General features: G+C 36.9%; 59 protein-coding genes and 1 pseudogene (1 of these 60 running past the window's edge). 18 read left to right on the forward strand and 42 right to left on the reverse strand.

Going from position 1 to position 57671, the window contains the following annotated elements; genetic code table 11:
* Window positions 1-21: 21 nt before the first annotated feature.
* The 9 genes from folK to ACQRDX_RS02035 all read right to left on the reverse strand — a co-directional run bounded on the left by folK (window position 22) and on the right by ACQRDX_RS02035 (window position 8387).
* A complete protein-coding gene (gene folK, locus ACQRDX_RS01995) occupies window positions 22-510 on the reverse strand; it encodes a 2-amino-4-hydroxy-6-hydroxymethyldihydropteridine diphosphokinase (protein WP_427893952.1) in 489 nt (162 codons plus the stop codon).
* Window positions 503-868, reverse strand: a complete 366-nt coding sequence (gene folB / locus ACQRDX_RS02000) for a dihydroneopterin aldolase (protein WP_427893955.1) — start codon at window positions 866-868, stop codon at window positions 503-505. The genes folK and folB overlap by 8 nt, the downstream gene beginning before the upstream one ends.
* A gap of 3 nt (window positions 869-871) precedes the next feature.
* Window positions 872-1672: a dihydropteroate synthase gene (gene folP / locus ACQRDX_RS02005; protein ID WP_427893957.1), complete on the reverse strand. Its 801-nt coding sequence runs from the start codon at window positions 1670-1672 to the stop codon at window positions 872-874.
* Between the two features lie 9 nt (window positions 1673-1681).
* A complete protein-coding gene (gene folE / locus ACQRDX_RS02010) occupies window positions 1682-2242 on the reverse strand; it encodes a GTP cyclohydrolase I FolE (RefSeq protein ID WP_427893959.1) in 561 nt (186 codons plus the stop codon).
* Between the two features lie 36 nt (window positions 2243-2278).
* A complete protein-coding gene (locus ACQRDX_RS02015; protein ID WP_427893961.1) occupies window positions 2279-3538 on the reverse strand; it encodes a bifunctional folylpolyglutamate synthase/dihydrofolate synthase in 1260 nt (419 codons plus the stop codon).
* Between the two features lie 96 nt (window positions 3539-3634).
* On the reverse strand, window positions 3635-5353 hold the full coding sequence (pabB, locus tag ACQRDX_RS02020) for an aminodeoxychorismate synthase component I (RefSeq protein ID WP_427893963.1): 1719 nt from the start codon (window positions 5351-5353) through the stop codon (window positions 3635-3637).
* An 11-nt stretch (window positions 5354-5364) separates the two neighbouring features.
* The gene (rarD, locus tag ACQRDX_RS02025; RefSeq protein ID WP_427893965.1) at window positions 5365-6246 is read right to left on the reverse strand and encodes an EamA family transporter RarD; all 882 of its coding nucleotides are present in this window, start codon (window positions 6244-6246) and stop codon (window positions 5365-5367) included.
* Window positions 6233-7099: a homoserine kinase gene (gene thrB, locus ACQRDX_RS02030; protein WP_427893967.1), complete on the reverse strand. Its 867-nt coding sequence runs from the start codon at window positions 7097-7099 to the stop codon at window positions 6233-6235. The genes rarD and thrB overlap by 14 nt, the downstream gene beginning before the upstream one ends.
* A 1-nt stretch (window position 7100) precedes the next feature.
* Window positions 7101-8387, reverse strand: a complete 1287-nt coding sequence (locus ACQRDX_RS02035; protein ID WP_427893969.1) for a homoserine dehydrogenase — start codon at window positions 8385-8387, stop codon at window positions 7101-7103.
* A 182-nt stretch (window positions 8388-8569) separates the two neighbouring features.
* On the opposite strand from ACQRDX_RS02035, the gene ACQRDX_RS02040 reads away from it, so the two are divergent.
* Entirely contained in the window at window positions 8570-9442 is an 873-nt protein-coding gene (locus ACQRDX_RS02040) for a polysaccharide deacetylase family protein (RefSeq protein WP_427893971.1), read from the forward strand.
* A gap of 279 nt (window positions 9443-9721) precedes the next feature.
* Here ACQRDX_RS02040 and ACQRDX_RS02045 read toward each other — a convergent pair whose 3' ends face one another.
* Window positions 9722-10228, reverse strand: coding sequence for an ECF transporter S component (locus tag ACQRDX_RS02045; protein ID WP_427893975.1), 507 nt, complete (start codon window positions 10226-10228; stop codon window positions 9722-9724).
* 107 nt (window positions 10229-10335) lie between these two features.
* Here ACQRDX_RS02045 and ACQRDX_RS02050 point away from each other — a divergent pair, with 107 nt between their 5' ends.
* On the forward strand, window positions 10336-11589 hold the full coding sequence (locus tag ACQRDX_RS02050; protein WP_427893977.1) for a PLP-dependent aminotransferase family protein: 1254 nt from the start codon (window positions 10336-10338) through the stop codon (window positions 11587-11589).
* A gap of 37 nt (window positions 11590-11626) precedes the next feature.
* Here ACQRDX_RS02050 and ACQRDX_RS02055 read toward each other — a convergent pair whose 3' ends face one another.
* The 8 genes from ACQRDX_RS02055 to ACQRDX_RS02090 all read right to left on the reverse strand — a co-directional run bounded on the left by ACQRDX_RS02055 (window position 11627) and on the right by ACQRDX_RS02090 (window position 20707).
* The gene (locus tag ACQRDX_RS02055) at window positions 11627-11965 is read right to left on the reverse strand and encodes an ATP cone domain-containing protein (protein WP_354367867.1); all 339 of its coding nucleotides are present in this window, start codon (window positions 11963-11965) and stop codon (window positions 11627-11629) included.
* Window positions 11966-12623: 658 nt separating this feature from the next.
* Complete coding sequence (gene dapA / locus ACQRDX_RS02060; protein WP_354367869.1) at window positions 12624-13550, reverse strand: 4-hydroxy-tetrahydrodipicolinate synthase; 927 nt, start codon at window positions 13548-13550, stop codon at window positions 12624-12626.
* Between the two features lie 67 nt (window positions 13551-13617).
* On the reverse strand, window positions 13618-14694 hold the full coding sequence (locus ACQRDX_RS02065) for an aspartate-semialdehyde dehydrogenase (RefSeq protein WP_427893980.1): 1077 nt from the start codon (window positions 14692-14694) through the stop codon (window positions 13618-13620).
* 334 nt (window positions 14695-15028) lie between these two features.
* On the reverse strand, window positions 15029-16567 hold the full coding sequence (gene cls, locus ACQRDX_RS02070) for a cardiolipin synthase (protein ID WP_427893982.1): 1539 nt from the start codon (window positions 16565-16567) through the stop codon (window positions 15029-15031).
* A gap of 63 nt (window positions 16568-16630) precedes the next feature.
* Window positions 16631-17134, reverse strand: a complete 504-nt coding sequence (locus tag ACQRDX_RS02075; RefSeq protein ID WP_427894098.1) for an N-acetyltransferase family protein — start codon at window positions 17132-17134, stop codon at window positions 16631-16633.
* A gap of 2 nt (window positions 17135-17136) precedes the next feature.
* Complete coding sequence (locus tag ACQRDX_RS02080; RefSeq protein ID WP_354367874.1) at window positions 17137-17748, reverse strand: DUF5052 family protein; 612 nt, start codon at window positions 17746-17748, stop codon at window positions 17137-17139.
* Between the two features lie 144 nt (window positions 17749-17892).
* Complete coding sequence (locus ACQRDX_RS02085; protein WP_427893984.1) at window positions 17893-19563, reverse strand: formate--tetrahydrofolate ligase; 1671 nt, start codon at window positions 19561-19563, stop codon at window positions 17893-17895.
* A 130-nt stretch (window positions 19564-19693) separates the two neighbouring features.
* A complete protein-coding gene (locus ACQRDX_RS02090; protein WP_427893986.1) occupies window positions 19694-20707 on the reverse strand; it encodes a glycosyltransferase in 1014 nt (337 codons plus the stop codon).
* Window positions 20708-21054: 347 nt separating this feature from the next.
* On the opposite strand from ACQRDX_RS02090, the gene ACQRDX_RS02095 reads away from it, so the two are divergent.
* Window positions 21055-21882: an LPXTG cell wall anchor domain-containing protein gene (locus tag ACQRDX_RS02095; RefSeq protein WP_427893987.1), complete on the forward strand. Its 828-nt coding sequence runs from the start codon at window positions 21055-21057 to the stop codon at window positions 21880-21882.
* 181 nt (window positions 21883-22063) lie between these two features.
* Here the strand turns inward: ACQRDX_RS02095 and ACQRDX_RS02100 are convergent, their stop codons facing one another.
* Entirely contained in the window at window positions 22064-22474 is a 411-nt protein-coding gene (locus ACQRDX_RS02100) for a hypothetical protein (protein WP_427893989.1), read from the reverse strand.
* Window positions 22449-23354, reverse strand: coding sequence for a phosphodiester glycosidase family protein (locus ACQRDX_RS02105; RefSeq protein WP_427893991.1), 906 nt, complete (start codon window positions 23352-23354; stop codon window positions 22449-22451). The genes ACQRDX_RS02100 and ACQRDX_RS02105 overlap by 26 nt, the downstream gene beginning before the upstream one ends.
* Window positions 23355-23506: 152 nt before the next feature.
* On the opposite strand from ACQRDX_RS02105, the gene ACQRDX_RS02110 reads away from it, so the two are divergent.
* From ACQRDX_RS02110 to ACQRDX_RS02125, 4 genes are all read left to right on the forward strand, one after another.
* Window positions 23507-24190 (forward strand): phosphopantothenate--cysteine ligase, encoded by a 684-nt coding sequence (locus tag ACQRDX_RS02110; protein ID WP_427893993.1) that lies wholly within the window; start codon window positions 23507-23509, stop codon window positions 24188-24190.
* Window positions 24183-24728, forward strand: coding sequence for a phosphopantothenoylcysteine decarboxylase (gene coaC, locus ACQRDX_RS02115; RefSeq protein WP_354367888.1), 546 nt, complete (start codon window positions 24183-24185; stop codon window positions 24726-24728). Before ACQRDX_RS02110 ends, coaC begins: the two co-directional genes overlap by 8 nt.
* Window positions 24721-25290, forward strand: coding sequence for an ECF transporter S component (locus ACQRDX_RS02120; RefSeq protein ID WP_354367890.1), 570 nt, complete (start codon window positions 24721-24723; stop codon window positions 25288-25290). Before coaC ends, ACQRDX_RS02120 begins: the two co-directional genes overlap by 8 nt.
* A gap of 150 nt (window positions 25291-25440) precedes the next feature.
* On the forward strand, window positions 25441-27159 hold the full coding sequence (locus ACQRDX_RS02125; RefSeq protein WP_427893996.1) for a phospho-sugar mutase: 1719 nt from the start codon (window positions 25441-25443) through the stop codon (window positions 27157-27159).
* Between the two features lie 33 nt (window positions 27160-27192).
* On the opposite strand, the gene ACQRDX_RS02130 is transcribed toward ACQRDX_RS02125, so the two are convergent.
* From ACQRDX_RS02130 to ACQRDX_RS02175, 10 genes are read right to left on the reverse strand one after another with little or no spacing between them, the layout of a single operon-like run.
* Window positions 27193-28929, reverse strand: a complete 1737-nt coding sequence (locus tag ACQRDX_RS02130) for an ABC transporter ATP-binding protein (protein ID WP_427893998.1) — start codon at window positions 28927-28929, stop codon at window positions 27193-27195.
* Complete coding sequence (locus tag ACQRDX_RS02135) at window positions 28929-30644, reverse strand: ABC transporter ATP-binding protein (protein ID WP_427894000.1); 1716 nt, start codon at window positions 30642-30644, stop codon at window positions 28929-28931. The genes ACQRDX_RS02130 and ACQRDX_RS02135 overlap by 1 nt, the downstream gene beginning before the upstream one ends.
* Window positions 30645-31250: a lysozyme family protein gene (locus ACQRDX_RS02140; protein ID WP_427894002.1), complete on the reverse strand. Its 606-nt coding sequence runs from the start codon at window positions 31248-31250 to the stop codon at window positions 30645-30647. It abuts the gene before it with no gap.
* Between the two features lies 1 nt (window position 31251).
* Entirely contained in the window at window positions 31252-32223 is a 972-nt protein-coding gene (locus tag ACQRDX_RS02145; RefSeq protein WP_354367900.1) for a nucleoid-associated protein, read from the reverse strand.
* Window positions 32223-33485: a serine hydroxymethyltransferase gene (gene glyA, locus ACQRDX_RS02150; protein ID WP_427894004.1), complete on the reverse strand. Its 1263-nt coding sequence runs from the start codon at window positions 33483-33485 to the stop codon at window positions 32223-32225. Before glyA ends, ACQRDX_RS02145 begins: the two co-directional genes overlap by 1 nt.
* 23 nt (window positions 33486-33508) lie before the next feature.
* A complete protein-coding gene (locus tag ACQRDX_RS02155; protein ID WP_427894006.1) occupies window positions 33509-33940 on the reverse strand; it encodes a GNAT family N-acetyltransferase in 432 nt (143 codons plus the stop codon).
* Window positions 33937-34539 carry an L-threonylcarbamoyladenylate synthase gene (locus ACQRDX_RS02160; protein ID WP_427894008.1) on the reverse strand — a complete coding sequence of 201 codons (603 nt, stop codon included), beginning with the start codon at window positions 34537-34539 and terminating at the stop codon, window positions 33937-33939. The genes ACQRDX_RS02155 and ACQRDX_RS02160 overlap by 4 nt, the downstream gene beginning before the upstream one ends.
* Entirely contained in the window at window positions 34532-35368 is an 837-nt protein-coding gene (gene prmC / locus ACQRDX_RS02165) for a peptide chain release factor N(5)-glutamine methyltransferase (protein ID WP_427894010.1), read from the reverse strand. Before prmC ends, ACQRDX_RS02160 begins: the two co-directional genes overlap by 8 nt.
* The gene (prfA, locus tag ACQRDX_RS02170) at window positions 35369-36448 is read right to left on the reverse strand and encodes a peptide chain release factor 1 (protein WP_427894012.1); all 1080 of its coding nucleotides are present in this window, start codon (window positions 36446-36448) and stop codon (window positions 35369-35371) included. It lies immediately after the preceding gene.
* A 22-nt stretch (window positions 36449-36470) separates the two neighbouring features.
* The gene (locus ACQRDX_RS02175; protein ID WP_427894100.1) at window positions 36471-37040 is read right to left on the reverse strand and encodes a thymidine kinase; all 570 of its coding nucleotides are present in this window, start codon (window positions 37038-37040) and stop codon (window positions 36471-36473) included.
* Between the two features lie 140 nt (window positions 37041-37180).
* Here ACQRDX_RS02175 and ACQRDX_RS02180 point away from each other — a divergent pair, with 140 nt between their 5' ends.
* The 4 genes and pseudogenes from ACQRDX_RS02180 to ACQRDX_RS02195 form a co-directional block, all read left to right on the forward strand.
* The gene (locus ACQRDX_RS02180; RefSeq protein ID WP_427894014.1) at window positions 37181-37363 is read left to right on the forward strand and encodes a 4-oxalocrotonate tautomerase; all 183 of its coding nucleotides are present in this window, start codon (window positions 37181-37183) and stop codon (window positions 37361-37363) included.
* 141 nt (window positions 37364-37504) lie between these two features.
* A complete protein-coding gene (locus ACQRDX_RS02185) occupies window positions 37505-38449 on the forward strand; it encodes an FAD:protein FMN transferase (protein ID WP_427894016.1) in 945 nt (314 codons plus the stop codon).
* A gap of 1 nt (window position 38450) precedes the next feature.
* Window positions 38451-39050: an NADPH-dependent FMN reductase gene (locus ACQRDX_RS02190; RefSeq protein ID WP_354367912.1), complete on the forward strand. Its 600-nt coding sequence runs from the start codon at window positions 38451-38453 to the stop codon at window positions 39048-39050.
* A gap of 36 nt (window positions 39051-39086) precedes the next feature.
* A pseudogene (locus ACQRDX_RS02195) lies at window positions 39087-39638 on the forward strand (NADPH-dependent FMN reductase); the annotation flags it as partial.
* 89 nt (window positions 39639-39727) lie between these two features.
* Here the strand turns inward: ACQRDX_RS02195 and ACQRDX_RS02200 are convergent.
* From ACQRDX_RS02200 to adhP, 3 genes are all read right to left on the reverse strand, one after another.
* Window positions 39728-40309, reverse strand: a complete 582-nt coding sequence (locus tag ACQRDX_RS02200; RefSeq protein WP_427894018.1) for a xanthine phosphoribosyltransferase — start codon at window positions 40307-40309, stop codon at window positions 39728-39730.
* A gap of 189 nt (window positions 40310-40498) precedes the next feature.
* Window positions 40499-41482, reverse strand: a complete 984-nt coding sequence (guaC, locus tag ACQRDX_RS02205; RefSeq protein ID WP_427894020.1) for a GMP reductase — start codon at window positions 41480-41482, stop codon at window positions 40499-40501.
* Between the two features lie 235 nt (window positions 41483-41717).
* Window positions 41718-42743 carry an alcohol dehydrogenase AdhP gene (gene adhP / locus ACQRDX_RS02210; RefSeq protein WP_427894022.1) on the reverse strand — a complete coding sequence of 342 codons (1026 nt, stop codon included), beginning with the start codon at window positions 42741-42743 and terminating at the stop codon, window positions 41718-41720.
* 295 nt (window positions 42744-43038) lie between these two features.
* On the opposite strand from adhP, the gene ACQRDX_RS02215 reads away from it, so the two are divergent.
* Window positions 43039-43728 carry a hypothetical protein gene (locus ACQRDX_RS02215; protein WP_427894024.1) on the forward strand — a complete coding sequence of 230 codons (690 nt, stop codon included), beginning with the start codon at window positions 43039-43041 and terminating at the stop codon, window positions 43726-43728.
* A 68-nt stretch (window positions 43729-43796) separates the two neighbouring features.
* On the opposite strand, the gene pta is transcribed toward ACQRDX_RS02215, so the two are convergent.
* The 4 genes from pta to ACQRDX_RS02235 form a co-directional block, all read right to left on the reverse strand.
* Entirely contained in the window at window positions 43797-44795 is a 999-nt protein-coding gene (gene pta, locus ACQRDX_RS02220; RefSeq protein WP_427894102.1) for a phosphate acetyltransferase, read from the reverse strand.
* A 174-nt stretch (window positions 44796-44969) separates the two neighbouring features.
* On the reverse strand, window positions 44970-45863 hold the full coding sequence (locus ACQRDX_RS02225) for an RluA family pseudouridine synthase (protein WP_427894026.1): 894 nt from the start codon (window positions 45861-45863) through the stop codon (window positions 44970-44972).
* Window positions 45853-46692 carry an NAD kinase gene (locus ACQRDX_RS02230; RefSeq protein WP_427894028.1) on the reverse strand — a complete coding sequence of 280 codons (840 nt, stop codon included), beginning with the start codon at window positions 46690-46692 and terminating at the stop codon, window positions 45853-45855. The genes ACQRDX_RS02225 and ACQRDX_RS02230 overlap by 11 nt, the downstream gene beginning before the upstream one ends.
* Window positions 46667-47332 carry a GTP pyrophosphokinase gene (locus ACQRDX_RS02235; protein WP_427894104.1) on the reverse strand — a complete coding sequence of 222 codons (666 nt, stop codon included), beginning with the start codon at window positions 47330-47332 and terminating at the stop codon, window positions 46667-46669. Before ACQRDX_RS02235 ends, ACQRDX_RS02230 begins: the two co-directional genes overlap by 26 nt.
* A 98-nt stretch (window positions 47333-47430) precedes the next feature.
* Between ACQRDX_RS02235 and ACQRDX_RS02240 the strand changes: the two genes are divergently transcribed.
* The 5 genes from ACQRDX_RS02240 to ACQRDX_RS02260 all read left to right on the forward strand — a co-directional run bounded on the left by ACQRDX_RS02240 (window position 47431) and on the right by ACQRDX_RS02260 (window position 50926).
* Window positions 47431-47994 (forward strand): CYTH domain-containing protein, encoded by a 564-nt coding sequence (locus ACQRDX_RS02240; RefSeq protein ID WP_427894030.1) that lies wholly within the window; start codon window positions 47431-47433, stop codon window positions 47992-47994.
* 91 nt (window positions 47995-48085) lie between these two features.
* Window positions 48086-49045 (forward strand): ribose-phosphate diphosphokinase, encoded by a 960-nt coding sequence (locus tag ACQRDX_RS02245; protein ID WP_427894032.1) that lies wholly within the window; start codon window positions 48086-48088, stop codon window positions 49043-49045.
* A 195-nt stretch (window positions 49046-49240) separates the two neighbouring features.
* Window positions 49241-50356 carry a cysteine desulfurase family protein gene (locus tag ACQRDX_RS02250; protein ID WP_427894034.1) on the forward strand — a complete coding sequence of 372 codons (1116 nt, stop codon included), beginning with the start codon at window positions 49241-49243 and terminating at the stop codon, window positions 50354-50356.
* A gap of 2 nt (window positions 50357-50358) precedes the next feature.
* Complete coding sequence (locus ACQRDX_RS02255) at window positions 50359-50706, forward strand: DUF1831 domain-containing protein (protein WP_427894036.1); 348 nt, start codon at window positions 50359-50361, stop codon at window positions 50704-50706.
* Window position 50707: 1 nt separating this feature from the next.
* Window positions 50708-50926 (forward strand): DUF4649 family protein, encoded by a 219-nt coding sequence (locus ACQRDX_RS02260; protein ID WP_427894038.1) that lies wholly within the window; start codon window positions 50708-50710, stop codon window positions 50924-50926.
* 81 nt (window positions 50927-51007) lie between these two features.
* Here the strand turns inward: ACQRDX_RS02260 and ACQRDX_RS02265 are convergent, their stop codons facing one another.
* From ACQRDX_RS02265 to gyrA, 4 genes are all read right to left on the reverse strand, one after another.
* Complete coding sequence (locus ACQRDX_RS02265) at window positions 51008-51979, reverse strand: DUF1002 domain-containing protein (protein WP_427894040.1); 972 nt, start codon at window positions 51977-51979, stop codon at window positions 51008-51010.
* 90 nt (window positions 51980-52069) lie between these two features.
* The gene (gene gloA2, locus ACQRDX_RS02270) at window positions 52070-52471 is read right to left on the reverse strand and encodes an SMU1112c/YaeR family gloxylase I-like metalloprotein (protein ID WP_427894042.1); all 402 of its coding nucleotides are present in this window, start codon (window positions 52469-52471) and stop codon (window positions 52070-52072) included.
* Window positions 52472-52520: 49 nt separating this feature from the next.
* Window positions 52521-53201, reverse strand: coding sequence for a class A sortase (locus ACQRDX_RS02275; protein ID WP_427894106.1), 681 nt, complete (start codon window positions 53199-53201; stop codon window positions 52521-52523).
* 67 nt (window positions 53202-53268) lie between these two features.
* Complete coding sequence (gene gyrA / locus ACQRDX_RS02280; protein WP_427894044.1) at window positions 53269-55716, reverse strand: DNA gyrase subunit A; 2448 nt, start codon at window positions 55714-55716, stop codon at window positions 53269-53271.
* 194 nt (window positions 55717-55910) lie between these two features.
* Here gyrA and ACQRDX_RS02285 point away from each other — a divergent pair, with 194 nt between their 5' ends.
* Window positions 55911-56894: an L-lactate dehydrogenase gene (locus tag ACQRDX_RS02285; protein WP_354367944.1), complete on the forward strand. Its 984-nt coding sequence runs from the start codon at window positions 55911-55913 to the stop codon at window positions 56892-56894.
* Window positions 56895-57065: 171 nt separating this feature from the next.
* On the opposite strand, the gene nox is transcribed toward ACQRDX_RS02285, so the two are convergent.
* Window positions 57066-57671 carry the final stretch of a H2O-forming NADH oxidase gene (gene nox / locus ACQRDX_RS02290; RefSeq protein WP_427894047.1) on the reverse strand. It continues 765 nt past the right edge of the window, so 606 of the gene's 1371 nt are visible here — the last part of the coding sequence; the start codon falls outside the window, past its right edge — the gene reads right to left on this strand; its stop codon occupies window positions 57066-57068.

Raw genomic sequence — 57671 nt, forward strand, 5'->3', positions numbered from 1 at the left:
GACGATAATTGTCAACAATATTTATTCAATCACCAACTGTACCAAATCTGAAATATCAACCTTTGCTAGCAAGTCTTTGATAGATTGATTTAAAACAGGATGGACAAAATCAGGTGCAATATCAGATAAGGGCTGTAAAACAAAAGCTCGTTCTTGAATATAAGGGTGAGGAACAACTAAGTTCTCTTCATTGATGACCTCTTGTCCAAAAAATAAGATATCAATATCAATTGTTCTTGGTCCCCACTTCTCTTTTCGTTCACGTCCCAAATCTTGTTCAATCTGTTGACAGTAGGTTAATAAATCTTGAGCTGATAGTGCCGTCTCAAGCTCACAGCAAAGGTTGATAAAATCTGGTTGATCTTCTTTTCCCCATGCTGGTGTTTCATAAAACTCTGATAGACCGATGACCTTGCTCTCTGGAAGTGAGAGAAGACGTTCTAAGGTTTCAGATATAATACTAATACGTGCCCCTAGGTTACTTCCTAGACTGAGATAGACTTTAGTCACGTCGTTTTCTCTCCAATTCTACTCCAACTGAGCTATAGTGCCCATTAATAGGAGGGTTTTCTTTTTTTACAGCTAATTTAATTTTTTTTACTGGTGGAAAGTTATCAAATATATCTTGACAGATAGCACCTGCTAAACGTTCAATCAATTGATACTTCTCTTCCTCTACCTGTTTTTTTATGGTCTCAAAAACCATGCCATAATGAACGGTATCTTCTAAATGATCAGATAAAGAAGCCGCTGTCAAATCAACAGATAAGGTACAGTCCACTACAAAAATTTGTCCTAAGACTTGTTCTTCAGAAAATGCACCGTGATACCCATAAAAACGGCAATCCTTCAATCTAATTTTATCCATTGTTTACCTCAATTGTCCTAAAATAGACACAATATTTTTATTTTCAGCAACATTATGTACTCGAACCATTTGACAACCTTTACTAATGGCATAAGCAGACAAAGCAGCTGTGGCTTGATCTCTTTCCAAAGGCTTTGTCCCACCTCCAAGTAAAAAATCCACAACTCTTTTTCTCGATATACCAAATAAAACAGGATAGCCTAGTGCGACAATTTTATCTAAACCTTTCAGAAGCTGGATATTTTGCTCTGCATTTTTTGCAAAACCAAAACCTGGATCAATCCAAATATGCTCTTTCCTAACTCCTGTCTCTAAGGCGATTGTTGCTCTTTTTTTCAAGAAGGATACCACATCACTCACAACATTATCATAACGCTCTTCTTTTTGATGATGCATCAATATAATAGGAACATCAAATTCTGCTGCAAGAGATAACATCTCACCATCATACAATCCCGCCCAAACATCGTTAATAATATCAGCACCTGCTTCAAGAGCAGCTCTGGCCGTTGCTGTCTTATAAGTGTCTATACTAATCAAGCAATCAAAATTAGCTTTAATTGCTTTGATAATAGGAACAACTCGCTTAATTTCTACTTCTGCTGAGACAAATTCCGCACCTGGACGAGTGGATTCACCTCCTACATCAATCACTGTTGCACCATTCTCAAGCATTACTTTAACTTGTTCAAGTGCATTCTCAAGCAGATTATAGCAACCTCCATCAGAAAATGAATCTGGTGTAACATTTAATATTCCCATAATCGTTGCTTGGTTAAGAACCTCATACTTATCGTTTGACATAGAAAACTCCTAGTGATGAATCATCGATAAAATTTCACGACGTAAAACAGCATCCTCTTTGAAAACACCTTTTGCAACAGTTGTCACCGTTTTACTACCAGGTTTCTTAATTCCTCGCATGGTCATACACATATGCTCTGCTTCAACCATCACAAAAACACCATGAGGTGCCAAAGCACTTTCTAAAGAAGTAGCCACTTGATCAGTTAAACGCTCTTGAAGCTGTGGGCGCTTACTTGCAACCTCTACTGCGCGCGCTAATTTACTAAGACCCGTTACTTTACCACCGCTTGGGATATAGGCTACATGGGCATTACCATAAAAAGGGACCAAATGGTGTTCACACATCGAATAAAAAGGAATATCTTTTACCAAGACTACTTCATCATGTGCTTCTGAGAAAACAGCTGTAAATTGATCTTTTGGATCTTCATTTAAACCTGAAAACATCTCTTGATACATTTTAGCGACACGCTTTGGGGTATCAAGTAAACCTTCACGTTTGGGATCTTCACCCAAGGCTTCTAATAGTTGAAAAACAGCTTCTTCAACCTTTTTTTGATTTGACATATCCTCACCTAAACTTTTAATATCTTCCATTATATCTTATTTTTTAAGACTTTTCAAAAGGGTTTTTCTCACTTGGGCGATAAAATACAGGGAACCTGTGATCACATAGAGTTTTTCTTTCGAAGAGAGATCAATTTTATCTAACCATGCCATAATACTTTCTATTTTCCGATACTGACTAGGGTAGGACTCTAGAGGAAGGCTATTGGGGTAAGGGAAAGTTGTAACAGTTAGACTGTCAAAAGTAGCTAATTGCTCAAGCATATCTTCGACAGGCTTGGTATCAATAGCCGCAAACAAAATATGAACTTCCTTATTTTGGGCATACCTTTTTAGCACATCCACTAAAACAGAAACACTCTCACGATTATGAGCACCGTCAATCATTAAATTTGGTGTAATAAATTCTGTACGACCAGCCCAAACACTGTGCTCTAAGGCTGTCTGAATTTGTCTATTGTTCAACTTCGGGTAAACCTCCTTTAATAGAAGTGCCGTCATTAAAGCAAGGCTAGCATTTTCCATTTGGTGCTTGCCGATCATAGAGAGTTCAATATTTGAAAATTGTTCTGTTTGATAGTTAAAGGAAAAGGAGTTTGCTGATAAGGAAACTTGAAAAGCCTCTCCAAGTTGATAGAGGGTACTTCCTGTTTGCGCAGCTTTTTCTCGAAAAACGGAAGTAACATCAGGTCGTTTGCTAGAAAAAATCAAGGGAACACCTGATTTTAAGACACCGACTTTTTCTTTTGCAATGGCTTCATAGGTGTCTCCTAAAATATTTTGATGATCCAATCCAATAGAGGGACAAACAACAGCTAAAGGAGTCAAAACATTGGTTGAATCATGCAGTCCACCTAAGCCAGCTTCGATAAAAGCGATATCAACAGGATGCAAAAATCCAAAATAGGTTAACATTAAAAGGGTAATCACTTCGAACTCAGTAGCTGCTTCTAGCTCCGTTTCAAGTGGCAAGCGTTCTACGACAGGCATAACCAGATCCACCAGAGTACAAAAATCCCGTTTAGAAATCATATGCCCATTCAGCGAAATCCGCTCTCTAAAATCAATCAGATAAGGCGAAGTAAAGCTCCCAACTTCGTAACCTGCCTCAGAAAAAATATGTTGCAGATAACTCACCGTTGACCCTTTTCCATTTGTCCCAACGATATGCACTGCTTTTATTTTCTCTTGAGGGTTTCCTAATTCGCTTAATAACCATTGCATCCGCTCTAAACCTGGTTTGATGCCAAATTTTAGCTTTCCTTGAACCCAGGCCAAAGCCTCTTCATAAGTCATGATATCGCCTCCAAGATTATGATTTTTTTATTATAGCATAAAGAATGAACGAGAGTGAAATTCAATAGCATTTGTTTACATAATTTTAATTATGTATCATGTGATCTGTATCTCATAAAGTCCCCTAACAGCATTACAAAGATAAATCCGCTCTGCTTTTGCCAAATCATCAAGAGTAAGGATTTTTTCTTTGACCCTTCCTTCTGCTACTAGCATCTGTCGATAGATCCCATCTAAAATACCAAACTCTAGACTAGGGGTGTACAAGTTTTCTTCTAATTCTAAGACGAGATTACCAATGGAAGCTTCAAGTAAAACACCATCTTCAGTGATAAATATCTGTTCACACAAAGAAGTAGGAATATGTGGTCGGTAAGTCGTTTTAAAATGTGTAAAGGCTGAGTCAGCAGCTTTTTTATCCCGCACCACAAGGTTTGCTCTTAGATAATCTTTGGATAAAGGAGTGAGAACCTCTACTTCTAAAGTAAACTCACCTTTTTTATTTAACTGGATGCGCAGACGGTACTCTTTTGAATGCTCTAAAGGGGCTAAAGTTTGTTGTAACTTCTCTTTTAAAATTTCTTTTTGAAAAGGATAAGCAAAATAACGTGCTGATGCTTCCAGTCTATTAAAATGTTCCTGTTCAAAAAGAAGCTGTCCCTGCTTGATTTTTCCAGTGGTCAGTAGGTTAAATCGTGGTTGCTGACGATAAAGAACTGAGCTTTTTTGCTTCGTTTCTTCATACTCGCTTTTCCAATTACTATCCCATGTAATGCCTCCCCCAACACCGTAATACGCTTCCTGCCTTGTTAATTGAATAGTTCGAATAGCAACATTCCAAATACTATCACCGTTAGGAAGAGCGATCCCTATTGTCCCACAATAAACACCTCTTGGATTTGGCTCTAATTGGTTGATAATGGACATGGTTGAAATTTTAGGAGCACCAGTAATCGACCCACAGGGATAAAGTGACTGAAATAACTCATATAAATGACTATCTTTTTTTAATTCCCCCTCAATAGTTGAGGTCATCTGCCAGACAGTAGAGTATTGTTCAATTTGACAGAGTTTTGTCACTTGGACAGATCCTGTTTGACAAATTTTCCCCATATCATTGCGAAGTAAATCAACAATCATCATATTTTCCGCTCGATTTTTGGGATCTGCAGCTAACCAATCACAATTCTCTTGATCTTCTTTCAAGTTTTTCCCTCGCTTTAATGTTCCCTTCATAGGACGAGTGACCAGTTTTTGACCAGATTTTTTGAAAAAGAGTTCAGGACTCATTGAGATAATAGCTGTTTCATCATGTAAAACATAAGCGTTAAAGCCTGCCTCCTGCTCCACGACCATACGATTATAGATATCAAAACTATCTTCAAGTAATTCTTGCTTTAACTGGACAGTATAGTTAACTTGATAGGTGTCACCTTGTCGAATATGATGATGGATTCGATCAATGGCTTGATGATAGCTAACAGAATCTGTGAGCTCCCTCCAACTATTTGGCATAGCGACAGGGGAATAAGAAATAGGAATCTCCGACATCTCTACATGATCATGTACCGTGAAATAAGCATAGTATTCTCCTGCTAGATTAGTGGGATGGGTTTTAAGATGTTTATCAAAAAAAGCTGCCGCCTCATAAGAAAGGTAGCCAACGACATATAGCCCCTTTTTTTGATACTCTTCCACTTTCTCTAAGACGCTACCAACTTGTTGAATGTCTTTTGCAATCAACTCACAAATAGGATTTCTAAAAGAATAGCGTTTTTTTAACTCTTTAAAATCAATAACTGTTTTTTTATGCATAATTCAATAATTTACTCAAGTGTGGCAGAAAAACGCTGCCCTAATACAAAAATAGCAATAGCAAGCCAAATAAAAATAAAACCAATCCATTCTCCAAGGGATACTTTTTCATGAAAAATAAAGACCGCAATCATCAATTGCAGAGTGGGATTGATATATTGAATAAAACCAATAATATTTAATGGGGCACGCTTTACCGCCTCAGCAAACAAAAGTAAGGGAATTGCTGTGACAAGACCTGACAAAGCTAAAAGAACTTGTTGTTTAAGGCTAAAGGACCAAAAACTATTTGGAGCAAAAAATATTAGATAAGTAAGTGCTGCAGGGCAAATCAAACCAGCTTCTATCAGCATACCAATATCGCTAGGGAGAGCAACTTGCTTTTTTATCAAGCCATAAAAGGCAAAAGTTAGTGCTAAAACAAGAGTCACCATAGGGATGCTGCCAGTATTAACCATCAAAACAATAACACCTAACATAGCAACAAGAATCGCAAGAATAGTCACTCTAGATAAAGATTCTCTTAAGACAAGGTAAGCCAACAAAATAGAAATCAAAGGATTAACATAATACCCTAAGCTAGCTGCTGTTGCTTGCCCAGATCCAATCGCATAAATATAGACCAGCCAATTTGTTGGAACCAATAAGGCTGCAAGGGCCATTAAGAAAAATTCTTTTTTATGTAAAAATAATTGAGTAAGCTCACGCTTATAATACCGTGTTCTCCTTGACAAGACCATATAAATACTTATGGTTAAAACTGTAAAGACAATACGATAAGAAAAAATACTGTAGGCAGGTACATCTGACAATAATTTCCAAAAAAGGGATAGAAATCCCCATAACACATAGGTTCCTAATCCCAAAAGTATGCCTATATTAGTTTTTTTCAAGGCGAACTCCCTGTTTATCTACTTGCAAGATAACTGTTTCACCGTCTAGTTCAAGTGCTTTTATAGCTTGATAAATCTGCTTCTCTTTATCTTGAGGGGCTAGGACCATAATAGTTGGTCCTGCACCAGAAAGATAAGTTGCATAAGCTCCATTCTCATGACCGAGTTGTTTAATGGCTTTAAACTCTTTCACTAATGATTGGCGATAAGGTTCATGGAAATGGTCACCCTCAATCGCACGACCTGCCAGACTTAAATTTCCTGATAGCAATCCAGCAATAGCAACATTGGCAATAGAGGAAGCTGCCACAGCCTCTTTATAACTTAAGGAACTTGGTAAGACACCGCGGCTATCACTAGTTTTTAACTCATATGCTGGAATAAAGGCAATCAAACTGCTTTCTGGAAAATCTGCTACTACGGCATCTACTTTATCATCAACATAAGTTGAAATCACTAAATTACCAAAAATAGCGGGAGCAACATTATCTGGATGGCCCTCAATCTCTGTAGCCAAAAGCAATTTTTCTTGATCAGTTAGGTGAAGATTACCTAACTGATTCGCTAACTCGATTCCTGCTACGATAACCGAACTTGATGAGCCTAAACCACGCGCTAGAGGGATATCACTTTCCATCTGAATACGATAAGGTGGTAAGTCATTTTGAACACGAAGTGCCGTTTGAATCAACAAATTACGCTTATCAGATGGAATATCACCTAAATCATGTTGGATTTCCCATTCTGAGGCAGGTTCAAGTAAAGTAATCGATAAATATTTGGAAACGGCTAAGCCAACTGAATCAAAGCCTGGTCCTATATTAGCACTCGTTGCTGGTACTATAATTTTCATTTTACTTCCCCAAAACTTTAAATGAATTTAAAAGCTTAAAGTCTGCATCGGACTTTAATTTTTCTGTAATAGCAGCTAATTGTGTCTTGCTTAAGCGATGTGTGACAATGACAACCTGTGCTTCTTTACCATTTGATTTTTGTTGTAAAATTTGCTTAAATGAAGCATTCTCTTGGTTAAAAATTTCTGCTAAACGTAAAATTTGACCTTGTTGATCTGGTGTAATAATAGAGAAATAATAGTCGCTCTTAACATCTTCTGGATTAGCAAGAACAGCTGGGCGAGAATATTCATTGAAAGATTTACCAATATTGCCATCACTTAAACGGCGTGCAATACGCACAATATCAGCCACAACAGATGTTGCCGTTGGTTTTTGTCCTGCTCCTGGACCATAATACATTGACTCACCAATACCGATAGATTCTACGAAGACAGCATTCATAACACCATTGACACTTGCTAAAGGATGGTCTTTAGGTAAGAAAGTTGGAGATACCTCAGCTGAAATTCCTGATTCGGTTTCTTGAATATCGCCTACCAATTTAATCACATAACCTAATTGTTGAGCTACTGCCACATCATCTGGTGTAATAGTTGAAATTCCTTTGTGGCTAACAGCATCAAAATCAATAGCCATTCCAAACCCAAATTGGCTAAGAATAACGGCTTTGTAGGCTGCATCAATACCTTCGACATCATTTGTCGGATCACTTTCTGCATACCCTAGCTCTTGCGCTGTTTTCAAAGCATCCTCATAAGTCCAGCCCTCATCTACCATTTTAGTCATCATGAAGTTTGAAGTACCATTAAGGACGCCTAAAATACGTGTCACTTTATCTGATGTCAAAGAATTAGCTAATGTGCGAAGAATTGGGATTCCCCCAGCTACAGCTGCCTCATAGTAAAATGCGACACCTTGTTTGTTGGCAAGAGCGATTAATTCCGATCCGTGTACCGCAATCAAATCTTTATTTGCTGAAACAACATGCTTTTTAGATTCTAATGCTTTGGTGATAAAGGTCTTAGCAGGCTCAATACGTCCCATCAATTCCACAACAATGGTAATTTCTGGATCAGATAAAATCTCATCGACATTTGTGACAAAGTTATAGTGATTACCTGCTGACAACAGACGATCTTTTTCCGCTTCATCTTTTACCAATACCTTAGCGATCTCTAGTGTTTCTTTAGAAGCCGCAACAATCTTATCCTTGTTTTCTTCCAACAAGAATGGAATTCCACTTGCAACTGTTCCAAAGCCCAGCAAACCGATCTTAATAGCCATATTTATACTCCTTGTGAAATAACATTTTTTCTATTTTATCAAAAATTACTCTACTTTGCTATATCTAAAACCCAGATCGAGTTAATTTTCACTAGATTTTTCAAAAAATTCTAAAAATAACATTCGTTTATCATATTAAAATATGCTAAAATAAAATAAAGAGATTAATAAAGAGAGAGAATATGCTAAAATCTAAATTTTTCTGGATAAATACCCTGCTGTTAATCGCAAGTATTATTGTCATCGCACTGACACTAACGACTTATTTAAATCAAAACAAACAAACCTCTACTAGTCAAGTCGCAACTTCTTCGTCTTCAAAAGTGCCCCAAACTTCTACAACTGCATCAAGTCTGACATGGGAAAAACAAGAACAAGTTGTTCAAATTCCAATTTTAATGTATCACGCCATCCATGTCATGGATCCTTCTGAGACAGCTTCTGCTAACCTCATTGTTGCACCAGATGTGTTTGAAAGTCATATCAAGGCTTTGGTAGATCAAGGCTACTACTTTTTAACACCAGAGGAAGCTTATAAAGCACTCACCGAAAATAGCTTACCCAGTCAAAAAGTTGTTTGGATTACCTTTGATGATGGCAATGCTGATTTTTACACACAAGCCTATCCCATTTTAAAAAAATACGGTGTAAAGGCGACTAATCATATCATTACAGGTTTTGCTCAAGAAGGGCGTACCAGTAACCTTACCATCGAACAAATGAAAGAAATGAAAGAAAACGGTATTAGTTTCCAAAGCCATACTGTTAACCACCCTGATTTATCTACTAGTGATCATCAGACTCAAAATACTGAGCTTCAAGATTCTAAAACATTCTTAGATCAAGCATTGAACCAAGATACTATTGCTATTGCTTATCCTGCTGGACGCTATAACCAAGAAACACTTCAACTAAGTCAAAATTATTATCAATTAGCCACCACGACAAATGAAGGTTTGGCCAGTATCGAAGATGGTTTACTCAGCCTTGATCGCATCAGAATCTTACCTTCTACTACCGCAGACAACTTATTAACAACCATCACTTCCAAATAATAATGGTGCTAGGCTAATGCCCAGCACCATTATTATTTTTTACGCCATCGCTTGCCAATAAAGATAAGGTTGGTCAAAAAAATCAGTCCAAAAAAGGCAGCAAATAAAAAATTCCCTGAATATAAATTCTTTATCACACCTATTCCGTATAAAAAAAGAAAAAAGACTGTGGACCATAAAACCCACTTATCACTACTTCCATTATTGCCTTGTTGCATCATATCTCCTTTCACTTGTAAACTATTATATCACGCTCATTTAACGTTGTATAGGAAAGGATTAACTTTTCCAAGCTCTTTGGAATTGTCTAACAAATCCAGTGTGGTAATAAATAAAATAAGCTACGCCAGCTCCTAAAACAATTGCTAAAATATCAAAAGGAAGTTTTAACAAAGCATATTCTGGACTAGCATAGATAAAGGCACGTCCAATACCATAACCTACCAAATCAATAATAGATCCTATAAAAAGCGCTATTATGGTCCTTATCGGATTAATCGGTTTTGTTTTTTGACTAATGATAAGCGAAATAACAAGAACTTGTAAACTGTGAGTGACAAGTGTCACAAACATAGGAGCAGGATAAAAAAAGAAATCTCCTAAAAAAGAACCGATTCCCGCTATAATAACCGCTTGAACGGGTGGAAAAATGAGCCCTACTAAAAATATAACAATTCCATTAAAATAAAAATGCCCCCCAGGAACTGGAATTGAGAAAATACTCGCACTAAGAATAATAACGAGAGCCATAAAAAGAGATGAAATACTAAGCTGTTTTGTTGACATGATTTGTCCCCCTTAAATAAAATTCTTGAATTCAAGTTGGTAACTATTGTAAGAAAATTCAGTCTATTGTACAATAGACTAAAACATCATCTGTACGGGGACAAAATATGACAAGTATCTATCAAAACATTGTTAACCAACTCTCACATGCTATCTTATCAGGTCAATTCAAAAAAGGGGATAAACTGCCCTCTATTCGCCAACTCAGTAAAGATTATCACTGCAGTAAAGATACTGTCCAGCGTGCACTATTGGAGTTAAAATACCAAAATCTCATCTACCCTGTCAAAAAAAGCGGCTATTACGTCCTTGAAGATAACGAACCAGCACCAGACGTTTCACTTAAGCTCCAAGATTATAACAACAAAACCTATGATGATTTTAGACTATGCCTCGAAGAAACGTTAAAAGGGAGAAAAAATTACCTCTTTAACTATTACCATAGTCAAGCTGGACTTGAGGATTTACTCATATCCTTGGAAAACTATTTTAGCAATCAGACCATCTACACTAAAAAGGATCAAATTGTGATTACGGCTGGTAGCCAACAAGCTCTTTATATTTTGACACAGCTCGATTTTCCTAATCAGAAAAAAAAGATTTTGTTAGAGCAACCTACATATTACCGAATGAATGATATGGTGAAAGCACAAAATCTTCCCTTCACAACAATTTCTCGTGGCTTTGGGGGATTGAATCTTAAAGAGCTTGAAACGATTTTTAAAAATGATGATATTAAATTTTTTTATACCATCTCACGCTTTTCAAATCCACTTGGCCTTTCTTACTCATTAGAAGAAAAACAAGCTATACTAGACTTAGCTTATCGATATAATGTCTATATAGTAGAAGATGATTATATGGGAGATTTTTCCAGAACAAACGATCTCCCTCTGCATTACTATGATACCAGGGATCGTGTCATCTACCTTAAATCCTTCTCTATGTCTGTATTTCCAGCTTTACGATTAGGGGCTGTTGTCTTACCCAAGATAATTTTGAAAGCGTTTTTAGACTATAAAAGTTTGATTGATTACGACACTAATCTGATCATGCAAAAAGCTCTATCACTTTACTTGGATAATGGTATGTTTGATCAAAATCTTAAACGCCTACGCCAGTATTTTCAAAATGAAAAAAGAAAAGCTGAAACCTTATTAGATAAGATTCAAATTCCATTTCCTTACCATCTTTCTATAAAAACTATGGCTATAGAAGTGAGTAAGGAAAAAAAGTGGGACCTAAAGAAAAACTCTGCTTTTCAGTCTTTAACCAAGTCCTACCTAATTCCAACCGATCATCACTATTTGCAAATTCCCATAGATTCTAAACTAGAGCACTGTCTAGATAACCTAAAATAAACAAAGAAGCTGAGTTCAGTTTTCTCAGCTTCTTTGTTTATTTTAACTGTTCAAAATGTAAGTGAACTGCAATATGGTCCCCATAGCCATTACGTTCTAAGTCGCGCTGTAAACGATATGAAATATAATGTTCTGCAATATTGATAAATCCAGCATCTAACAATCGATACTCAACCATTGATTGAATCATGCTGATGGTAGGACGTTCTACTTTTGCTTCTTCTAAATCAATCACAACTTTTTTGGTCACTTGAGCCAAATCTTGACGCAACTTATCATCCAATACATAAACTGTCTGCGCTGCTTTTAAAATCGCTTGATAGATTTTATCTGGGTCAAAATTTGTCACCTGTCCATCACGTTTGATAATTTGCATAGGAACCTCCTTTGTGATTTTTCTAGCTTTCCTACCTCTATTATCATATATTGTAAGCGGTTTTGTCAAGTTAAAAAGCCTATAATCTCAAGTTTTCTTATCTTTTTTTGCAAATTTCTTGTAAATGAGGCACTATTTTCATCGCCCAAAGCGTTGATATCACTCCTTATCAACAAGTGATCTCTCTCCCCTTAGCTCAATCCAACTGTCAACGTATTTTTCCTGAAAAGCAACTGCTTCTTCTATCTCCTCTTTAGAAAAATGGCATCCCTCAGGTGTTACCACCTACATCATCTCTGCAATGGATAATGGCAATTAACTGACCTGGGTATTGAAAAACAGGTACTCTAACACTCATAATATAACCGTGGTGAATAGGATAGATCATATCTTTAAATTGAGAATAACGGCTTCCGATTGGTCAATCTATAGTGACAGTAACAAATTTATGTAACATTTTTATAATCTTTCTAGTCAATATCACCAAAAATAAGAAGAAAAAGTCCCCTCATTTCCAAAAGTATAGCTTTAAGCTAAATTGGAAATAAAGGGGACTCATCCTATTTATCGTATCCTTCACCTTAGGCCACAATAGTTATTAAAACCAATAAACATTTGAGTTGAGCTTAAGTTTGAATACAACATTTCTCCATTATTTTTAGTAATCAGGCCTTAAGACACCTGTGACATAGTGCTTAGGAGCACGATCCAACACAACATTGATAATACGGTCTGCTTCTTCGTAAGTGCAAGATACCAAGGGTAAACGTAAAGGACCAACATTAAATCCTTGATGATTAAGGACGGCTTTAACAGGTGCTGGGCTAGCAACAGAAAACAAAGCATTAACTTTAGGAAGGAAGCGGCGCTGAATTTGGGCAGCCTTTTTGATATCGTTAGCCTGGATAGCTTCAAACATTTCAAAAATTTCATCTCCATTTGTATGAGATGCAACGCTAATAACACCATCTGCTCCTAGGTTCATAGCATGGAAAGCTTCTCCATCTTCACCTGTAAAAATCAAAAAATCATCTGGTTTGTTCTCGATAAGATAAGCCATATTATCAAGATTGGTACATTCCTTAACACCAATAATATTAGGGTGTTGAGCTAAACGTAACATGGTTTCGGGAGCTACTTCCACTACAACACGGCCAGGAATATTATAGATAATAATAGGGAGATCGCTCGCATCAGCAATCGCTTTAAAATGTTGATAGAGTCCCTCTTGGGTTGGTTTGTTGTAATAAGGCGCAATGGCTAGACCAGCAGCAAATCCTCCAAACTCTGCTACTTCCTTAGCAAAATCGACAGAGTCACGAGTATCATTAGTTCCGACGCCAGCAATCAAAGGAACACGACCATCAACAATTTTTTGAACGGCCTTAAAAAGCTCTAATTCTTCATCGTGAGTCAAAGTTGGGCTCTCGGCTGTTGTTCCAGCTAGGAGTAACCCTTCTGTATGATGAGCTAAAAGATGCTCAATTAACTTTGGTAAAGCCTCAAAATTAATTGAACCATCTGGATGAAACGGCGTGATAAGAGCTGTAATAATCTTTACATTTCTTAATTGTTCAATAGACATAGTGCTTCCTTTCTAACACAATATGACCAAGAGTTAGAGATATCCTTACTTCCATTTAGGATAAATCTTATTTCAATTCAAATTTTAATTCAGTGGTTGGACGTACTAATCCACGCTCGTGCAATGCTTCGGCAATTTGGACGGAATTCCAAGCCGCTCCTTTAAGTAAATTGTCAGAAACAACCCACATATGAATTCCTTTTTCTGCATCTAAATCTTTACGGATACGACCAACAAACGTCTCACGACGACCAACCGCATTTACTGCCTGCGGATAAACTTGATTAGCGACATCATCTTCAAGTACTGCTCCAGGGAAGTTTGCAATAGCTGCTTTCACTTCAGAAATTGGCGCAAGATCTTTTGTCTCAATATAAACAGACTCTGAATGACCAGATAAAACAGGAACACGGACACAAGTTGCTGACACTTTGATGCTGTCATCTTCCATAATTTTCTTTGTTTCCTTAGTCATCTTCATCTCTTCATAAGTGTAATCATTATCTGTGAAGAGATCAATTTGCGGAAGGGCATTAAATGCGATTGGATAGTGTTTTTTATCACCACCTGATGGTAAAATCTTAGCTGTTAAATGTTTTGGATCGACACCATCAACAACAGCCTCATGCAATTGACCTAGAGTTTCTTGGATAGCTGTTGCTCCAGCACCAGAAACGGCTTGATAAGTAGAAACAATAATACGGTCAAGTCCCCACTTTTGACGTACAGGCTCAAGCGCTACCATCATCTGGATGGTTGAGCAGTTAGGGCAGGCAATGATACCATTGTGATGATCCATAGCATGCGCATTAACCTCTGGAACTACCAAAGGAACGTCAGGATTTTGACGGAAATAAGAGGTATTATCAACCACTACAGCACCTGCTTTAACAGCATACGGAGCGAATTTTGCTGATGTTCCTCCACCTGCTGAGAATAAGGCGATATCAATACCTGCAAATGAATCCTCTGTTGTTTCTTCAACGGTGATATCTTGTCCTTTATATTGCAAGACCTTTCCTGCAGAACGGCTAGATGATAAAAGTCTAACCTTATCAATTGGAAGAGTTGACTCCTCTAACATTTTGATCATTTGTGTTCCAACGGCACCTGTTGCACCGACTACAGCTACTGTATATCCCATGTTCTTACACCTCTAATCACTAAATTAAATTGCGATTTCTTCACAATTTTCTAAAAATTTATACTATTGGCATATTATACTATTTTTTTTATGACTTGAAAAGCTATTCTCTACAAAAAATAGAAGAGCTTGTAAAATAAAGAATCAAAAAAAGCTAGGATAAATATCCTAGCTTCAAGGGCATTAGATTATCTAATGTGCCAAATCGGTTCACACAATCTGACAAAGTCCGCTCCTGCGTTACTGACCTCCCTAGCGCAAAAGTGGCATAGCCACAATCGACTCATCGCATGTCTTTATTATGTCATAATTTCTAAGGATTTGCAAGTTTAACCTATAATAACGGAGCGATTAATTTCACAACAACCCCTATTATCTTTGTCTTTAAGGGAAGATTTTTCAAGGTGTCCATTGTTACTAGGTCAGACTGTTTTAAAGTATCTTTAAAATCTGCTTTAATATCCTTAAGGGCATCTACACGATACATGTAGGTCGCGCATTCAAAGTGATGGTACAAACTGCGATAATCAAGATTAATTGTCCCGACAACTGCCTTAATATCATCTGCAAGAAAAACCTTAGCATGAACAAAACCTGGCGTATATTCATAAATCTTCACTCCTGATTCAAGCAGAGCAGGATAGTATCGTTTTGCTAAAGCATAAGGCACTGGCTTATCTGGGATACCTGGCATAATTAATCGAACATCTACACCACGTTCTGCCGCAAATTTAAGAGCATGTTCCATTTCACTATCTAAAATCAGATAAGGAGTCATAATATAGACATAGTCTCGTGCATGGTTTAAAATATCGATATAAACATTTTCTCCCACTTTGTCATGATCTAACGGTGAATCACCATAAGGAATGACAAAACCATTGACTTCAGGTCGTTTAGGATAATCAATCAGATAATTCTGGTAATTGTAATCTCTTGAACTCGTTGACCACATTTGTAAAAACATCAGTGTAAAAGACTCAACAGCTCGCCCCTCCAACATAATAGCCGTGTCCTTCCAATGACCAAATCTTTCAATATGATTGATATACTCATCTGCTAAATTGACACCACCATTAAAAGCAACTTTCCCATCAATAACTAAAATTTTCCTATGGTCTCGATAGTTATAATAAGTTGATACAAAAGGGCGAATAGGAGCAAAAGCTTTAGCTTGAATCCCTAACTTTTGCAAACGCTCTGCATAATCGAAAGAAAGCGTTGAGAACTCAATCATGCCATCATACATGACTCGTACCTCTACTCCTTCTTTGACCTTTTTCTCTAAAATAGCTAATATTTCACCCCACATTAAGCCTTCGTCAATAATAAAGTATTCTAAAAAGATAAATTTTTCAGCTTTTTTCAGTTGACGCTTCATCTCTTCAAATTTCGCTTCTCCTGATGGGAAATAGGTCACATTTGTATCCCGATAAGTTGGAAAACCGCCACTTCGATGAAGATATTTAGCTAAATTATAGGTCGTGGAGTGACGTTCCTTTAGCTCTTCTAAGACAGTATGATCCAAGGTATAATAGGGTTGACTCTCATCGATAGATCTCTTCACCAAAGCTCTAAGCCCTCTGTAGCCCCAATCTTTTTTGGTATATAACAAAAATAATGGTCCAAATAATGGGAATGGAAGAATAAACAATAGCCAAGTAATGATAGATAAGGTATCCATCTGACTATTGATCAGATAAAGAACTGAACTAGAGACCAAAATAACAGATAAAATACTCAACTGAATGCGGTATTGTTCTAGCCACATAAAAGAGGAAATCAAAAAGACTAACTGAACAATTAATAATACTATGACTACTGTGCCTCGACTAAAAATACCACGTAAAAAACTACGCCTTCCTCTTGTCAAAAGATGTTTGACTTTATTTGATTTACTAATAAATTTCTCCTCCTAAGCTTTTTTTCTATTATATCACATATCATTACAATCTCGAAGGCGCTTTTGCAACCAAACAATATCATGCCACTGTCCAAACTTATAGCCAACTTTTTCAAAGTGTGCAACTTGTTTAAAGCCACGTTGCTTATGGAACTGAATGCTAGGATCATTAGGTAAGGCAATACAAGCTAATAAATTAACCATTCCCATTTGATTAAGAGCGCTCTCTAAAGCATCATACAAATGGCTTCCAACTTTTTTCCCTCTTGATGCCTTAGATACATAAACCGATAACTCTACCGTCCAATCATAGGCTGCTCGCCCATAGTAAGTTGAAGCATAAGCATACCCTAGCACCTCACCATTTTCCTCTGCTACAAGGTAAGGAAATTTTTCAAGAGTCTTTAATATCCTAGTTTCAAACTCTTCAATACTAGGAACAAAATATTCAAAAGTAATAGCGGTCTCCTCGACATAAGGAGCGTAGATCCCAACAAGAGCAGCAGCATCTGATGTCTTAGCTTGACGAATTTTCACCATTATTCCTCCAATAGAGCCTTATCATAAATTGTATAATCACAACGATAAATAATTAAACGTTTCCCATCAATTAATAATTCTGACGTTTTTGGGGCATCTGAAGCATAGAGGGAAACTTTATTTCCAGCATAGGTTGCAAGAGGAGTTCCATTTTGTGATCGAATAAGAATAACCTTCTTTTTTCCTGTCATATCATTTTTTAATTGTGAAACCATTTGATTAATTATCGGCATAGAATGGTTATAATTGCTAACATCCACCGATTTTTGATATTTTGTAAACAAGTCTTCCAAACCTTCCTCTGAAGCAATCAAGGATGATCCAACATGATCTATTTCATATTCTCCTAATGTCACCTTTAATACCGATGAGTCCGCTTTAGAATTCCCTTCGCTATCTACCGAATCGAATTCTTCATTTCTAGAAATCGACAAAGATTTCCCTGTCATCTGATCAATCAGCTGAGAGTTTTCATCATATGTCCGAACGGTCATCTGCAAGCCAACCCATTCTTCCTTGGTATTTTTCCACCAATTTTCTATGGATTGACAAGCTGTCAGAGATAAAATCGCCGACAATAATACTATCGTTTGTAATAATTTCTTTTTCATCTAACCCCCTCCTTTTTTATTACATTTTAACATGTTTTCTCTTACTAAGACAAAACAAAAAAACTCATATCCTATCACTAACTTAATCTCTGTGATAGAATATGAGTTTTTAGTATAACATCAGAGTATCAATGATTAATCCTATTAGAACAACCCTAATGCTGATCCATCTTCTGCGACATCCATATTAAGAGCTGCCGGTGCTTTAGGTAAACCTGGCATCGTCATTACATCACCTGTAAGAGCTACGATAAAGCCAGCTCCAAGCTTAGGAACAAATTCACGAACCGTAATCTCAAAGTCTTTTGGAGCTCCTAAGGCAAATTGATCATCAGAGAAACTGTATTGCGTCTTAGCCATACAAACAGGAAGTTTATCCCAGCCATGTTTAGCAAACTCAACCAATTGGTTACGCGCTTTCTTTTCAAAAACAACACCTCGACCACCGTAAATTTCAGTGACGATTTTTGTTACCTTTTCTTCTAAACTATCATCAGACTGATAAAGACGCGTGTAATGTGATGGTTGTGTTTCAATAGTATTCACTAAAGCATTTGCTAGATCAACACCTCCATCTGCTCCATCTGCCCATACACTTGCTAGTTCAACTGGAACTTCAATCTCCGCACAAAGCTCTTTTAAGACTTCGATTTCTTCTTCCGTATCTGAAACAAACTCATTGATCGCAACAACTACTGGAATACCGTACTTTCTGATATTTTCTACGTGACGTTTCAAATTGGCAAACCCAGCTTTAACTGCCGCTACATTTTCCTCAGATAATTCTGTTTTTGCCACGCCACCATGCATTTTAAGGGCACGAAGTGTTGCTACAATGACAACAGCATCTGGTGTTGTCGGAAGATTTGGTACCTTGATATCCAAGAATTTTTCTGCACCTAAGTCTGCACCAAATCCAGCTTCTGTCACAGTATAATCTGCCAAACGAAGCGCTGTTGATGTGGCAAGAACTGAGTTACAACCATGTGCGATATTAGCAAAAGGACCGCCATGTACAAATGCTGGTGTGCCATAGATAGTTTGAACCAAATTTGGTTTAATTGCATCTTTTAGAATAAGTGTCAAAGCACCCTCTACTGCTAAATCACGAACATAAACCGGACTTCTATCAAAACGATAACCAATGACAATGTTCGCTAAACGTTCTTTCAAATCATTTATATCTGTCGCCAAGCACAAAATGGCCATAATTTCAGAAGCCACCGTGATGTCAAAACCATCTTCACGCGGAACACCGTTTAAGGGACCACCAAGACCAACCGTTACTTTACGTAAAGCTCGATCATTAAGATCCACAACACGTTTCCAAATGATGCGACGTTGGTCAATTCCAATATTATTACCCTGGTGAATATGATTATCAATCAAAGCAGAAAGTGCATTATTAGCAGTCGTAATCGCATGCATATCTCCTGTAAAGTGAAGATTAATGTCCTCCATAGGAAGAACCTGCGCAAAACCTCCACCAGCTGCCCCGCCTTTAATTCCCATAACAGGACCAAGTGACGGTTCACGAAGTGCAATCATGGTTTTTTTACCAATTTTTGTAAGAGCATCTGCTAATCCAATGGTTACTGTTGATTTCCCCTCACCAGCAGGAGTTGGGTTGATAGCCGTAACAAGTATCAACTTACCTGGCTTTTGATCCTTAATGGCATTGATTTTATCAAAGGATAACTTTGCTTTATATTTACCATAAAGTTCAAGGTCATCGAAAGTAATACCAACTTTTTCAACAACTTCTGCAATCGGCTTTAACACAACACTTTGAGCAATTTCAATATCAGATTTCATGGCGAAACTCCTAAATTCCTTTTTTATTATCTCTATTATATCATGACCCTAAATAAAACGCACGTTATTTTACTATTTTATAAATTCGTTCGTGTTTTTAAGAAGAACCGAATCCGGTGCTTTATCCATTTTACGCAAAAACAATTGTTTTTTGAACGCGATAACTAAAGAGAAATAAAACTAGCTCTGTCAGAAATTTAGCGATTGTTATAGCAATTCCCAAACTCACCAAACCTGTTATCAACAAATAGTTAAACATCAAAATCACACAAACCAGCACACCATATCTAACAATACCTTGGATTGGATTTTTTCGACTTTTGAAGACTACTGTTGCATTTAAAAAACATTGGAGAGAAGCGCTAATAATACGTGCAACTACAACTGAAAGAAGCAAATGATTAGTCAGGCTCATCAAAATAAAGAACATAGCCGCGTCTAGTAGAGCCGCTGCACTAGCGCTTGCTATAAACTTTAAAAACGGTGCATAAATCCTCACTGAATCTTGAATCGGTCTAAAATGTGAACTTTTATTTTCTTCTAAATACACTGTTTCAATAGGTTCTTCAACTAAATGATACCCTGCTTTGCTAGCTTCCAGTAGCATATTAAATTCATATTCAAATCGTTCACCTTCTAAGGTTAATAACCAAGGAAGAAGATCTGTTGTCATCCCTCGAAGGCCTGTTTGAGTATCCGTTACTGGCTCTCCTGTCACTAACTTAAATAATAATGCGGTCACCTTGTTACCGAAACGACTTCTAAATGGTACTTTTCCGACAAATGCGCGTGCCCCTAGTACAATACTGTTGGGGTAATTTTGAACTTGATGTGCTACTTTGATAATATCTTTAATCAAATGTTGTCCATCACTATCAACTGTTACAACGGTTTCACATTCTCTTTCTTCGGAATGGTCTAAGATATAATCAAAAGCAGTTTTAAGTGCCGCTCCCTTTCCTTTGTTCACGTCATGTTCAAGTACAACAGCACCTAACTTTTCAGACATATGATAATAGGAATGGTACTCTTTTCCACTTCCATCATTCACTACTATAACTTCAGCATTAAGTTCCTGCTTAACATCTCTTACAACTGCTACCAATCTTTCATCAGGTTCATAAGCTGGGATAATAATATACATCTATTTTTCCTCTCTGTCTCTCATTCTTGCTAGTAATTTATTATTGCATCATCATAATCACTTCTTTTAACAAAGTTAACCAAATTTCTCTCATCGACATCCCTCAATTCCTATTGACTGTAAAAATATCCATTGTGTTGACTCACTTTCTGAGTAACTATTTTCTATCAAATTTTCTTGATTATATCTTATATCAGATTCCTAAAAGCTTTCTAAACCCGCGCTTAAATGAAACTTAAACATCGTTTCTTCAAATAAAAAATCAGAATTATGTTTTTTATTTTACAAAATGTTGCAGTTTTGTTACAGAAGTGATATAATCACTTTAGAAAAACAAAGGAGATGTTATGATGAAAGCCAAAAAAATGATGTTAGCAACTGTTACCGTTCTTAGTTTAGCCACCTTATCTAACAATTTTTACGGAAATCCTCCTGTTTTTGCAGAGGAGGCAGGTAGTAGCCAAAGTGTTAGTTCTAGCATGGTTACTGATACTGTAGATAGCTCAACCCCATCTTCTTTTACTAATGCCACTCAGACAGAAACAAATGATCATCTGATTGCTTTCCCAGCCGACTTCGTTGGAACTTGGGTACCTGTTAGCGATGGGCAAGTACATGAAAATGTTCCTACTTATGTAACTTTTTCAAATTCTGGGACATATACCGCCTATTACCCAAATGGTCAGCTGGTCAGCAAATCTATCTCTAGTTTAAGACAGATTGATACCAGTACTTATATCATTGCAGAAGGGGATGGAACTGGTTTAGTCAGCGGACGTGGCGGCTGGATTCCAGAAGGCAATACCATCGAGGAAGGATTTATTTATGATGGGACACAACTCATCTATGCTAATTGGTACGGTCCTACTCATCAAATAGACTATAGCCAACCAATTTACTCAGTTTTCACCACTTTTGTTAGATCTCAAACTCCAAGTTCAGATGAGAAACAAGAAACATCCACTGCAGTAAGCACAGATAATTCTTCAGAAAAATCTAACAATAATCAAGGTAGTCAAGAAAGTAACAGTCAAACAACTTCTTCCACTACTCAGACAAAACCAAGAAAAACCTTACCACTAACTGGAGAAAATATCTCATTTCTAACTACATTGGGAGTCGCTATTTTAGGGATAGCATGTTGTGTTCTTTACCGTTTTAAATCTCAAAAATAGACTTAATCTATAAAGGAAGCAGGAAATAATTTAACAAATAAAAAAGTCCACCTCCACACACCTCAAACTATTTAAGAAACAGTTTAAGGTTGGCAATAAGGTGAACTCTGAGAATAGGCTTTGGGCTTTTTACCCAGCCTTTTTTAGTGTATGTATTTTATCAATTTTAGACTATTCCCTACTATTGAGAAGTAGCTTGTGTTTTTTTAGGAAGAGAAAAGACAGACACTCCTAAACTTAAGGCCGCAAAAAATGCTGCTACCCACCAATACGGTTGATCAATAGTTGTGCTACGTCCTGAAACCTCAATAATTCCACGGACCAAACAGGCACTTGCAATGATAGCCAAACTGGAATTCCAAAATAACATTGATAACCTTGTTCGTAACCACGTTATTTTTGTTTGAGCTAAAATATAGGATACAGTGCCGACCAAGGGAGATAAAAACATCAAACGCATATAAATGGATGATTCTCCGTAAGAAAACTGTTCATAGACCCATGTAAACACTAAACTGAAAATGGTTAGTCCTAAATAGATCCATACCGCTTTTTGTTTGCTTTTATTAGTAACCAATGTAAACAATATCACTCACCGCTCTTTCTTGAATTGTATTTCCGTTTGTTGTTGGGTTATTGACAACTTTTCCATTAAAGTACATTGTTGAAGATCCACCACCATCGAGGTTATAAGCTAATTTAACACCATATGATTGCATCAATTCTGCCATCTCATATAATGTCAATCCAGAACTTTCATCTGTACGACCGTCTGAAACGATAATAATATAGTGATTTTCATCAATAATACCGATAGCTGTACGTGGATTGTCTGACATGGCACGTCCCACCTCATCTGAAGTTGAAACAGCAATCTCTCCATCTTTAACTAAAGTTGGTCCAAATGTAAAGGTATTGATGACTCCACTATCTAATAACTCTTGAGCTGTTTGTTCTTCTTCAGAAATAACACCAAATGTGCCATCACTATACTGAACCAAATCTTCATAGTCTGAGCTTCTTGTTGTATCACGATAAAGTACGCCATTTTTAATGACATAACCTGTCTCATTAGCTCCATAATAATCCCCGTTGATCGCAAAGATGGCATTATTTGTAGAGGCGATACTTGATGTGGTATCTGTAATATTAGTACCGTAAGTATTCTGCGCTAGGGCTGTTTTTAAGTATTCCGAGCTTGAAACTTGAATATCTGCGACATACACAGTTGTGTCGCTCTTTCTTAACGTCTCAATGTTAACACTAATATTGTCATCCTTATAGCTCGTATCTGTTTGTGTCACCTCACCTGTTCCAGTAGATGCTGTACTACTGGAGGTTGAGGTAGCTGTCTCTGCCACTGCAGTTACAGCTGACGGGATAACAAAAGTTTTAAGAAGAGAATAAGTATTCGCTCCTAAAAGAGCGGTACTGAATAATATAGCATAGGCATGCTTTTTTACAAATTTCATATTGACCTCGCTTTGTTGTTGATGAGACTATGATAATGAAAAACCTTAAAAGAAATCTTAAATTCCCCATAGCTCGATATTTTATTAAGAAAATTTTAAGACTATCATAGCTAATCGTTTACGAAAACGTTTTTTTTTTGTAAAATATGTCTATGAAAATTTTGATTACATCAGGTGGAACCACCGAGGCTATTGATCGCGTGCGTGGCATTACCAATCACTCAACAGGTCAACTGGGTAAAACCGTAGCTGAAACATTTTTAGAAAATCATCATCATGTTACTTTAATTACTACCAAAACATCTCTAAAACCCAATCCCCACCACCATTTAACCCTTATTATTATTGAAACCGTATCAGACTTACTCAAAGTCATGAAAGAAGAAATTCCTAAACACGATGCTATCATTCATAGTATGGCTGTGTCTGATTATACTCCTGTTTATATGACAGACATTTCTGAGCTTGAAAAACACTCCCCAGAGCAGCTAATATCTAAAACAAATTCTGAAAATAAAATCTCTTCTTCTAGTGACTACCAAGTGTTATTTTTAAAAAAGACACCTAAAATTATCAGTCTGATAAAAAAATGGAATCCTAGCATTTTCCTAATCGGCTTTAAACTACTAGTAGAAGTCTCAGAGCAAGAACTACTAGATGTTGCTAAATCTAGCTTGAGACAAAATAAAGCTGATATTATTGTTGCCAACGATTTAAGTCAAATAAAAGATAATCAACATCATGCTTATATTGTAGATGCTGATGGACAAGAAAAGGTTAATTCAAAAAAAGCTATTGCGCAAAAGCTTTATGAAAGGATAACACAACATGCCTAAGACTATCTTACTCGCCGTATCTGGCAGCATCTCTGCTTATAAAGCAGCTGATCTAACCAGTCAACTAAGCAAATTAGGTTACTCTCTTCACATTATGATGACTGAGGCGGCAACACATTTTATCACACCTTTAACCTTACAAGTCCTTTCTAAAAATCCTGTCCACTTAGATGTCATGTCTGAACCCGACCCTAAGATAGTCAACCATATCGAACTCGCAAAACAAGCAGACTTATTTTTGGTCGCACCTGCTTCTGCTAATACCATTGCTCATCTAGCACATGGTTTTGCAGATAATATGGTCACAGCTACTGCACTTGCACTGCCATTAAAAACACCTAAGCTTATCGCACCCGCTATGAACACAAAGATGTTTGATAATCCTATCACACAAAACAACCTTTCTCTTTTATCCGAGTTAGGCTACTCTATTATCGAACCAAGATCAAGCTTACTAGCCTGCGGTGATATTGGTCGCGGAGCTTTGGCGGATCTAACCACTATTATTGAAAGAATCGAGGAAACTTTAAGTGAATAGAAAATCAGCCTCCAATGTCGCAACCCTAGCAATCTTTATTGCCACCATGCTCATTATTGAGGTCCTCAGTCAGCTTGTATTTAGTTTTTTGGCTTTGCCGATCAAACCCACTATCACACATATTCCCATCATCATTGCCTCCGTTTTATATGGACCTAAAGTAGGAGCGAAACTTGGTTTGTTTATGGGAATTATGAGCGTTATCCGAAATACCATCATCATCTCGCCACTCTCTTATGTCTTTAGCCCCTTTGTACCACATGGTAATTTCTATTCTCTGATCATTGCTATCCTGCCACGTGTCCTAATCGGAATCACTCCCTACTTTGTCTATAAATTGCTTCCGAATCAAATCGGATTAATTTTGTCTGGATTAACAGGGACTTTAACAAATACCATCTTTGTTTTATTGGGCATTTTTATCTTTTTCTCCAATGTTTATCAAGGAAACATTGAATTGCTGTTAGCTGGAATCGTATCTGTTAACTCAATAGCAGAAATGCTTATCGCAAGCCTGCTAACTTTTACTATCATTCCACGCATAGAATCTTTGAAAAAATGACAAAACCATCTGTATCAACTTACAAGATCGATACAGATGGTTTTTATCAAACTAAAAATAAGGATAAACTTAAAAAATTAGTATTCCATTTTCTTATTGAAAGTGGTATAATGAAAGCGGTTATAAAACAAAAACCTAAAGGAGAATACTATGACTTATACGGAAAACTACCAAAAATGGCTTGACTTTACAGGATTACCTGACTATCTCCGAACAGAATTAGTAGAGATGGATGAAAAAACAAAAGAAGATGCTTTTTACACCAATCTTGAATTTGGTACAGCTGGTATGCGTGGCTATATTGGAGCTGGTACTAACCGCATCAACATTTATGTGGTTCGTCAGGCTACTGAAGGTTTGGCAAAATTAGTGGAATCAAAAGGTGAGGAAGCCAAAAAACGCGGTGTAGCTATCGCGTATGACTCTCGTCACTTTTCTCCAGAGTTTGCCTTTGAGTCAGCTCAAGTTTTAGCGGCACATGGTATCAAATCCTATGTCTTTGAAAGTCTTCGTCCAACCCCTGAACTTTCCTTCGCTGTACGTCACTACAATACCATTGCTGGTATCATGGTAACAGCCAGTCATAACCCTAAAGAATTTAACGGCTATAAAGTTTACGGTGAAGATGGTGGACAGATGCCTCCTGCGGATGCTAGTGCATTAACGGAATATATCCGCTCTATCCAAGATCCTTTTACAGTAGAGTTAGCTGACTTAGAAGATAGCAAATCAAATGGCTTGATCACTGTTTTAGGTGAGGAAACAGATGTTAAATACCTTGAAGAATTAAAAGATCTCAGCATTAATCCTAAATTGATTGAAGAGTATGGAAAAGATATGAAAATTGTCTATACTCCTCTACATGGTACAGGTGAAATGTTAGCACGGCGCGCCCTTGCTCAAGCCGGCTTTGAATCTGTTCAAGTTGTTGAAGCACAAGCAACTGCTGATCCAGACTTTTCTACAGTTGCATCACCGAACCCTGAAAGCCAAGCGGCTTTTGCACTAGCAGAAGAATTAGGTCGTGAAGTTGGTGCAGATGTTCTCCTTGCAACTGACCCTGATGCTGACCGTGTTGGTGTTGAAGTTCGCCAAGCCGATGGTTCTTACTGGAACCTATCTGGTAACCAAATTGGAGCTATTATTGCCAAGTATATTCTTGAAGCTCATAAACAAGCTGGTACTCTTCCAGAAAATGCAGCACTTGCCAAATCAATTGTATCAACTGAATTGGTGACCAAGATTGCTGAAAGCTATGGCGCAACCATGTTTAATGTCTTGACTGGGTTCAAGTTCATTGCAGAGAAGATTCAAGAATTTGAAGAAAAACACAACCACACTTACATGTTTGGTTTTGAAGAAAGTTTTGGTTACTTGATTAAACCATTTGTACGTGATAAAGATGCCATCCAAGCCGTTCTTATGGTAGCTGAAATCGCCGCCTACTACCGCTCACGTGGTATGACCTTAGCTGATGGTATTGATGAAATCTTCCAAGAATATGGCTATTTCGCTGAAAAAACTATCTCGCTTACTCTCTCAGGTAAAGATGGGGCTGAGCAAATTAAGGCAATCATGACTAAATTCCGTGATGATTCTCCAGAACAATTTAACGGAACAGATGTTGTGGTATTTGAAGATTTCGCTCTTCAAACGAAAACGGATAAGTCTGGAAATGTCACTAAATTGACTACTCCTCCATCAGACGTTCTCAAATATACCCTCGAAGATGACTCTTGGTTTGCCGTTCGTCCTTCAGGAACTGAGCCAAAAATCAAGTTTTACATCGCAACAGTTGGTGAGACTTTAGCAGAAGCTGAAGAAAAAATTGCTAATATTGAACAAGAAATCAATAGCTTCACTAAATAATATAAAAAATTGAGGTTAGGAAATATCCTAACCTCAATTTTTTATATTTGCAGTTTGTAAACCGTAATAAACGCCTTTTCTATCCATTAACTCTGAATGACTACCATGCTCTACTATATCTCCATCCACCATCACTAAAATGAGGTCTGCATGTTCAATAGTCGATAAACGGTGGGCAATAATGAAACTGGTCTTTCCATCCATTAAACGCTCGAAAGCAGACTGTACTAAAAGCTCTGTTCGTGTGTCAATAGATGATGTTGCCTCGTCTAAAATAAGAAATTTGGGAGATTTCAAAAATACACGTGCAATATTGATCAATTGCCGTTGCCCCTGTGATAACGACTGCCCGCCATCCTCTAAAAAGGTATCATAACCATCTGGTAACTGTTGAATAAAAAAATCAGCATTTGCGGCTTTTGCTGCCTTTATGACATCGGATCGGCTAGCATTTTTGGTACCATAAGCAATATTATCATGAATAGTTGCCGTTTTCAGCCATGTTTCTTGGAGAACCATCCCCATATCTTGATAAAGAATCTCACGATGAATCTCTTCTAGGGGAACGTTATCAATTAGAATCTGACCATTGTCAACATCGTAAAAACGCATCAAAAGATTGATTAAAGTTGATTTTCCCGCACCAGTCGGACCTACAATAGCTACTTTGGCACCTGCAGGAATATCTAAAGATAGGTCCTTGATTAACGGCTTTTCCTTATCGTAACCAAAGGTAACTCTATCAAAACTAACCTGACCTAATTGCATCCTAAACGTTGAGTGTTCAACGCTCTCTACCATACTTGGTAAATCTAAAATACTGTAAAGGCGATCTGCACAAGCTAAGGCACTTTGCATCTCTGATAGCACTGATGAAATATCATTAAATGGTTTGGTATATTGGTTAACATAATTTAAAAATGTTGTTAATTGCCCTACCGATAAGTCTCCGGACATAATACGTAAGGCACCAACACCTGTTAACAACAGATAAATCAAAGCATTGATGAAACGAGTAGAAGGATTAACTGTTGAAGAATAAAAAATAGCTTGTTTTGATGCCTGAGCATATTGTTCATTAGTCTTTTTAAAGCGTCTAATAAAATCTTCCTGAGCACCCAAACTATGAATCAAATCTTCCTGAGAAATACTTTCATCAATCAATTGCGTTTGTTGGCCTCTTTTTTGAGTTTGTTGACCAAAAAAAACATAACTTCGATTCGCAATAAAACGTGCTAAATATAAAGACAAAGGAGTTAAAACAATCGTCATCCCCATCATTAAAAAGTCAATGTTCGCCATCATGATCATCGTCATAATGATGGTCAAAAAACCAACTAAAAACTGATTAAATATCATTAACAAGCCATTAGCTAATTGCTCAATATCAGTTGTTACCCTACTGACCATATCTCCGATACTATGTTGATCAAGTTGGGATAACGGGAGTTCATGAATTTTTTTCATAACTTTCTCTCTTAAGCGAAAAATATATTCATAAACCAAGCGTGTATATAGTATTGGATTCACCCATTGAATGATCACATTAAGCAGAATAACACCAAGCATCTGACCAATAAGTAAAATTAATCGATGAGCCTCCCCTTTGTCCAATAAGTGATCAATTGATTGACCAATCAACACGGGCAGATAAAGCGTCAAAATAACCTGAATTAAGGTTAATAAACTAGCTAGAAAAAATAAAGTTTTCTTTTCTAAAAAATCTTGCTGTAAACGATAAAAAATTGTTCTAGGTTGTTTTGCTCGCATCATGAACTCCTTTTCTCTTGTGAATGATAGATTTCTTGATAAATAGAGCAATCTTCCAAAAGTTTTTGATGGTTTCCCAAAGCAACCTGTTGACCTTTATCTAAGACCAGTATTTGCTGTGCTGTCTCTAGACTTCTTGTTCTTTGCGAAATGACGATCAGATTGGTATCAGCTAATTGCTTTAAATTCGATAAGAGACGACTCTCCGTTTGATAATCTAGTGCTGATGTAGCATCATCTAAGATCAATAATTTGGATTTTCTCAAAAGTGCTCTCGCAATGGTCAAGCGCTGACGTTGACCTCCTGAAAAATTTCTACCAAAGGTTTCTACTATACTATCTAAACCACCTTTTTCTTTAATAAATTCATCAGCCTCTGCCATTTTCAATGCCTCAAACAACTCACTATCAGAACACTTTCTGGTTAAACCAAGTGTCAGATTTTCTCTAATTGTTCCTTTGAACAATTCTGCCTTTTGTGGAACAATCGCAATCCCTTCCCTCCAGATAAACAGATTCTTAGGGCTTTTCCCTTCATAAAAAAGATCTAATTCACCACTTGTAGGCTGATATAAGCCTGCAATCAAGGTTATCAAGGTTGATTTTCCAGAACCTGTCCCACCAATAATCCCTAACATCTCATCTTTTTTTACGGAAACAGAAATATTTTTTAAAGACGATTGCCTTGCTGTTGGATAAGTAAATGACAGATCAACAATTTTCAAGATTAACTCTTCATCATATTTGATTGGTAAAGAATCATATAGATCTTCTTCTTTTTCATCAAAAATTGCTTGAACACGTTTAGCTGCTATATAGCTCTGGTTTAAAGAGGTCAATAGCATTGTTAATTTCAATAATTCTACTAAAATTTGAAGAAGATAGTTCATTAGAGCCACTATCTTTCCTTGGCTAATATGACCATCTAAGATTAATAAGTGGCCATGCCACAAAAGCAGTAATAGAGTGCCATTTACAATCAGATAACTAAGAGGAGTTAATAAATTTGATAAGTTTCCTAATTTCAGCTGTGCCTGGGTATATTTTTGGTTAACAGTTGCAAACTCTGATAACTCAAATGATTTAGCATTAAAAACTCGGATCAGCCTCATACCTTCTATCTGCTCTCTTGTTAAGGAAATGAGTTGATCGGTTTTTTGACGAATCTTATGATATAAAGGTGTTACCACTTTTGAAATCATATAAACCAGTATAAATAAAGCCACCACCATGCCGACAAACCAAATTGCTAGTGTAGCATTGATGGTAAACGCCATAACGATTGCCCCTAATACAATAATAGGTGCTCTTAGAAAGAGGCGTAAAAATTGATTAATTCCCGTTTGAATTTGATAGGTATCTCCAGTTAATCGAGCTACTAAACTAGCAGTGCCGATATGATCTCTCGATGAACGTGGTAAACGCATCACCTTTTTATACAAAGCTAATGTTAACTTTTCAGTGTAACCAACCGCCGCTTTAGCAGAATAGTATTGGGCTGTGATGGCAACAATAATTCCTAGAACCGCAAAAACAAATAAGAAGATTAAATCTTTAAATAATAATCCATTATCTTTAGCTGGAATCGCCTTGTCGATAATCGTTGCCACAATCATTGGCACCATTAACTCAAAAGATGCTTCTAACAATTTAAAAAGGGGAGCAAGGATGGACTCCTTGATATACCCCCTAAAGTATTTAAATAACTGCTTCATCTATAAATCACTCAACATTTTAATAAGGACAAGGTTAAACTGAACTTGTCTCGAATAGTAAATATTCCCTCCATTTTGATACAACTCCCCACCTCCATAATAAAGCGCAATAGGATTATAATAACGATAAGTAAGTCCTTCAGTATTTCCTAAACTAGGTGCAACAACCGTCTTAGAATATTTTTTAGCAACAGCAATTGTATTTGCCTTCCCATTTTTGGCAACATATGCAATATAGTTTTTTCCAAAATTATAGGCTTGAACTGCTGTCCAAACATCTACACCTTGTTGTCCAGCCTCAGTTAAATTCTCAGACAATACACTGACGCCTTGACGGACACTTTCTTTATTATCTGTAATACTGTTGGCAACACCTGTAGAACTTTCACTTGATTGCATCAAATCAGCAGCATTCCCTTTGGTCTCGGTGTAAATCATTGCCAAGACCAATTCCTCATTAGCTACTGTATCATTTTCTGCCAAAACCTCTTGTACCAGAGAACGATAGGAAAGAACATTTTGAACATTACGATAGGTTTGATAAAGATAAAAAACAGTAAATAGCAAAAAAATTAAAGCGATAAATTGTCCAATTCGTTTAATCATATTATTTACTCTGTATGTCTTGTATATTTTTAATCAAAATAGAATACGTTCCATCATCATTTTGAATAAACTCAACAGATTCTGCATCTTCATAAACAGCATTAGGTACAATCAATTCGATACCATTAGATAGAGACAACTTTTGATTCTCAAATTTCTTAAGCTGACGAGAGTGATCAATATCAGAAATTTCAACTGGTTCTGGAATACTTTCTTTTAACTGATCTACAAAAGTTAAACGTGCCGTCAAATTATTATCAAACAACTGATCAGCTAATTTTTCAGGAGATAGCACCTGCTCTTCTTCTAGGTTTTTATGGATGGCAGATTTAAGTTTTGATTGAAAACCAAAATCATCTTGATTAAAATTATCTGCAATTTTTTTAGCAGTTTGCTCCATTAATTTAATCGATTTTTTGACAGACTGTTCTGGTTGAACTTGCAAAAGATTTTCTGAAAAATAATTTGCAAAAGATCCATTATGCTTAATCCGTTTTTCAATCAAATAATATTGCCTACTTAAACGATTAACAACCAGAGCCTCATCAGGCGTTTGGGCTGCAGAAGGAAGATTATTTTGTGTCATTTTGATAGGATCTACACTATCACTCAGATGCACAAAATTTTCACGTAAAGCAATACGTAGAAAAGCAAAGTATTCCTGTCCTTCTTTATCAAATTGAATAAAAACAAGATCATTTGTTTTTTGATCTTCCGAAATGACAAACTCCTCTTTCCAAAGTTTCGCCACTGCCACCGAAGAGGAGATAAAATCGTCTGTTAGTTGTTCTAAAAAAACATTCTCTACATCAAACACTCCACGTTTAGCTTCATCAGAAAATACTTTCGACAATTTCTTGCGAAAGTATTCATCTATTTTAGGCGTTAAAACCAATTCTTGATTAGATAAAAATAATTCTGTGTCAGATGGGCTAAACTGGTGAATGATGATTTTTTTTATGTAAAAATCCATTAGTTTAAATTCTCATAAAGGGGGAAAGCATCTGTAATGGCCTTAACTTCAGTTTTAACTTCTGCTAAAACAGCTGCATCATCTGCATTCTCCAAAGCTTTCACCATCAATTCCGCAATTTTTCTAGACTCTTCAACCCCTAAACCACGACTAGTAATAGCTGGAGAACCTACACGGATTCCTGATGTTTTAAATGGTGATAACGTTTCAAATGGAATAGAATTTTTATTCAAGGTAATATTAACCTCGTCTAAAATATTTTGAGCTACTTTACCATTTTCAACTACTCCTGTCACATCGACTAAGAAGAGGTGGTTATCCGTACCACCAGAAATGACACGGAATTTATCATGTTTTAGGAAAACATCGGCCATAGCTTGAGCATTCTTAATCACATTCTCGCCGTACACTTTAAATTCTGGGTCGAGAGCTTCTTTGAAAGCCACTGCTTTAGCTGCAATCACATGCATCAAAGGACCACCTTGTAAACCAGGGAAAATAGCTGAGTTAATTTTTTTTGCCAAATCTTCATCATTTGTTAAAACAAGGCCACCACGCGGTCCACGAAGCGTTTTATGAGTGGTTGTCGTGGTGATATGTGCATATGGAACAGGACTTGGATGATGACCAGATGCTACTAACCCAGCAATGTGGGCCATATCTACCATTAAATAAGCACCTACGCTATCAGCAATCTCACGGAATTTGGCAAAATCAATAGTACGTGAATAAGCAGACGCTCCTGCAACAATCAATTTAGGTTGTACTTCCTTGGCTTGTTCCAAGATGGCATCATAATCCAAATAATGCGTATCTGGATCAACAGAGTATGATACAAAACGATAAGTCTGTCCAGAAAAGCTCACAGCTGCACCGTGCGTCAAGTGTCCACCCGCTGATAAGTCCATTCCCATCACAGTGTCTCCTGGCTTAATCAAAGCCATGTAAGCAGCTGCATTGGCTTGACTTCCTGAATGTGCTTGAACATTAGCGAATTTTGCACCAAAAATTTCCTTGGCACGCTCAATTGCTAAGGTCTCCACAACATCGACACAATCCGTACCACCGTAATAACGCTTACCAGGGTAACCTTCAGCATACTTGTTGGTGAGTAAAGTTCCTTGGGCTGCCATCACAGCTTTCGAAACAACATTTTCAGACGCAATCAATTCGATATTATTTTGTTGACGTTTTTCTTCAGCTTGGATAGCTTCCCAAACTTCTTTATCAAATTCTTTGTAGTTAACTTTGTCAAAAATCATATACGGTACTCCTTTGTATTGGGCTAAATGTGCTTGATAAAACGCTTCTGCATTTTATCGGAGTGATAGCCATTCTTTTCGTAGAAAAGATGGGCTTGGAGACGACTTTCAGCAGAATTGAGGCGAATAAAATGGTAGCCCTCTTTCTGTGCAATTTGCTCAACGGCTTTCAGCAGACTTGCTCCAATCCCTTGTCCTTGATGACTAGACAAAACAGCTAGTCCGAGAATATTGAGGCCTGTATCCGAATAGAGACTTTCATAGACTTGTGCGTGTATATAGCCTTGCACTGCACCACTTATGTCATCTATATAGACCAATAAGATATGCCCCCATGTACTCGTGCATCTAAAAAACTGTCGCTCAGTTTGTTCCAATGAACAATCATACCCTAAAGATTGAGCATTGATTTCTCTGATGACTGCCAAGTCACCTTTCTCAATGGGACGAATCATGAAACTACCTCAAATTCTATTTCGGGAATGGCTTTCTGAATCTCTTCGCGGCTGATAGCACCTTGGCGCAAAATCCGCGCTTTCTGTCCAGAAAGGTCCAAAATCGTTGAATCAATACCTGTCAGAGCTTGGTCATCCTCAATGCCAGGCAAATCAACTGAAAATTGTGCCTGGATGTCCGAAAACTTCTTGCCGCTTTCATTTCCTGAAATATTGGCGGACGGTCCAATAAGTGGGCCAGTCTCTGAGATCAAACGTAAGGTTTGTTCGTGATTGGGAAGACGAAATCCAACAGTATCCAGTCCAGAATTAACCCAAAAAGGAACATTGTCATTTGCTTTCAGGATAATGGTCAATGGACCTGGCATAAACCTATTATACACTTTTTCAAGATATTTTGGCTGATTTTTAGAAAATTTTAAAATATTCTCAAAATTTCCAACATTTAAATTCAATGCTTTTTCTCTCGGTCTTTTCTTTAAGGTGTAAACCCTGTTAACCGCTTCTTCATCTAAAGCTTTAGCAAAGATACCATAAACCGTTTCTGTTGGCAGTATAACGGCTCCTCCAGAATTTAATATTCTTTTTAAATCATCCATTATCGACCACAACCATTCTATTTTGATCAAACATATCCTTTAGAACACGTACACGCTTTGAACCCAGATAGTTTCTTACAAGAAGGGTAAGATCGTCTCCTTGCTGGTAACCAATTTCAAAATAAAGCTTTCCTCCATCTTTCAAAAACTCTGAAGCCCCCGAAATAATCCGACGGTATATTGCTAAACCATTTTCCTCTGCAAATAAGGCAAGATGGGGTTCAGACCTTAGGACATTGAGATCAACTTCTTCCTTATCTTTATAGGATATATAGGGTGGATTTGACACAATAATGTCAAAATCCGATGTCACGATACGACTATAAACATCAGACTGCATAAAGGTAATCTCTAGTTGATTTAGCTCTGCGTTTTCACGAGCTAAATCCAAAGCTTCATTTGAAATATCGGCTGCATAGACCTCCCAATTAGGCCGTGCCTTCTTTAGTGCAAGCGCAATGGCACCACTCCCTGTTCCAATATCTAAAACTTTTAAGGTTTGATGGGGATTCTCATTCAAGATTAGATGAACTAACTCCTCTGTCTCTGGTCTTGGAATTAAAACACGTTCGTCAACCTTTAATAACAACTCACAAAAATAAGTACTCCCTATGATATATTGAGGAGGATAATGCTGTAATAAATCTCTAGCAATTTGCTGAAGTAAGTGCTGATCTTCTACAGATATCTCTTGATTCAGACTTAAAATAAGATGTGTTTTGGACCATTTTTTTAAAGCTTGAAAAACATAGGTGAGGGCCTCTTTTTCCTCACCTACACTTTCTAATTTGCTCTCCAACTGGCCAATAACTTGTCCATACGTTACCATTTATTTATTCAACTCTTCTAACTTCTGTGTTTGATCATATAAAACCAAAGCATCAACGACTTCATCTAACTTTCCAGATAAGATAGTGTCAAGTTTTTGAAGTGTCAAACCAATACGGTGGTCTGTCACCCTATTTTGTGGGAAATTATAAGTACGGATACGCTCTGAACGATCCCCTGTACCAACGGTAGATTTTCGCTCTGCATCTTGCTCATCTTGGGCAATTTGCGCAAAGTGATCAGCAACTCGTGCACGAATAATCTTCATCGCTTTTTCACGGTTCTTCTGTTGAGTACGCTCTTCTTGCATTTCAACCTTAATATTGGTTGGCAAGTGAACGATACGGACTGCTGTGGCAACCTTGTTGACGTTTTGCCCACCAGCACCAGATGCGTGATAGATATCAACACGAAGGTCTTTTGGATCAATATCGTATTCCACCTCTTCTACTTCTGGCATAACAAGAACAGTTGCCGTTGAAGTATGAACTCGACCTTGACTTTCTGTCACAGGAACACGTTGCACACGATGTGCACCAGACTCATATTTTAGTTTTGAATAAACTGACTGACCTGAAACCATCGCAACGACTTCTTTGATACCACCAACACCATTGTATGATGCCTCCATAACTTCAAAACGCCAACCTTGACCTTCTGCATACTTCTGATACATACTCAAAAGATCACCAGCAAATAAGGCCGCCTCATCACCACCTGCTGCACCACGGATTTCCAAGATAATATTTTTGTCATCATTGGGATCTTTAGGTAGTAGCAAAATTTTGAGTTTTTCTTCGTACTCTTCCTTGGCAGCCTTTGATTCCTTGAGCTCTTCTTTAGCCATTTCTTCTAGCTCTGAATCACCTGATGCATCCTTAATCATCTCTTCAGCATCTTTGATATTTTGAATCACTTGCTTATACTCACGATAAACAGTCACAGTTTCACGTGTGTTGGCTTCTTCTTTTGAAAGTTCCATAAAACGTTTGGTATCACTCACAACTGCAGGATCTGATAATAATTCACCTAACTCTTCGTATCGATCTTCTACTGCTTGTAACTGATCATAAATATTCATTATTTCTTATCTCCTTTTATTCTTAAATTTCGGGTGTGAAGTAGTGTTTACGACAAACAGATATGTATGACTCATGCCCCCCGATTTTAATTTGATGACCTTCATAAACTGGTTGACCGTTTTCAACTCTTAAAACCATGGTTGCTTTTTTAGAACAATATTGGCAAATCGTCTTAATTTCATCAATTTTATCAGCTAATAGCAACAATTGTTTTGAACCTTCGAATAATTCATTTCTGAAATCATTTTTTAAACCAAAAGCCATAACCGGAATATCCAGCTCATCAACAACTCTAGCCAAATCATAAACATGATGGCGTCTTAAAAATTGAGATTCATCAACTAAAACACAATAGGGTTTCGGAGTGATGGATTGCACAAAACCAAAAATGTCTGTATCTTCCTCTATTGCAACAGCTTCTCGACGCATCCCAATACGACTAGAGACAATTCCAAAACCATCTCGTGTATCCAAGGCACTAGTCATAATCACAACAGGTTTCCCTTGCTCCTCATAGTTGTGTGCAACCTTTAAGATTTCGATAGTTTTTCCAGAATTCATGGTCCCGTACTTATAATATAATTGAGCCAATTTCCCGCCACCTTCTACTAATATCCTATCCATTTTATCACAAAATAATAGAATAAGCACTAGCTAAGATGAGGAATTTTTCTATGCTTTTTGTTTCATTTATGTTAAAATAAAGCTATACTTTTCTAAGGAGATAGTTTATGCCATTTATTAAAATTGATCTTTTTGAAGGTCGCACAGAAGAACAAAAAATTGAACTTGCACGCGAAGTTACCGAGGTGGTTTCACGTATCGCTAAAGCTCCTAAAGAAGCTATTCACGTCTTTATCAACGATATGCCTGAAGGAACTTATTACCCACAAGGTGAAATGAAGAAAAAATAAGCCTTATTCCACCAAACTTATACATCAAAAAGGCTAGAATATCAATTCTAGCTTTTTTGTACTATGATCTTTAGCGATATAGCTTGATTTTAAGTATAGAAAACGCTATCATATAGATAGTTCATCAGAAAGGTTGAAAGTATGTTTCACCAAAAATCACAAAAGATGATGGGAACTCTTGTGAGCATCACTATCTTTTCTTCTAATCCACTCCCCATTTTAGAAGAAGCCTTTGAACTATTAGCTTACTTGGAAAAGAGATTTAGCGCTAATGATCTAGATTCTGAATTGATGCAAGTGAATCATGCAGCAGGTTCTCACTCTCGCTCTGTTCACAAAGATCTTTTTCATCTGATAGAGTTTGGGAAAAAAAATAGCTTGATAGCTGGTTCCCGCCTAAATATTGCCATAGGTCCTTTGGTAAAAGAGTGGAAAATTGGGTTTAGAAACGCTAAACTTCCAGAAACTGCTGTCATTCGTGAAAAATTGAAGCTAACAGATCCCAAAGATATTATCCTTTCAAAACAAGATAAAAAGGTTTTTTTACGTCAAAAAGGAATGGAAATTGATTTAGGAGCTCTAGCAAAAGGTTATATTGCTGATTTACTCCTGGATTTTTTAAAAAAACAAGCTGTATCAGCTGCTTTGATTGATCTAGGAGGAAATATCCTCACTTATGGTCCTAATCCTAAAAGACAAGATGGTAATTGGCAAATCGGCATCCAAGACCCCTCATCAAAATTAAAAAAAGAAGTCTTGTTACTTGGTATAAGAAATAAAGCTATTGTAACTAGTGGCATCTATGAACGTTATTTCTCACACCAAAATGCAGTCTATCACCATATTTTAGATCCTATGACAGGTTATCCCATCAAAACAGATATGACCAGTTTGACTATCATTGCACCAAGTGCTCTGGAAGCCGAACTTCTATCTTCTCGCTGGTTTGGTCAAGCGCCTTCTGAACTTTACAGGCACATCAAATCTAATAAAGATTTGGCCTTTATCTGTATCACCAAAAACAAAAAAATAACGGCTTCGCCGTCCATCCTCCCTTATTTATACCACACTAAAGAAAGAGGTTAATATGCCTAAAATTATCGCCCTTGTTGGAACTAACTCCGATCAGTCTACCAATCGCACATTACTAGAATTTATTCAACGTTATTTCGCTGAAAAAGCCGATATTGAACTTTTGGAAATTAAAAATCTCCCTGCATTTAATAAACCTGCTGATGGCAATGTCCCTGAGATAGTCGAAGTGTTTGCTGATAAAATTTTAGATGCAGATGCACTTATCATTGGAACACCCGAATATAATCACGCTGTACCTGCTGTTCTCCAAAGTGCACTGGAATGGCTATCGCTTGGCAAGCGTCCTCTTCGCTACAAACCCGTACTCATCACGGGGGCATCTTATGGACCTCTTGGCTCATCACGTGCGCAAGCACAACTTCGCCAAATCCTTGATGCTCCTCAACTACGTGCCTGTGTTATGCCAAGCTCTGAGTTTTTACTCCCATATGCACAAGAAGCATTTAATAGTAGTGGCTATCTTTTAGATCCTAAACGCATTGAACAATTAGAAATTATTTTTGATAATTTCCTGGATTACATCGAGGTTATCAAACAACTACCTTCAGCAAAACTATATCATCTCGGTGAAACTGAAACTTATAACTGGTAAGCTAGATCAATAGAAAAATTAAGAGGAAGTAAAAACATGAAAATCGTTGGTATTGTAGGGTCAAATTCTGACTTCTCATATAATCGTATCCTACTTCAATATATAAAAAAACACTTCGACTACCTTTTTGAGTTAGAAGTATTAGAAATTAAAGATGTTCCACTTTTTAATCAAAGTGATGCTAGCTTTATTGATGATCCTGCTGTTAATAACCTACGTGAAAAAATTGCAACGGCTGATGGTGTCATCATCACAACTCCTGAACATAATTGTACCCTCCCATCTTGCTTAAAAAATGCCCTAGAGTGGCTTTCATTTGAGCAACATCCTTTCAAGAATAAACCTGTTATGGTACTAGGGGCCTCTTATTTCGATCAAGGAGCTGCTCGAGCACAATTACACTTACGCCAAATTCTCGATGCTCCTGGTTTAGAAGCCTTAGTTATGCCTGGGCATGAGTTCTTACTTGGCAATGTAAAAGAAGCGTTCAATCCACAAGGTGACTTAAAAGATGGTCCAACTGTCGCATTCTTAGGACAAGGTTTAGGCAAGTTTGCCAAATTCGTTAAAGTTGCGGAACAATTTAAATAAAAAGTGTTAAAAAATTAACCTCACCCTAACAGCTAGATTCTTTCTACCTAGCTGTTAGGGTGAGGTTTTATCGTCCAAATACTTTTTTAAATATCAGCTTGAGTAAACACAACTTGACCATTTTCAAAAGCAGCCAAGCGAGCGAGCGAAACGACATTAACACCTTCTTTTTCCAGAAGCTCTCTACCATCTTGGAATGATTTTTCAACTACAATCCCAACTGCTGCAACCTCGGCACCTGCCTGCGTAATAATCTCAATCAATCCTTTTGCAGCTTGTCCATTTGCTAAAAAATCATCGATAATTAATACTTTATCATCTTGAGAAATAAACTTACTGGCAATAGAAACTTGACTAGTAACTTGTTTGGTAAATGAATAAACTTCTGCTGTTAAAATACCTTCTGTCATCGTGATATTCTTTGCTTTTTTAGCAAAAACCATCGGTAATCCTAAACTTTCAGCAACATAGATAGCTGGAGCAATACCAGATGCTTCAATTGTGACAACTTTTGTAATCCCCGCATTTTTAAAATGATCAGCAAATACTTTTCCAATTTCTTTCATCAACTGATAATCTACTTGGTGAGTTAAAAAAGAGTCAACTTTAAGGATATTTTCTCCCAATACTTGACCGTCTTTTAAAATACGCTCTTCTAACAACTTCATAGGATACCTCTTTCTGATAAGCAATTTGATTTAGTAAAATTATGACATAAGTAAAGCAAAAAGTAAAGTTTCAAAAAATTCTATTTGAGCTAAAACTTATCATAAAACCTTCTACTAAAAAACTTCATCATACAAAAAAGACACTTAGGAAACTTAAACTTTCCTAGTGTCTTTTTGGAGCAATTCCTATTAGATGGAATCACCATTCCAAATGGAGTTTTTCACAACAACATAATCAACATGCTTAAGACTAGATAAATCTTGTCCGCCCGCATAAGAAATGGAACTTTGTAAATCTTGTTCCATTTCAATTAGGGTATCTACTAAATGTCCTTTTGTTGGGAGTAAGATTTTTTTCCCTTCAACATTCTTATGTTCCCCTTTTTGATACTCAGAAGCTGAACCATAATATTCTTTAAAATATTCCCCGTCAACTTCTACAGTTTTACCTGGGCTTTCAATATGCCCAGCAAATAGAGACCCAATCATGACCATATTAGCACCAAATCGAATAGATTTAGCAATATCTCCATGCGTACGAATACCTCCGTCAGCAATGATTGGTTTTGTTGCAGCTTTTGCGCACCAGCGTAGAGCAGCTAACTGCCAACCACCTGTTCCAAAACCAGTCTTAACTTTAGTGATACAAACCTTTCCAGGCCCTATCCCTACTTTGGTCGCATCTGCACCTGCTTTTTCAAGTTCACGGACAGCTTCTGGAGTCCCTACATTCCCTGCAATCACAAAAGTATCTGGTAATTCCTTTTTGATATGTTTGATCATTTTAATGACACTGTCAGCATGACCATGAGCAATATCTATTGTAATGTATTCCGGAGCATCTGCTTTTAAACTTGATACAAATTCGTATTCATACTCCTTGACACCTACAGAGATGGAAGCTATCAAGTTTTGATCGTGCATACGTTTAATGAAAGGAATACGACCTTCTTCATCAAAACGGTGCATAATGTAAAAATAACCATCTTTCGCAAGTAACTCAGCTACATCTTCATCTAAAATAGTTTGCATATTTGCTGGAACTACGGGTAATCTAAAACTATGATTCCCTAATGTCACACTTGTATCTGCCTCTGAACGGCTGTTAATAATACACTTATTTGGAATAAGTTGGACATCTTCATAGTCAAAAACTCGAAATTCATTAAGCATAGTTTGTCTCCTTGAGTAAAAAATGACCTTCCTATGCGTAACCGCATCGCTAGGCAGTCTCACCACTGCCCTTCCGTTAACCTATATTATCTAAAATTTTCTAAAAAATCAAAATTTTTATCTCCTTTTTAAAATAATGTTCGTAAATAACGAACATTATTTTAAAAAGAGGCTAGATTTCTATCTAACCTCCAAAGTAATAGTCAATTCATTTACTATTTTCAAAAAATCTCTTTCAGACTGTTTCCCCTGTAAAATCTAAAACCATACGCCCTTGAATAGTTCCAGCTGCCATTTCAGAAAATACAGCTGGCGCATCATCAACTGAACGTTTTTGCACAACTGGCACAACCAGACCCTCTGCACCAAATTGGAAAGCCTCTTCCAAATCTTTTCTGGTACCAACAAGTGATCCAATAACCTGAATACCATCAAGGACTGTTTTAACAATGCTAAGCTCCATGTATTCAGACGGTAAGCCGACTGCTACTACTTTTCCACCTGCTCGAACACTATCAACTGCCTGATTAAAAGCAACTTTTGAAACAGCTGTCACACAAGCTGAATGGCATCCTCCAGTTTTTTCCTGTATTAAGGCCGTAACATCTTCAACCTTATTAGCATTAATAATGATATCTGCACCAACTTCTTTAGCTAGTTCCAGCTTATCATCATTAACATCAATGGCCACAACATGAGCATTAAATACTTTCTTAGCATATTGAACAGCAAGATTTCCTAGGCCTCCGACTCCAAACACAGCAATCCATTGCCCTGGAGCCGCACCACCTTCTTTGATGGCTTTATAGGTAGTTACACCTGCACAAGTGATGGAACTAGCTTGAGCTGGATCCAAGCCTTCTGGAACTTTTACAGCATAATCCGCTGTTACCACTACATACTCAGACATTCCTCCATCAACACTATATCCAGCATTTTTAACGCTTCGACAGAGGGTTTCACGACCAGTAGTACAGTACTCACAGTAGCCACATCCTTCAAAGAACCAAGCGATTGAGACCCGATCTCCCACTTTCAAAGAAGTGACATCATTAGCAATTTCTGTTACAACACCGATACCTTCATGGCCTAAAATTCTACCTGGAACTTTTCCAAAATCACCATTAGCTACATGCAAGTCAGTATGGCAGACTCCACAATATTCTACTTTTACTAAGGCTTGTCCTTCTCCAACCTGTGGTAAGGCATGATCTACTACTTCTACACCATTTGCTTCTTGATTAACAACAACTGCTTTCATAATGATTCCTCCAATACGATTTGAAAAGCACATGTGTTTTTTTGTTTTGTAATCGTTTACATTTTTATTATAATACTTTCAAAAATATTGTCAAGTTTTTGTGAAAATTATATCAATTTTATTTTTTAATCATTGGACTGATTTTCTTCAAATCTTAACCTACTATCATCAAGGGTAATTTCTTGGACAAAACTAAGTATTTAGAGTTAAAACTACTCAAATAAAATCATTTTTTTCATAGAGACTGCTAGACAGCTTTTTTGATTTTTCTTTCTAAAAAAGCTATCATTTCAGTATGAAAATTTTTATAGTTGAAAACCAATTACACGCTCTTCAAGCATTTATTGAAAAAAACTTTTCCTTTCTCTTTGATTTTACTACTGATCAACAATGCCATAATCAAGATTTTGACGGATATCTCATTCTAACGCATTCTAAAACTCCTTTAATCGCAGAATTTCCAATTGATAAAACAATGGTCATCTGCTTGGGAGAGGACAACGTATTCCCTTATCAATTTGTTCTTCATTTTAAAAAGTGGGAAATCGAGAAAGACGGCTTTCCATCTGGAGGGGATTATCACATTTTGTCACAAGGACTTATGCAATTTTTCCTCAGCTTAAATAAAAAAATAGAGCTTCCTTTTGATATTACCACCTTCTCTAAAGATGGAAAAGTAATAAAACAATCTGATACTAAAGCTGATAGCTACTCTTCTTTTTTTGCAAAAGAGGACAGACTTTCACCTAAGTTACTAGCTTCTTTATCCAAAGAAGAACTTCATTTTTTTCATAGCCCTGGTTTTGACGACAAACAATATATTATTGAAACCTATCATGTCACTGACACCTCCATTAGTCGTCTAAATTTAGACTTTATGCCCTATTTGGATTGGTATCTGACGGAAACATTTCAAAGTGTTGTTGGTAATTCAGATGCCACCTCAAGTGCCTCAATTAGTATCTTAGAAGATGATGAATTCTGACAACTTCCCAGATAAACTAAATAAAAAGATGCTGTTCATTCTGAACTGCATCTTTTTATTCTTTTTACTTAATCATTTGTTTTTGAATCTAAAGCTTGAGCTGCCGTAATAATAGCTAGCTTGTAAATATCCTCGTCATTTGAACCACGTGATAAATCGTTAACAGGTTTATTGAGTCCTTGAAGAATTGGTCCAATTGCTTCAAACATTCCTAGACGCTCAGCGATTTTATAACCAATGTTTCCTGACTGCAAATCTGGGAAAATAAAAACATTAGCATAACCTGCAACCTTGCTTCCTGGTGCCTTAATTTTTGCAGCAGCAGGAACATAAGCAGCATCAAATTGCAATTCGCCATCAATTCGAAGATTAGGGTTCAACTCTTTAGCTAGACGAGTAGCTTCAACTACTTTATCAACATCTGGAGATTTCCCTGAGCCTTTGGAAGAGAAACTTAGCATAGCAACATTAGGATCAATATCAAATATTTTTGCCGTTTCAGCAGTGTTGACCGCAATTTCTGCCAACTCCTGAGCACTAGGGTTGATATTAATCGCACAATCTCCAAATAATAATTTTTCACTCGTGCTCTCACGGTTCATGATAAAAATACCTGATGTCCGAGAAACCCCTGGCTTAGTTTTAATAATTTGTAAAGCTGGACGAACTGTATCAGCTGTTGAATGAATAGCACCAGAAACCATACCATCAGCTAGACCCATCTGAACAAGCATGACTCCAAAATAATTAACATCTCGTAATGTTTTCTTCGCTTCTAATTCTGTTGTTTTTCCTTTACGAATTTCAAGGAAAACCTTTAGCATGTCATCTATCTGCTCATAGGTGGCTGGATCAATAATCGTAAACACATCACCATTAAATCCTACTGCTGCTAATTGTTGCTTGACTTGCTCTGTTCGCCCTAAAATAATGGGATCAGCTAAGCGCTCAATTTTTAATCGTCCAGCTGCTGTTAAAACACGTGGGTCAGTCCCTTCGGGAAAAACAAGTTTTATATTTTTTCCTGAAACTTTTTCTTTTAAGATGTCAAATAAAGACCGCATTATGAACCCTCTCTCTAAATAATATGCATTTACATGATAACGCTTTCAGCAAAAAATGTCAAGTTCTAAAGTTCTGTAAACTCGCATTAAATTATATCATGTCTGTCACAAAAAAGCTTCTGAACCGTTTTAAATTTTACAAAAAATGAAATAGCCCAGCCTCAATAGGCTAGACTATTATATGTTAGGCTTAAGAGTTTGTCTTACACGTTCAAAATCATCAGGGAGAGGACTTTCTATCACCAACTCTTCACCTAAATAAGGATTTGTAAAAACTAAGCGATGGCAATGAAGTGCTTGTCTCTCAATACCATAATCAAGAGATCCCCCATATAAGTCATCACCTAACAAAGGAAAACCTATATGCGCAAAATGCACTCTGATTTGATGGGTTCTCCCCGTGTGTAAACGAATATCCACCAAATAGATATCGCCAAATTGCTCTACTATCTCATAACTAGTGTGAGCATATTTTCCTGATTGATGGACACGACGTGTAATAATACTATCTTCATCACGCGCAATGGGTGCTATAATCTCCCCTTTTTGCTCTAATTTCCCCTTACCATGCACTAGAGCATAGTAACGCTTTTCAATCGTTTTTCGTTGAAGTTGCTTGTCCAATCTCGCATGGGCATAACCATGTTTTGCAAATAACATCACACCACTTGTATCTCTATCCAAACGTGTGACAATATGAACACGCTGATTTGGATATTGATTTTTCACATAATACCCCTTGATGAAATTTGCAATCGTACTGGTATGATTCATACTAGGAATACTCGCATAACCATAAGGCTTGTTTAAAACCAAAAAATGATCATCCTCATAAACAATATCTAAATCAAACAAGACAGGTGTTAATGTCTCATGCGGTGTCTCATTAGGAATTTCAACTTCAACCTTGTCCCCAGTTTCTAGCATATGGATTGCATTACGTTCAACACCATTAACCCAAATGCCTCCTCCTTTAAATTTGATTTTAGATAGGAGACCTTTTGAAATTTCGTGACTTTTTAAAAATACCTTGACTTTAGAAGGTCTATCTGCAATAAACTCAAATCTCATGTCCAATTTCTCCGATGAAAGCCTCACGAACTCGATTCCAAAAACTAGTATGTCTAGGAGTTGCAACAAATTTTATTTTTTTAGGATCAATTTGATAAGAAACCTTAGCGACATTTTTATGTGTGAAAGTCTTATTATCCACGGACATCGTATAACTTCCTAAACGTTTTGGAATAATTTCAATCTTATCTTTTTTAGGAACAATAAGAGATGACCCAATCGTGCGATAGACGCGATTGTTTAGACTAGAAATCTCTGTCAATTGCAAAGCTTCTATCGTCGGATGTAAAATAGCTCCGCCTAAAGATTTATTATAGGCAGTACTACCTGTTGGAGTTGATACGGATAAACCATCTCCTCTAAAACACTCAAATTGAACATGATTGATGATAACATCAGCCACCATTGTTTTTTCAATACTCTTAATCGTTGCCTCATTAAGTGCTCTTGCCGTAAGGACTCGTCCATCAGCCAAAGTGGTACGGATGTTTAAAACGGGATAGGAAACACTCTCTCCTTTGTCAGCCCGTAATGTTTCAATCAGCTCATCTACTTCAAAATCACGATAATCTGTATAAAAGCCTAGATGTCCTGTATGAACCCCCACAAAACGTACTTTATCTAAAATCGATTCATACATATGAAAAGCTGATAAAAGCATCCCATCGCCACCTATTGAAATCACAATATCAGGATTTTTTTTTGTCAAATAAAAAGCGGGATCATCTCTTAAGACCGAAAAGAGTTTTGAGGCTACCCTTTTACTTTGAAATTTTCCATTAGCAATAATGGCTACTTTTTTCTTACCTGTAATACTCATCTGTGTCATCACTATTTCCCACACCATCACTTAATTTTCTATTTTCTGGATCAAATAAAAGCTGCGCTTCTTGAATGTCTTCACGTATTTTTCGCATTTCCATATCAAGTTGATAAGCTATTTTTGAGGTAATCTCTAATCGTTCGCGAATATCCGCGGGAAACTCTCCCTTATACTTATAGTTGAGCGAATGTTCAATAGTAGCCCAAAAATTCATTGCCAAAGTGCGAATTTGAATTTCTGCCAAAACAGTTTTATAACCATTGATTGTTTCAACTGGATATTCAACAATAACATGATAAGAACGATAACCACTTGATTTCATATTATTAATATAATCACGCTCTTGAACAACCTTCATATCTCTTCTGCGTCTAATAAGTTCCAAAACTTCATCCACATCATCAACAAATTGAACCATGACACGAAGACCAGCAATATCTTGCATATCTTGAGCAAGGTGATCTTCTTTAATTCCTCTTAGAACCATTTTTTCTAGGATACTTTCAACTGGTTTGACACGACCAGTGACAAATTCAATTGGTGAGTGCCGCTTTTGTTTACGAAATTGCTTGCGCATACCTCGAAGTTTAATTTTTAATTCTCCTACAGCCTGAATATATGGATCTAGGAATTCTTCCCAATTTATTGCCACTAAGCAAATACTCCCATCTTGTAAAAACTCTTAAAATTTTATAGAATTATTCTAAATCTATTATAGCATACTTTTAAAGGGAGAAAAGAATAATGAAGCAGCTTGAAATTGAATACAAAACCTTGCTCCATCCAATAGAATATCAGAACCTTCTCAAATTGTTTACGACTGAACCAGTTACTCAAACCAATTATTATTTTGATACTCCTAACTTTGACATGAAGAAAAATAAATTATCTCTTCGTATTAGGACTTTCAAAACCGAGGCAGAATTAACACTAAAAATTCCACAAAAAGTTGGAAATATCGAACATAATCTCCCTTTATCCTTGGAGGAAGCCCATCACATTATTACTTCCGAAACCTTCCCTATAAACGACATCACTAAGCTCATCCAAACCTATCCTATAACACTTAGTGACCTTGGTCTTCTTGGACATTTGACGACTAAACGCTATGAAGAGCAAACACCAATTGGATTAATGGCTCTGGATAAAAATCACTACGCTGATCAAGTTGATTTTGAATTAGAGCTAGAAGTGAGCGATGCTGATAAAGGTAAGGAAGATTTTGAAAACTTTTTACAAGAACACCAGATTAAATTCAAATATGCTAAAAGTAAGGTTGCCCGTTTCTCTGCCACTTTGAACAGATAATATTGTCAACTTTCTTATTTTTACACTGAAATTTTTAAATTTTTTTGATAAAATAGTAGAGAATAAAGGAAAAAGGAGCCATATTGTCACAATGGTACAAAACATGAAACTCTTCTCGCTTACTTCAAATATCGAATTAGCAGAAAAAATTTCTCAAGCCTCTGGGATTCCGTTAAGTAAATTGTCATCAAAACAATTTTCAGATGGAGAAATTATGATTAATATCGAAGAAAGTGTCCGTGGTTTTGATATTTATATTATTCAGTCCACTAGCTTTCCAGTAAATAATCATTTAATGGAACTGTTGATTATGGTTGATGCTTGCAAGCGTGCATCCGCTAATTCTGTCAATGTTGTTATTCCTTACTTTGGCTACTCTAGACAGGATCGTATCGCTGCACCACGTGAACCACTAACAGCTAAATTAGTTGCCAACATGTTAGTCAAAGCTGGTGTTGATCGTGTATTGACACTTGACCTCCACGCTGTACAGGTACAAGGATTCTTTAATATTCCTGTTGATAACCTCTTTACTATGCCGCTTTTTGCCAAACATTACACTAGTCTTGGTTTAACTGGTGAAGACGTTGTAGTCGTTAGCCCTAAAAATTCTGGTATTAAACGAGCTCGTAGCTTAGCTGAACATCTTAATGCCCCTATTGCTATTATTGACTATGCTCAAGATGATTCTAACCGTGAAGAAGGTTATATCATAGGCGAGGTTGAAGGAAAAAAGGCTATTCTTATTGATGACATTATCAACACAGGTAAAACCTTTGCCGAAGCAGCAAAAATTGTTGAACGAGAAGGGGCAACTGAAATCTATGCTGTTGCTAGTCATGGATTATTTGCTGGAGGAGCAGCTGATATTTTATCAACCGCACCAATCAAAGAAATTGTTGTAACCGACTCTGTTGCGACCAAAGAAAAAACTCCTCAAAACCTAACCTATCTTACAGCTGCTAACCTCATCGGAGAAGCACTAGTTCGTATTCACACCAATAAACCTATCAGCCCCTTATTTGCATACCATCAATCAGAAAACAAATAAACATTTTTCACAAAACAATTTGAAGCTGGGTATCTGTCCCAGCTTCCTATTTTATATCTATCGAACTCCCCTATTGTCATCAATAGGTATCCTAACACTATTACCATCCCAGTAGTACTGTAAAGTTCAACAGCCCCTCCATAACAGATATACTATCACTTCTATTTGAAGTTTTTAGAAAGGATTCTAATCTAAATGATATATCTAGATAACGCTGCTACCACCGCTCTTCTTCCAGAAGTCATCGAAAAAATGACCGAAGTTATGACTTCAACTTATGGTAATCCTTCTAGCATTCATACCCTTGGACGAAAAGCAAATCAAGTGTTAAGGGAACAAAGAGAAAACGTTGCTCAACTATTAGGGACCAAAGCTGATCGTATCATTTTTACCTCTGGTGGTACAGAGAGTAATAATACAGCATTAAAAGGATATGCTTTAGCCAATCAAGCAAAAGGAAAGCATATCATTTCAACGAGCATCGAGCATCACTCCGTCTTACATACCTTGTCATTTCTCGAGAAAGAATGTGGTTTTGAGGTTACCTACCTCAACCCTATAAATAAAACGATTTCTGTTCAACAAGTACAAGAGGCATTACGTGAAGATACCATCTTAGTTAGTATCATGTTTGCTAACAATGAGACTGGAAGCATTTATCCTATTCAAGAAATCGGACATCTGCTCAAACAGCACCAAGCAGCATTTCATGTCGATGCTGTCCAGGTTGCTGGCAAACTTCCTCTTCTACCTGAACAACTAGGGGTTGACTTTCTCTCAATCTCAGCACATAAATTTCATGGGCCAAAAGGTGTCGGTTTACTATATGCTGCTCCTCTTCAGTTCCATAATCTTCTACATGGAGGCGATCAGGAGCAAAAACGTCGAGCTAGCACTGAAAATATTGCTGGAATTGTAGGGATGGTGACGGCCTTACAATTAGCACATAATCATATGACCGAACACTTTAAAGCTGTAGAACAACTGAGAAGTGCTTTGCTCACCCAATTGGATCCTATTGACTACTATCTTAATGATAGTAAGAATAACTTACCACATGTCGTCAACATAGGATTTTCTGGATACCATAATAGTATCTTGCTCACCCAATTAGATCTTGCTGGTTTTTGTGTTTCAACGGGATCTGCTTGCACTGCAGGAACAGTTGAACCTAGCCATGTTTTAGAAGCTTTTTATGGTCAGGGAACTCCTCCCTTGCAAGAATCTATTCGAATTAGTTTTTCACATCTTAACACTATAGATGAGATCACCTTATTCGCTGAAAAAATCAAAGAAATAATAGGAAAGTAATTATGGCATTTCATCAAACAATCGAACTCAAAGACTGTCCTTTCATTTACAAGGTTAGTCCTCAAATTAAAAAATTTACCTTACGTGATAATACGTTCTCAACCTCAACCGTTGGGAACTACGAATTATCTCGCTTACTTGAAAAAGTCCCTAATTCAGGGGAAGGATTCTTGTTAAAAATTATCATTAACAAAGATTTGACTGGTGCTAAAATAAATATTACCGATAAATCAGGGCTGCGCTTAGTGAATATCTTTAAATCAGATGAACATAAAATTTTACAAGATAAATTTTACTTTCTAATGGATAGCTTAGTTGAGCGCCATATTTTTGAGAAGGAAATCCGATAAGATGATTGAAATTTTTTATACTAACGGACAGCAAGAATTTCAAGTTCAATATGACAATTATAACGAATTTGAACGCGCTCAATTTTCTTGTCTCACCCCAATTGCTGACCATTACAAAGTTACAAAAGTACTCTATAATGGTCATTTATTAGACTATCATGATGTCATGGGGAATCTATACTTTTTCCTATCAAAGCTAGATCATAGTCAATATCAGTAATCTTTTTTTTGAAAAAGGGCAAATAAAAAGGATTTAACAGTCTAACTGCTAAGTCCTTTTTATCATTTCTCAGATTATTTTCTAAGCAAATAAGTTGGTAAAGAAATTCACGATAGCTTGCCAAATGTTAGATAAAAAACCTTTTCCAGACTCCAATGCTTGATCTGTACTAAAATTAAGGTTGATTCCCTCAAAGGTTGATTTGGCTTGTGAGATGATACTATCTTTTAGTGAGGATACAGATTTTTTAAAACCATCGGTATTAATAATATCACTTTTTGATAAGTTGACCGCAAAATTCACAATTAGCGTGATTTGTTGGCTAGTCATACTTTCTGTTAACCCGTAACGAGATAAGGTATCCTCGACAATTTTTCTAACTTGTTCTTCAGTGAGTTGTTGATTAGAAGATTCCGCTAATGCAGATTTAATATCAGTTAATGCAACATTTAATTTATCAGTATCATACCCTTCTTTTCCTTGGTTTTCCTCATTGATTGTCGAGAGAAGGCTGAGTTCCTCTGATGCTAAATTTTTGTTCTCAGAACTAACCGTCACACCATTTTCTTCAAGCGAATAATAAATACCTGCAAGTGCACTTTCTCCTGTTACCGCAATAGGGGAGGCAACGGATATCTTTGCGTGTTCAATTCCTAAGGTAATAGCTGCATTTCGATACATATCTTCTGTCACCTTTGTGATGTTTTCTGGGGTAATAATTTCCACTTCTAAAGCTTTTGTAGAACCCAACTTTTGAATCTTAACAGAAGAATAAAGCTGTAAACTTGAGCCATCTACATCCATTATTTGACTATAAGCATCTGTCGTTAATAGCTTAACCTGAGTATCCTGATTGCTATCATATCCTAAAAGAGATAGGGTTTCTGCCTGTTGCTCTTCTGATAGAGAATATCCCAATACATAGTCAGGTTGAACATAGGCTTCATCTATGACCGTTTGTACCTGACTGCTTTCAGCTGCCAAAACAGGCGTGAATGAAGTGAAAGCCAACATAGCTGTTGATAATGCATAAACGATTTTTTTTAAATTCATCATTTTTCCTTTCTATCTATAAAACAGCTCTTTTCAAAAACCTCTTATCTTATTATATCATTCCAAATTGATAAACGGTTACTTAAAACTTCACTCATGCAATTCCAGTGGTAAGCCATCGGGATCAAAAAAGAAGGTCATTTTTTTATTTGTGAATTGATCATAACGAATCGGATCGACCTCTATGCCTTTGGATGTTAATTCTTTAACAGCTTCTTCAATGGATTCTACATAAAAAGCTAAGTGCCTCAATCCACAAGCCTCGGGATAATTAGGACGACTAGGCGGTGCTACATAATCTGGTGATGATACTTTATTACCGAAAATTTCTAGTTCAATTTCTCCACACTTTAAATCTAATTTATAATCATGTCGATCTGGTCTATGGTTTTCTCTAATAATTTCAAATCCTAGTTGATGGACATAAAAATTTTTTGATTGTTCATAATCTGATACAATCAATGCCACATGATGGACTTTTTCTAATTTCATAATATTCCTCCACAATACTCTATAATAAAAAAGCCTAAAGGCTTTTTTATTATAGAGTCATCTGATTATAACTTTGTTCAAAAGCTTCAATAATGTCTGAGGAAGCTTTTGAAAACTCAACAGAGCCTTCATAAGTACCATGAACAATGGTACGTTGGGTTGCTTCTGCATCTGTACATGTTACCAATGTAATTTCAGATTTACCTGGTGTATCATCAACTACTTCAACATGATCAGGTGAAACAACTTTGATTTCTGTAATGACATAGGTATATACTTTATCCTTGTCAGTCACATAAATCTTCATTCCTTCTTTGGCATAATCCAAAGGTGAAAATAACATTTCCGAAGAGCCTGTCATCCCAAATACATGGTGACTCGCTAAGGCATAGTTATTCTCTCCTCCCATAACCTGATTTTCTTTCATCGTTCCTGCCCCATAGGTAAGAGCAGTGTTATCCAGTCCTTTAAAAATTGGAAGATTGATTTTTAGTTCTGGAATGGCAATCCCCCCGATAACTGGTAAACTTTGTTGCTCCATCTGAGCTGCCAGAACAGATTCTGAACTAATTGATTCGACCTTTGAAAAATCAAAAGTAGTATCGGCACTTTTATTTTCTTCAATGGTTTCTTTACTGACATTTGAAACTTGATATTTATTTGAATTCATCGCAATCAATGAATTTCGAATAGGTTTATTAAATACTAAAGCTAAACCTATTAGTACCATAATAACTAATAATATACTTGTAAAAATGCTACTTTTACGGCGTTTTCTTTTTTCCACCATTAATAAACTACTCCTTGTCCTGTACTAAATCGTCATCAGATTTTACCAATGCCAGCGTTATAATTTTAGCATTGGTATCTAAACGCATCAACTTCACACCAAGTGTAGCTCGTCCTGTTTGAGATATATCCGATACGCTTGTTCTAATGATAACACCTGTGTCTGTCATCAACATAATATCTTCATCACCTGAGACAGTAGCAAGCCCAGATAGGTATCCATTCTTTTCTGTGATGTTGGCTGTCTTCATGCCTTTTCCGCCTCTACCTTTTGTTGGATATTCTGATGCTAGAGTGCGCTTTCCATATCCTTTTTCGGTAATAACAAGCACTTCTTGTTGATCACAGATTGTGGCAGCACCGATCACATGATCGTTTTCTCTTAGGTTTATCCCTTTCACACCAGCAGCACTTCTTCCCATTTGGCGAATAACATCTTCTCTGAAACGTACAGAGTAACCTGCTCGTGTCCCCATAATGATATCTTCATCACCAGTTGTTAAAAGAACATTAATCAATTCATCCTGCTCACGTAAAGTGATAGCTTTTAAACCATTTTGACGAATATTAGCAAATTCAGAAGCTCTCGTTCGTTTGACTAAACCATTTCTTGTCGTGAAGAATAAACATTTTTGATCAAGATCTTCTGCTTTTAAGTTAATGATGGTCTGAATAGTTTCCCCTTCGTCTAATTTTAACAAATTCACAATAGGCAAACCTTTTGCTGTCCTGCCATACTCAGGAATTTCATAACCTTTTAGACGATAAACTCTTCCTCGATTAGTAAAGAAGAACATGGCATCATGTGTACTTGTTGAGACTAGATCTTTAACAAAATCATCATCATTTACACCTGTCCCTTGAACCCCTCGACCACCTCGTTTTTGAGTACGAAATTCATCTTGACTTAAACGTTTAATATAACCTTTATTAGACAAAGTAATCAAAACATCTTCTTGTTCAATCAAGTCCTCATCTTCTAATGTCAGAACCTCTCCGACCATTAACTCCGTTCGACGATGATCAGCAAATTTTCGTTTCACTTCATCTAACTCTTCTCTGATAATACGCACTACCCGTTCTGGATTTGCTAAAATATCTTTTAAATCAGCAATTAAAGCCAATAAGGCATCATATTCAGACTGAATCTTATCTCGTTCCAATCCTGTCAATCGACGTAGTCGCATATCTAAAATGGCTTGGCTCTGACGCTCTGATAATTGGAATCGACTCATTAACTCTGATTGTGCCAGGCTATCAGTCTCAGAGTTACGGATAATACGAATCACTTCATCAATGTAGTCTAACGCAATCAATAAACCTTCTAAAATATGAGCCCTTGATTCCGCTTTATCTTTGTCAAATTGAGTCCGACGAACAATAACTTCCTTTTGATGCGCAATATAATTATCAAGAATTTGTCGTAGTGACAAAATCTTAGGAACTCCGTTTTCAATCGCCAACATATTAAAGCTAAAGTTCGTTTGTAAGCTTGTCAACTTAAATAAATTATTCAAAATAACATTAGCTGAGGCATCTCGCTTGACTTCAATCACAAAGCGTACACCTTCACGACTAGACTCATCACGGACAGCCGTAATCCCTTCAACCCGTTTTTCTTGGGCTAACTTAACAATATGCTCATGAACCTTGGTCTTATTAACCATATAAGGAAATTCACTAACAATAATCCGTTCACGGCCTGATTTTGTCGTTTCTATCTCTGTTTTAGATCTAAGGGTAATAGATCCTTTTCCTGTCTCATAAGCTCTATGAATGCCTGATTTCCCCATAACTAAGGCACCTGTTGGGAAGTCAGGACCAGGAAGAACCTCCATCAAATCACGAGTTGTCACTTCTGGATTTTCCAGAACCAGTTTAACAGCATCAATAGTCTCTCCTAGGTTGTGAGGAGGAATATTAGTTGCCATACCAACCGCAATACCAGTTGCACCATTAACTAATAAGTTTGGAAAACGAGCTGGTAAGACAAGAGGCTCACGTTCACTACCATCATAATTATCTTGGAAATCTACGGTATCTTTATTAATATCGCGTAACATCTCCATTGCAATCTTACTCATACGAGCTTCGGTATAACGTTGGGCAGCAGCTCCATCACCGTCCATGGAGCCAAAGTTACCATGACCATCCACGAGCATATGACGATAAGACCACCATTGCGCCATCCTTACCATAGCTTCATAAATAGAAGAGTCACCATGTGGGTGATATTTCCCCATGACATCACCAGTAATACGAGCAGATTTTTTATGAGGCTTATCTGGTGTGACACCTAGCTCATTCATACCATATAAAATACGTCGATGAACTGGCTTTAATCCATCTCTAACATCTGGCAAAGCACGAGAAACAATAACACTCATGGCATAATCAATAAAAGAGGTTTTCATCTCATTTGTCAGATTTACATTTACTAAATTTTTATCTTGCATTATCATGCCTCTTTCTTTAGAACAAAGTCACTACTATTATACCACATTTCCTGTATTATTACAGGTCTATAGCATAAACTGAAAAGACTTTTCAATTTGTTTGCAATTTCTCCGTGACAAAATCTATAAAAAGTGCTAGAATATAGTCGTATGGGTGAAAACCCTAACTAAATTTTAAGGAGATGTTTAGACACATGACTGCAACTAAACAACACAAAAAAGTTATTCTTGTCGGTGATGGTGCCGTAGGTTCTTCATACGCATTTTCATTGGTAAACCAAGGAATTGCACAAGAACTTGGTATCATTGATATCTTTAAAGAAAAAACTCAAGGTGACGCAGAAGATTTAAGCCACGCTCTTGCTTTCACTTCACCTAAAAAAATCTATTCAGCTGAATACTCAGACTGTCACGATGCTGACCTTGTTGTTTTAACAGCTGGTGCTCCACAAAAACCAGGTGAAACTCGTCTTGACCTTGTTGAGAAAAACCTTCGTATCAACAAAGACGTTGTAACACAAATCGTCGATTCAGGTTTCAACGGTATCTTCCTTGTTGCCGCTAACCCAGTTGACGTCTTGACTTATTCAACATGGAAATTCTCAGGTTTCCCTAAAGAACGCGTTATTGGTTCAGGTACTTCACTTGATTCAGCACGTTTCCGTCAAGCACTTGCTGAAAAAATCGGAATCGATGCACGTTCTGTTCACGCTTATATCATGGGTGAACATGGAGATTCAGAATTTGCCGTTTGGTCACATGCTAACGTAGCTGGTGTAAAACTTGAACAATGGTTGCAAGATAATCGTGATATCGATGAGCAAGGTCTTGTGGATCTATTCATCTCTGTTCGTGATGCTGCTTACTCAATCATCAACAAAAAAGGAGCAACTTATTATGGTATCGCTGTAGCACTTGCGCGTATCACTAAAGCTATCCTTGATGACGAATCAGCAGTATTGCCACTTTCAGTATATCAAGAAGGCCAATATGAAGGTGTTGAGGATGTCTTCATCGGACAACCAGCTATCATTGGTGCACATGGTATCGTTCGTCCAGTTAATATCCCATTGAACGAAAAAGAATTGCAACAAATGCAAGCTTCTGCTAAACAACTCAAAGATATCATCGATGAGGCTTTCTCTAAAGAAGAATTTGCATCTGCTGCTAAAAACTAATTCATTCCAAAAGCTCGACTTAGTCGGGCTTTTTTTATTTTCTTTTTAGATCTAACATCTCCAAAGAGTCTTTAGAATTCACTAACAATATTTATTTTGAGCACTAAAAAAGAGAAAATGATAAACATTTTCTCTTTTTTTGTAATGACGATATTATAGTCCTAGGTTGACCTATTCCTTAGCTGAAAGTGCAGCCATCGTAATGTAATTATATGGTTTATTAAAGTGTGGCAAGAAAAGAATATCAAGAAGAGCTAAACGCTCAATTGTGACTTGTTCTTGAATAGCCAAAGAGAACATATGCATTCCCATTGACACATCTTCTTTTGAAGCCATCTGTGCTCCTAAGACAACACGTGTATCCTTATCGTAAACAATACGGATCTTAACTTCATGATTGTCATGTTCCATGAATTCTGGTTTTTGAAGGTCAGAAAAATCTGTTGCAACAGCATTATAACCAAAGCGTTTAGCTTTTTCTAGCGTCAAACCTGTTGAAACCATCTTAAGATCATAAATAGAAATACCGTTTGAACCTTGAACACCAGCTGTCTCTACTTCTACACCACAAGCATTGTGAGCTGCAACAATAGCGGTACGAACAGCATTAGAAGCTAGTGCAATGTAGTTAGTATCTTGAAGGGCATTGTCATAAACAGTCGCACAGTCACCAATTGCATAAACATCAGGAAGATTTGTCTGACCTTTTTTATTAACCAAGAAAGCACCATTACGGAATAGATCAATCTTACCTGCACCAAGATCAGTATTAGGGCG

The organism is Streptococcus sp. SGI.013 (assembly GCF_050315295.1).
In the GTDB taxonomy this organism is placed as follows: Bacteria; Bacillota; Bacilli; order Lactobacillales; family Streptococcaceae; genus Streptococcus; species Streptococcus porcorum.

What these genes read in the sequence shown, in the direction of transcription:
- prmC (WP_427894010.1), bottom strand. Translation starts at nt 35,368, where the DNA reads ATGGTAACGTATGGACAAGTTATTGGCCAGTTGGAGAGCAAATTAGAA.
- ACQRDX_RS02245 (WP_427894032.1), top strand. Translation starts at nt 48,086, where the DNA reads ATGGTACAAAACATGAAACTCTTCTCGCTTACTTCAAATATCGAATTA.
- guaC (WP_427894020.1), bottom strand. Translation starts at nt 41,482, where the DNA reads ATGCTTAATGAATTTCGAGTTTTTGACTATGAAGATGTCCAACTTATT.
- thrB (WP_427893967.1), bottom strand. Translation starts at nt 7,099, where the DNA reads ATGAAAATTATAGTACCAGCAACGAGTGCTAATATAGGACCAGGCTTT.
- ACQRDX_RS02260 (WP_427894038.1), top strand. Translation starts at nt 50,708, where the DNA reads ATGATTGAAATTTTTTATACTAACGGACAGCAAGAATTTCAAGTTCAA.
- glyA (WP_427894004.1), bottom strand. Translation starts at nt 33,485, where the DNA reads ATGATTTTTGACAAAGTTAACTACAAAGAATTTGATAAAGAAGTTTGG.
- ACQRDX_RS02045 (WP_427893975.1), bottom strand. Translation starts at nt 10,228, where the DNA reads ATGTCAACAAAACAGCTTAGTATTTCATCTCTTTTTATGGCTCTCGTT.
- ACQRDX_RS02050 (WP_427893977.1), top strand. Translation starts at nt 10,336, where the DNA reads ATGACAAGTATCTATCAAAACATTGTTAACCAACTCTCACATGCTATC.
- ACQRDX_RS02040 (WP_427893971.1), top strand. Translation starts at nt 8,570, where the DNA reads ATGCTAAAATCTAAATTTTTCTGGATAAATACCCTGCTGTTAATCGCA.
- ACQRDX_RS02135 (WP_427894000.1), bottom strand. Translation starts at nt 30,644, where the DNA reads ATGAAGCAGTTATTTAAATACTTTAGGGGGTATATCAAGGAGTCCATC.
- ACQRDX_RS02230 (WP_427894028.1), bottom strand. Translation starts at nt 46,692, where the DNA reads ATGACACAGATGAGTATTACAGGTAAGAAAAAAGTAGCCATTATTGCT.
- ACQRDX_RS02155 (WP_427894006.1), bottom strand. Translation starts at nt 33,940, where the DNA reads ATGATTCGTCCCATTGAGAAAGGTGACTTGGCAGTCATCAGAGAAATC.
- folP (WP_427893957.1), bottom strand. Translation starts at nt 1,672, where the DNA reads ATGTCAAACGATAAGTATGAGGTTCTTAACCAAGCAACGATTATGGGA.
- ACQRDX_RS02105 (WP_427893991.1), bottom strand. Translation starts at nt 23,354, where the DNA reads ATGAAATTTGTAAAAAAGCATGCCTATGCTATATTATTCAGTACCGCT.
- ACQRDX_RS02095 (WP_427893987.1), top strand. Translation starts at nt 21,055, where the DNA reads ATGATGAAAGCCAAAAAAATGATGTTAGCAACTGTTACCGTTCTTAGT.
- prfA (WP_427894012.1), bottom strand. Translation starts at nt 36,448, where the DNA reads ATGAATATTTATGATCAGTTACAAGCAGTAGAAGATCGATACGAAGAG.
- dapA (WP_354367869.1), bottom strand. Translation starts at nt 13,550, where the DNA reads ATGTCTATTGAACAATTAAGAAATGTAAAGATTATTACAGCTCTTATC.
- gyrA (WP_427894044.1), bottom strand. Translation starts at nt 55,716, where the DNA reads ATGCAAGATAAAAATTTAGTAAATGTAAATCTGACAAATGAGATGAAA.
- ACQRDX_RS02140 (WP_427894002.1), bottom strand. Translation starts at nt 31,250, where the DNA reads ATGATTAAACGAATTGGACAATTTATCGCTTTAATTTTTTTGCTATTT.
- ACQRDX_RS02080 (WP_354367874.1), bottom strand. Translation starts at nt 17,748, where the DNA reads ATGAAAAAGAAATTATTACAAACGATAGTATTATTGTCGGCGATTTTA.
- ACQRDX_RS02215 (WP_427894024.1), top strand. Translation starts at nt 43,039, where the DNA reads ATGAAAATTTTTATAGTTGAAAACCAATTACACGCTCTTCAAGCATTT.
- ACQRDX_RS02285 (WP_354367944.1), top strand. Translation starts at nt 55,911, where the DNA reads ATGACTGCAACTAAACAACACAAAAAAGTTATTCTTGTCGGTGATGGT.
- ACQRDX_RS02015 (WP_427893961.1), bottom strand. Translation starts at nt 3,538, where the DNA reads ATGACTTATGAAGAGGCTTTGGCCTGGGTTCAAGGAAAGCTAAAATTT.
- ACQRDX_RS02250 (WP_427894034.1), top strand. Translation starts at nt 49,241, where the DNA reads ATGATATATCTAGATAACGCTGCTACCACCGCTCTTCTTCCAGAAGTC.
- ACQRDX_RS02110 (WP_427893993.1), top strand. Translation starts at nt 23,507, where the DNA reads ATGAAAATTTTGATTACATCAGGTGGAACCACCGAGGCTATTGATCGC.
- pabB (WP_427893963.1), bottom strand. Translation starts at nt 5,353, where the DNA reads ATGCATAAAAAAACAGTTATTGATTTTAAAGAGTTAAAAAAACGCTAT.
- ACQRDX_RS02145 (WP_354367900.1), bottom strand. Translation starts at nt 32,223, where the DNA reads ATGGATTTTTACATAAAAAAAATCATCATTCACCAGTTTAGCCCATCT.
- gloA2 (WP_427894042.1), bottom strand. Translation starts at nt 52,471, where the DNA reads ATGAAATTAGAAAAAGTCCATCATGTGGCATTGATTGTATCAGATTAT.
- ACQRDX_RS02225 (WP_427894026.1), bottom strand. Translation starts at nt 45,863, where the DNA reads ATGAGATTTGAGTTTATTGCAGATAGACCTTCTAAAGTCAAGGTATTT.
- folE (WP_427893959.1), bottom strand. Translation starts at nt 2,242, where the DNA reads ATGTCAAATCAAAAAAAGGTTGAAGAAGCTGTTTTTCAACTATTAGAA.
- ACQRDX_RS02275 (WP_427894106.1), bottom strand. Translation starts at nt 53,201, where the DNA reads ATGGTACTAATAGGTTTAGCTTTAGTATTTAATAAACCTATTCGAAAT.
- ACQRDX_RS02035 (WP_427893969.1), bottom strand. Translation starts at nt 8,387, where the DNA reads ATGGCTATTAAGATCGGTTTGCTGGGCTTTGGAACAGTTGCAAGTGGA.
- ACQRDX_RS02085 (WP_427893984.1), bottom strand. Translation starts at nt 19,563, where the DNA reads ATGAAATCTGATATTGAAATTGCTCAAAGTGTTGTGTTAAAGCCGATT.
- ACQRDX_RS02180 (WP_427894014.1), top strand. Translation starts at nt 37,181, where the DNA reads ATGCCATTTATTAAAATTGATCTTTTTGAAGGTCGCACAGAAGAACAA.
- ACQRDX_RS02200 (WP_427894018.1), bottom strand. Translation starts at nt 40,309, where the DNA reads ATGAAGTTGTTAGAAGAGCGTATTTTAAAAGACGGTCAAGTATTGGGA.
- ACQRDX_RS02055 (WP_354367867.1), bottom strand. Translation starts at nt 11,965, where the DNA reads ATGCAAATTATCAAACGTGATGGACAGGTGACAAATTTTGACCCAGAT.
- ACQRDX_RS02240 (WP_427894030.1), top strand. Translation starts at nt 47,431, where the DNA reads ATGAAGCAGCTTGAAATTGAATACAAAACCTTGCTCCATCCAATAGAA.
- ACQRDX_RS02065 (WP_427893980.1), bottom strand. Translation starts at nt 14,694, where the DNA reads ATGGGATATACAGTAGCTGTAGTCGGTGCAACAGGTGCCGTTGGAACA.
- adhP (WP_427894022.1), bottom strand. Translation starts at nt 42,743, where the DNA reads ATGAAAGCAGTTGTTGTTAATCAAGAAGCAAATGGTGTAGAAGTAGTA.
- ACQRDX_RS02130 (WP_427893998.1), bottom strand. Translation starts at nt 28,929, where the DNA reads ATGCGAGCAAAACAACCTAGAACAATTTTTTATCGTTTACAGCAAGAT.
- ACQRDX_RS02125 (WP_427893996.1), top strand. Translation starts at nt 25,441, where the DNA reads ATGACTTATACGGAAAACTACCAAAAATGGCTTGACTTTACAGGATTA.
- ACQRDX_RS02160 (WP_427894008.1), bottom strand. Translation starts at nt 34,539, where the DNA reads ATGGATGATTTAAAAAGAATATTAAATTCTGGAGGAGCCGTTATACTG.
- ACQRDX_RS02090 (WP_427893986.1), bottom strand. Translation starts at nt 20,707, where the DNA reads ATGTATATTATTATCCCAGCTTATGAACCTGATGAAAGATTGGTAGCA.
- folB (WP_427893955.1), bottom strand. Translation starts at nt 868, where the DNA reads ATGGATAAAATTAGATTGAAGGATTGCCGTTTTTATGGGTATCACGGT.
- ACQRDX_RS02185 (WP_427894016.1), top strand. Translation starts at nt 37,505, where the DNA reads ATGTTTCACCAAAAATCACAAAAGATGATGGGAACTCTTGTGAGCATC.
- coaC (WP_354367888.1), top strand. Translation starts at nt 24,183, where the DNA reads ATGCCTAAGACTATCTTACTCGCCGTATCTGGCAGCATCTCTGCTTAT.
- ACQRDX_RS02255 (WP_427894036.1), top strand. Translation starts at nt 50,359, where the DNA reads ATGGCATTTCATCAAACAATCGAACTCAAAGACTGTCCTTTCATTTAC.
- ACQRDX_RS02190 (WP_354367912.1), top strand. Translation starts at nt 38,451, where the DNA reads ATGCCTAAAATTATCGCCCTTGTTGGAACTAACTCCGATCAGTCTACC.
- ACQRDX_RS02265 (WP_427894040.1), bottom strand. Translation starts at nt 51,979, where the DNA reads ATGAATTTAAAAAAAATCGTTTATGCATTATCAACAGCTATGTTGGCT.